Origin of the sequence: Methylobacterium fujisawaense (assembly GCF_039619325.1) — a bacterium.
GTDB classification, from domain to species: Bacteria; Pseudomonadota; Alphaproteobacteria; order Rhizobiales; family Beijerinckiaceae; genus Methylobacterium; species Methylobacterium fujisawaense.
Genome location: NZ_CP155000.1, coordinates 3,908,448 through 3,964,555, shown reverse-complemented (window position 1 = coordinate 3,964,555; position 56,108 = coordinate 3,908,448). Strand labels below are relative to the sequence as shown.

55 protein-coding genes and 4 pseudogenes (2 of these 59 cut by a window edge) are annotated in these 56,108 nt (G+C 67.5%); 35 read left to right on the top strand and 24 right to left on the bottom strand.

Annotated elements, in window-relative coordinates; all coding sequences use genetic code 11:
- The 4 genes from ABC766_RS18770 to ABC766_RS18755 all read right to left on the bottom strand — a co-directional run.
- Window positions 1-520: the 5' portion of a helix-turn-helix domain-containing protein gene (locus ABC766_RS18770; RefSeq protein WP_043352351.1), read on the bottom strand. 437 nt of this gene lie to the left of the window's left edge; the window shows 520 of its 957 coding nt (coding positions 1-520); its start codon is at window positions 518-520; its stop codon lies beyond the left edge, outside the window.
- Window positions 521-605: 85 nt separating this feature from the next.
- Window positions 606-1,007: a DUF302 domain-containing protein gene (locus ABC766_RS18765; RefSeq protein ID WP_345819216.1), complete on the bottom strand. Its 402-nt coding sequence runs from the start codon at window positions 1,005-1,007 to the stop codon at window positions 606-608.
- Entirely contained in the window at window positions 959-1,162 is a 204-nt protein-coding gene (locus ABC766_RS18760) for a hypothetical protein (RefSeq protein WP_345822864.1), read from the bottom strand. The genes ABC766_RS18765 and ABC766_RS18760 overlap by 49 nt, the downstream gene beginning before the upstream one ends.
- Window positions 1,162-1,350 carry a hypothetical protein gene (locus ABC766_RS18755; protein WP_345822863.1) on the bottom strand — a complete coding sequence of 63 codons (189 nt, stop codon included), beginning with the start codon at window positions 1,348-1,350 and terminating at the stop codon, window positions 1,162-1,164. The genes ABC766_RS18760 and ABC766_RS18755 overlap by 1 nt, the downstream gene beginning before the upstream one ends.
- On the opposite strand from ABC766_RS18755, the pseudogene ABC766_RS18750 reads away from it, so the two are divergent.
- Together ABC766_RS18750 and ABC766_RS18745 are read left to right on the top strand one after the other, a co-directional pair.
- Window positions 1,311-1,745, top strand: a pseudogene (locus tag ABC766_RS18750) (transposase); the annotation flags it as partial. The gene ABC766_RS18755 and the pseudogene ABC766_RS18750 overlap by 40 nt on opposite strands.
- 1,535 nt (window positions 1,746-3,280) lie before the next feature.
- A complete protein-coding gene (locus ABC766_RS18745; RefSeq protein WP_345819215.1) occupies window positions 3,281-4,534 on the top strand; it encodes an NAD(P)/FAD-dependent oxidoreductase in 1,254 nt (417 codons plus the stop codon).
- Window positions 4,535-4,856: 322 nt separating this feature from the next.
- Here the strand turns inward: ABC766_RS18745 and ABC766_RS18740 are convergent, their stop codons facing one another.
- On the bottom strand, window positions 4,857-5,825 hold the full coding sequence (locus ABC766_RS18740) for an SDR family NAD(P)-dependent oxidoreductase (RefSeq protein WP_345819214.1): 969 nt from the start codon (window positions 5,823-5,825) through the stop codon (window positions 4,857-4,859).
- A 136-nt stretch (window positions 5,826-5,961) separates the two neighbouring features.
- Here ABC766_RS18740 and ABC766_RS18735 point away from each other — a divergent pair, with 136 nt between their 5' ends.
- The gene (locus ABC766_RS18735; RefSeq protein WP_345819213.1) at window positions 5,962-6,621 is read left to right on the top strand and encodes a TetR/AcrR family transcriptional regulator; all 660 of its coding nucleotides are present in this window, start codon (window positions 5,962-5,964) and stop codon (window positions 6,619-6,621) included.
- Window positions 6,622-6,895: 274 nt separating this feature from the next.
- Entirely contained in the window at window positions 6,896-8,338 is a 1,443-nt protein-coding gene (locus tag ABC766_RS18730; RefSeq protein ID WP_345819212.1) for an aldehyde dehydrogenase family protein, read from the top strand.
- A gap of 69 nt (window positions 8,339-8,407) precedes the next feature.
- Here ABC766_RS18730 and ABC766_RS18725 read toward each other — a convergent pair whose 3' ends face one another.
- The gene (locus ABC766_RS18725; protein ID WP_345819211.1) at window positions 8,408-9,376 is read right to left on the bottom strand and encodes a LysR family transcriptional regulator; all 969 of its coding nucleotides are present in this window, start codon (window positions 9,374-9,376) and stop codon (window positions 8,408-8,410) included.
- 121 nt (window positions 9,377-9,497) lie between these two features.
- Between ABC766_RS18725 and ABC766_RS18720 the strand changes: the two genes are divergently transcribed.
- The 6 genes and pseudogenes from ABC766_RS18720 to ABC766_RS18695 all read left to right on the top strand — a co-directional run bounded on the left by ABC766_RS18720 (window position 9,498) and on the right by ABC766_RS18695 (window position 12,752).
- Window positions 9,498-10,385 (top strand): alpha/beta hydrolase, encoded by an 888-nt coding sequence (locus ABC766_RS18720; protein WP_345819210.1) that lies wholly within the window; start codon window positions 9,498-9,500, stop codon window positions 10,383-10,385.
- Window positions 10,386-10,414: 29 nt separating this feature from the next.
- A pseudogene (locus tag ABC766_RS18715) lies at window positions 10,415-10,636 on the top strand (alpha/beta fold hydrolase); the annotation flags it as partial.
- Between the two features lie 101 nt (window positions 10,637-10,737).
- The gene (locus ABC766_RS18710; protein ID WP_345819209.1) at window positions 10,738-10,968 is read left to right on the top strand and encodes a hypothetical protein; all 231 of its coding nucleotides are present in this window, start codon (window positions 10,738-10,740) and stop codon (window positions 10,966-10,968) included.
- Window positions 10,965-11,393 carry a DUF302 domain-containing protein gene (locus ABC766_RS18705; RefSeq protein ID WP_345819208.1) on the top strand — a complete coding sequence of 143 codons (429 nt, stop codon included), beginning with the start codon at window positions 10,965-10,967 and terminating at the stop codon, window positions 11,391-11,393. The genes ABC766_RS18710 and ABC766_RS18705 overlap by 4 nt, the downstream gene beginning before the upstream one ends.
- Window positions 11,394-11,499: 106 nt before the next feature.
- Window positions 11,500-12,051, top strand: coding sequence for a cytochrome P460 family protein (locus tag ABC766_RS18700; protein ID WP_427902247.1), 552 nt, complete (start codon window positions 11,500-11,502; stop codon window positions 12,049-12,051).
- Window positions 12,052-12,452: 401 nt separating this feature from the next.
- Window positions 12,453-12,752: a DUF305 domain-containing protein gene (locus tag ABC766_RS18695; RefSeq protein WP_345819207.1), complete on the top strand. Its 300-nt coding sequence runs from the start codon at window positions 12,453-12,455 to the stop codon at window positions 12,750-12,752.
- 524 nt (window positions 12,753-13,276) lie between these two features.
- Here ABC766_RS18695 and ABC766_RS18690 read toward each other — a convergent pair.
- A complete protein-coding gene (locus ABC766_RS18690; protein WP_287034674.1) occupies window positions 13,277-14,683 on the bottom strand; it encodes a PLP-dependent aminotransferase family protein in 1,407 nt (468 codons plus the stop codon).
- A gap of 213 nt (window positions 14,684-14,896) precedes the next feature.
- On the opposite strand from ABC766_RS18690, the gene ABC766_RS18685 reads away from it, so the two are divergent.
- From ABC766_RS18685 to ABC766_RS18660, 6 genes and pseudogenes are all read left to right on the top strand, one after another.
- On the top strand, window positions 14,897-15,316 hold the full coding sequence (locus ABC766_RS18685; RefSeq protein WP_051044636.1) for a RidA family protein: 420 nt from the start codon (window positions 14,897-14,899) through the stop codon (window positions 15,314-15,316).
- 3 nt (window positions 15,317-15,319) lie between these two features.
- Window positions 15,320-16,150 (top strand): transporter substrate-binding domain-containing protein, encoded by an 831-nt coding sequence (locus tag ABC766_RS18680; protein WP_342144453.1) that lies wholly within the window; start codon window positions 15,320-15,322, stop codon window positions 16,148-16,150.
- A 45-nt stretch (window positions 16,151-16,195) separates the two neighbouring features.
- On the top strand, window positions 16,196-16,849 hold the full coding sequence (locus tag ABC766_RS18675) for an amino acid ABC transporter permease (RefSeq protein ID WP_345822798.1): 654 nt from the start codon (window positions 16,196-16,198) through the stop codon (window positions 16,847-16,849).
- Window positions 16,846-17,502, top strand: coding sequence for an amino acid ABC transporter permease (locus tag ABC766_RS18670; RefSeq protein WP_287089696.1), 657 nt, complete (start codon window positions 16,846-16,848; stop codon window positions 17,500-17,502). The genes ABC766_RS18675 and ABC766_RS18670 overlap by 4 nt, the downstream gene beginning before the upstream one ends.
- On the top strand, window positions 17,495-18,262 hold the full coding sequence (locus ABC766_RS18665) for an amino acid ABC transporter ATP-binding protein (RefSeq protein ID WP_345819206.1): 768 nt from the start codon (window positions 17,495-17,497) through the stop codon (window positions 18,260-18,262). Before ABC766_RS18670 ends, ABC766_RS18665 begins: the two co-directional genes overlap by 8 nt.
- Window positions 18,263-18,366: 104 nt before the next feature.
- Window positions 18,367-19,443, top strand: a pseudogene (locus ABC766_RS18660) (IS630 family transposase).
- Window positions 19,444-20,295: 852 nt separating this feature from the next.
- On the opposite strand, the pseudogene ABC766_RS18655 reads toward ABC766_RS18660, so the two are convergent.
- From ABC766_RS18655 to rsgA, 6 genes and pseudogenes are all read right to left on the bottom strand, one after another.
- Window positions 20,296-20,607: pseudogene (locus ABC766_RS18655) on the bottom strand (transposase); the annotation flags it as partial.
- 401 nt (window positions 20,608-21,008) lie between these two features.
- Entirely contained in the window at window positions 21,009-22,166 is a 1,158-nt protein-coding gene (locus ABC766_RS18650) for an L-dopachrome tautomerase-related protein (RefSeq protein ID WP_342144449.1), read from the bottom strand.
- A gap of 38 nt (window positions 22,167-22,204) precedes the next feature.
- The gene (locus ABC766_RS18645) at window positions 22,205-22,402 is read right to left on the bottom strand and encodes a hypothetical protein (protein WP_342144447.1); all 198 of its coding nucleotides are present in this window, start codon (window positions 22,400-22,402) and stop codon (window positions 22,205-22,207) included.
- A gap of 71 nt (window positions 22,403-22,473) precedes the next feature.
- Entirely contained in the window at window positions 22,474-22,974 is a 501-nt protein-coding gene (locus ABC766_RS18640; RefSeq protein ID WP_345819205.1) for a hypothetical protein, read from the bottom strand.
- A gap of 437 nt (window positions 22,975-23,411) precedes the next feature.
- Window positions 23,412-24,383, bottom strand: coding sequence for an NAD(P)H-binding protein (locus ABC766_RS18635; protein ID WP_345822797.1), 972 nt, complete (start codon window positions 24,381-24,383; stop codon window positions 23,412-23,414).
- A 248-nt stretch (window positions 24,384-24,631) separates the two neighbouring features.
- The gene (gene rsgA, locus ABC766_RS18630; RefSeq protein ID WP_345819204.1) at window positions 24,632-25,666 is read right to left on the bottom strand and encodes a ribosome small subunit-dependent GTPase A; all 1,035 of its coding nucleotides are present in this window, start codon (window positions 25,664-25,666) and stop codon (window positions 24,632-24,634) included.
- 348 nt (window positions 25,667-26,014) lie between these two features.
- Here rsgA and ABC766_RS18625 point away from each other — a divergent pair, with 348 nt between their 5' ends.
- The 4 genes from ABC766_RS18625 to ABC766_RS18610 all read left to right on the top strand — a co-directional run bounded on the left by ABC766_RS18625 (window position 26,015) and on the right by ABC766_RS18610 (window position 30,509).
- Window positions 26,015-26,302 (top strand): co-chaperone GroES, encoded by a 288-nt coding sequence (locus tag ABC766_RS18625; RefSeq protein WP_043356833.1) that lies wholly within the window; start codon window positions 26,015-26,017, stop codon window positions 26,300-26,302.
- Between the two features lie 98 nt (window positions 26,303-26,400).
- Window positions 26,401-28,044 (top strand): chaperonin GroEL, encoded by a 1,644-nt coding sequence (gene groL / locus ABC766_RS18620; RefSeq protein WP_345819203.1) that lies wholly within the window; start codon window positions 26,401-26,403, stop codon window positions 28,042-28,044.
- A 295-nt stretch (window positions 28,045-28,339) separates the two neighbouring features.
- On the top strand, window positions 28,340-29,155 hold the full coding sequence (locus ABC766_RS18615) for a transglutaminase-like domain-containing protein (RefSeq protein ID WP_043356830.1): 816 nt from the start codon (window positions 28,340-28,342) through the stop codon (window positions 29,153-29,155).
- 292 nt (window positions 29,156-29,447) lie between these two features.
- Complete coding sequence (locus ABC766_RS18610; protein ID WP_043356828.1) at window positions 29,448-30,509, top strand: YihY/virulence factor BrkB family protein; 1,062 nt, start codon at window positions 29,448-29,450, stop codon at window positions 30,507-30,509.
- A 101-nt stretch (window positions 30,510-30,610) separates the two neighbouring features.
- Here ABC766_RS18610 and ABC766_RS18605 read toward each other — a convergent pair whose 3' ends face one another.
- The gene (locus ABC766_RS18605) at window positions 30,611-30,889 is read right to left on the bottom strand and encodes a hypothetical protein (RefSeq protein ID WP_043356826.1); all 279 of its coding nucleotides are present in this window, start codon (window positions 30,887-30,889) and stop codon (window positions 30,611-30,613) included.
- Between the two features lie 272 nt (window positions 30,890-31,161).
- Here ABC766_RS18605 and ABC766_RS18600 point away from each other — a divergent pair, with 272 nt between their 5' ends.
- The gene (locus ABC766_RS18600; protein WP_043356824.1) at window positions 31,162-31,371 is read left to right on the top strand and encodes a cold-shock protein; all 210 of its coding nucleotides are present in this window, start codon (window positions 31,162-31,164) and stop codon (window positions 31,369-31,371) included.
- Window positions 31,372-31,515: 144 nt separating this feature from the next.
- Here the strand turns inward: ABC766_RS18600 and ABC766_RS18595 are convergent, their stop codons facing one another.
- The gene (locus ABC766_RS18595; RefSeq protein ID WP_244538926.1) at window positions 31,516-31,731 is read right to left on the bottom strand and encodes a hypothetical protein; all 216 of its coding nucleotides are present in this window, start codon (window positions 31,729-31,731) and stop codon (window positions 31,516-31,518) included.
- 335 nt (window positions 31,732-32,066) lie between these two features.
- Between ABC766_RS18595 and ABC766_RS18590 the strand changes: the two genes are divergently transcribed.
- Window positions 32,067-32,420, top strand: a complete 354-nt coding sequence (locus ABC766_RS18590) for a hypothetical protein (RefSeq protein ID WP_043383977.1) — start codon at window positions 32,067-32,069, stop codon at window positions 32,418-32,420.
- Here ABC766_RS18590 and ABC766_RS18585 read toward each other — a convergent pair.
- From ABC766_RS18585 to ABC766_RS18570, 4 genes are all read right to left on the bottom strand, one after another.
- Window positions 32,395-32,784, bottom strand: a complete 390-nt coding sequence (locus tag ABC766_RS18585; RefSeq protein ID WP_043356817.1) for a TIGR02300 family protein — start codon at window positions 32,782-32,784, stop codon at window positions 32,395-32,397. The two genes, ABC766_RS18590 and ABC766_RS18585, sit on opposite strands and share 26 nt — an antisense overlap.
- A 442-nt stretch (window positions 32,785-33,226) precedes the next feature.
- On the bottom strand, window positions 33,227-34,150 hold the full coding sequence (locus ABC766_RS18580) for a cobalamin-dependent protein (RefSeq protein WP_083936174.1): 924 nt from the start codon (window positions 34,148-34,150) through the stop codon (window positions 33,227-33,229).
- Window positions 34,151-34,343: 193 nt separating this feature from the next.
- Entirely contained in the window at window positions 34,344-34,820 is a 477-nt protein-coding gene (locus ABC766_RS18575; protein ID WP_345819202.1) for a BLUF domain-containing protein, read from the bottom strand.
- Window positions 34,821-35,336: 516 nt separating this feature from the next.
- Window positions 35,337-36,785, bottom strand: coding sequence for a DUF1254 domain-containing protein (locus ABC766_RS18570; protein WP_345819201.1), 1,449 nt, complete (start codon window positions 36,783-36,785; stop codon window positions 35,337-35,339).
- Window positions 36,786-37,519: 734 nt separating this feature from the next.
- Between ABC766_RS18570 and ABC766_RS18565 the strand changes: the two genes are divergently transcribed.
- The 3 genes from ABC766_RS18565 (at window position 37,520) to ABC766_RS18555 (ending at window position 39,966) form a co-directional block, all read left to right on the top strand.
- A complete protein-coding gene (locus tag ABC766_RS18565) occupies window positions 37,520-38,005 on the top strand; it encodes a response regulator (RefSeq protein WP_078947140.1) in 486 nt (161 codons plus the stop codon).
- 986 nt (window positions 38,006-38,991) lie between these two features.
- Entirely contained in the window at window positions 38,992-39,579 is a 588-nt protein-coding gene (locus tag ABC766_RS18560) for a phasin family protein (protein ID WP_342142825.1), read from the top strand.
- A 141-nt stretch (window positions 39,580-39,720) separates the two neighbouring features.
- A complete protein-coding gene (locus ABC766_RS18555) occupies window positions 39,721-39,966 on the top strand; it encodes a hypothetical protein (protein ID WP_043356801.1) in 246 nt (81 codons plus the stop codon).
- 386 nt (window positions 39,967-40,352) lie between these two features.
- On the opposite strand, the gene ABC766_RS18550 is transcribed toward ABC766_RS18555, so the two are convergent.
- Complete coding sequence (locus ABC766_RS18550; RefSeq protein WP_251982472.1) at window positions 40,353-40,574, bottom strand: hypothetical protein; 222 nt, start codon at window positions 40,572-40,574, stop codon at window positions 40,353-40,355.
- A gap of 331 nt (window positions 40,575-40,905) precedes the next feature.
- Here ABC766_RS18550 and ABC766_RS18545 point away from each other — a divergent pair, with 331 nt between their 5' ends.
- The 7 genes from ABC766_RS18545 (at window position 40,906) to ftsH (ending at window position 50,946) form a co-directional block, all read left to right on the top strand.
- Entirely contained in the window at window positions 40,906-41,979 is a 1,074-nt protein-coding gene (locus ABC766_RS18545) for an ABC transporter permease (RefSeq protein WP_345819199.1), read from the top strand.
- Entirely contained in the window at window positions 41,976-42,722 is a 747-nt protein-coding gene (locus ABC766_RS18540; RefSeq protein ID WP_345819198.1) for an ABC transporter ATP-binding protein, read from the top strand. The genes ABC766_RS18545 and ABC766_RS18540 overlap by 4 nt, the downstream gene beginning before the upstream one ends.
- A gap of 296 nt (window positions 42,723-43,018) precedes the next feature.
- Window positions 43,019-44,239 carry an ATP-grasp domain-containing protein gene (locus ABC766_RS18535; RefSeq protein ID WP_345819197.1) on the top strand — a complete coding sequence of 407 codons (1,221 nt, stop codon included), beginning with the start codon at window positions 43,019-43,021 and terminating at the stop codon, window positions 44,237-44,239.
- 144 nt (window positions 44,240-44,383) lie between these two features.
- The gene (locus ABC766_RS18530; RefSeq protein ID WP_345819196.1) at window positions 44,384-45,409 is read left to right on the top strand and encodes an NAD-dependent epimerase/dehydratase family protein; all 1,026 of its coding nucleotides are present in this window, start codon (window positions 44,384-44,386) and stop codon (window positions 45,407-45,409) included.
- 223 nt (window positions 45,410-45,632) lie between these two features.
- Complete coding sequence (locus ABC766_RS18525) at window positions 45,633-46,358, top strand: HAD family phosphatase (RefSeq protein ID WP_345819195.1); 726 nt, start codon at window positions 45,633-45,635, stop codon at window positions 46,356-46,358.
- On the top strand, window positions 46,355-48,646 hold the full coding sequence (locus ABC766_RS18520; protein WP_345819194.1) for a glycoside hydrolase family 65 protein: 2,292 nt from the start codon (window positions 46,355-46,357) through the stop codon (window positions 48,644-48,646). The genes ABC766_RS18525 and ABC766_RS18520 overlap by 4 nt, the downstream gene beginning before the upstream one ends.
- Window positions 48,647-49,047: 401 nt before the next feature.
- A complete protein-coding gene (gene ftsH, locus ABC766_RS18515; protein ID WP_345819193.1) occupies window positions 49,048-50,946 on the top strand; it encodes an ATP-dependent zinc metalloprotease FtsH in 1,899 nt (632 codons plus the stop codon).
- 656 nt (window positions 50,947-51,602) lie between these two features.
- Here the strand turns inward: ftsH and ABC766_RS18510 are convergent.
- Entirely contained in the window at window positions 51,603-52,004 is a 402-nt protein-coding gene (locus tag ABC766_RS18510; RefSeq protein ID WP_345819192.1) for an EF-hand domain-containing protein, read from the bottom strand.
- An 829-nt stretch (window positions 52,005-52,833) separates the two neighbouring features.
- Here ABC766_RS18510 and ABC766_RS18505 point away from each other — a divergent pair.
- The gene (locus ABC766_RS18505; protein WP_345819191.1) at window positions 52,834-53,325 is read left to right on the top strand and encodes a BA14K family protein; all 492 of its coding nucleotides are present in this window, start codon (window positions 52,834-52,836) and stop codon (window positions 53,323-53,325) included.
- A gap of 144 nt (window positions 53,326-53,469) precedes the next feature.
- On the opposite strand, the gene ABC766_RS18500 is transcribed toward ABC766_RS18505, so the two are convergent.
- The 3 genes from ABC766_RS18500 to ABC766_RS18490 all read right to left on the bottom strand — a co-directional run bounded on the left by ABC766_RS18500 (window position 53,470) and on the right by ABC766_RS18490 (window position 55,233).
- Complete coding sequence (locus tag ABC766_RS18500; RefSeq protein WP_345819190.1) at window positions 53,470-54,165, bottom strand: VIT family protein; 696 nt, start codon at window positions 54,163-54,165, stop codon at window positions 53,470-53,472.
- Window positions 54,166-54,463: 298 nt separating this feature from the next.
- A complete protein-coding gene (locus ABC766_RS18495) occupies window positions 54,464-54,715 on the bottom strand; it encodes a hypothetical protein (RefSeq protein WP_043353668.1) in 252 nt (83 codons plus the stop codon).
- A gap of 257 nt (window positions 54,716-54,972) precedes the next feature.
- Entirely contained in the window at window positions 54,973-55,233 is a 261-nt protein-coding gene (locus tag ABC766_RS18490; RefSeq protein WP_043353670.1) for a hypothetical protein, read from the bottom strand.
- Between the two features lie 293 nt (window positions 55,234-55,526).
- On the opposite strand from ABC766_RS18490, the gene ABC766_RS18485 reads away from it, so the two are divergent.
- Both ABC766_RS18485 and ABC766_RS18480 read left to right on the top strand, forming a co-directional pair.
- Entirely contained in the window at window positions 55,527-55,778 is a 252-nt protein-coding gene (locus ABC766_RS18485; protein WP_043353672.1) for a hypothetical protein, read from the top strand.
- Window positions 55,779-55,883: 105 nt separating this feature from the next.
- Window positions 55,884-56,108, top strand: the start of a protein-coding gene (locus tag ABC766_RS18480) for a phospholipase A2 family protein (protein WP_342142837.1). It continues 351 nt past the right edge of the window; the window shows 225 of its 576 coding nt (coding positions 1-225); the start codon lies at window positions 55,884-55,886; its stop codon lies beyond the right edge, outside the window.

The window sequence follows — 56,108 nt, the reverse complement described above, 5'->3', positions numbered from 1 at the left end:
GGTCGCGCTCGACCATGGCGACGGCGAGATCGATGCCCGCCGACATGCCGGCGGAAGTCCAGAGATTGCCGTCCGCGACGTATATCTTGTCAATGTCGAGGGCGCAGTCGGGGTAGCGCGCGCGGAACTGCGGCGCGTAGCGCCAGTGGGTCGTGGCGCGCCGCCCGCTCAGCAGGCCGGCATCGGCCAGGGCGAAGGCGCCGAGGCACAGGCCCGCCAGGCGCCGCGTGGAACGGGCCGCCTCCCGCAGGTAGGCGACGAGATCTGGGCTCGGCTCGGGCAGGCTGATGCCCGCGGCGACGATGATCGTGTCGAAGGCGGACGGCTCGCTCAGCGGCTCGGTCTCGACGGCAGGGCCGGACCCCGAGCGAAGGAGCCCGCCCGCCTCCGACAGCACGTGGATGTCGTAGGTCGTGTCGGCGACGTATCGATTGGCCACGGCGAAGGGCGAGGTCACGGCCAAGCCCATGAAATCGAAATCCGGGCAGAGCACGAGCCCGATGCGGCGGACGCCAGCCATTGCGGAAACCTTTCAACTGTTTCCCATCGTGCGCCGCGTGGAAGCCGAGGCTGGGCCGATCCGCGACGCATACAGGGGCCTGACTTCATTCGGCAGCCGCAGTGAGCACGCGCCTGAGGAGCTCATCCAGTTTGCCGGCGACGCCATCGACCTGCGGATTCCCGAACTGGCCGAAGGTACCGACCGGACGGTCGTACTCGAAGGCAATCTTATCGTCGTCATCCTCACGCAGAAGTACCCGGATCGGCGCGTACAAGGCGGCCGAGAGGGCGTGCCGGGTCATCGACGCAGCCGTCAGCGGATTGCCGATGTCGTACTGGACGGCCTTCCGGCTCAACCCAGCGGTGAGCAGCCCATCGCCATGGTCCCGAGAGCCGAAGATCGAGAGAGGCGTCTGCCGTTCAAGGAGATCGCGCGCCTCATCCACCTTCCCGGCTTTCAAGAACTTGATGTAATCGCGGTCGATGACGGGTACCGAAGCCTCCAAGGCGGATCGGACCGCTTGTCGGAGCCGAGCAGGGCCTGGGCGCCGTATTGCAGGGCCACGGTGCCGACCGTCACGACCGCGTCGCCGACGACGAGTTCGGCGGTGGCGCCGAGCGCCAGCTCGCCGATCAGGGCGGCGCCGATCGCGGCCGGCATCAGACGCGCCAGGCCACGCGGGCCGGCCAGGGGCCGAGCGCGAGGCCGGCGGGGCTCTTCACCGCCCAGCCCAGAGGGCAGCGGATCGCGCAGGCCGGCCCGACGCGCGGGTGCGCCACGAGGCCGACGTCGCCGGTGCGCGGGGCTTCGGTGGTCGCGAAGCCGGATTCCGCCATCAGCGCGCGCACCACGGTCTCGAAGCCGCCGCGGCGGCGGACCGTCCGCAGGGCTCGTCATGCCCCGCTGTACCACCGAGGCGATGAACCTGCATCTGGCCGAGATCGCCAGGGCCGTCACCGCCGGTGCGCACGCCGTGCTGCTGCTCGATCGGGTTGGCTGGCACCTGACCCAGAAGCTCATCGTGCCGGCCAATATCACGCTGCTACCGCTGCCAGCGCGCTCGCCCGAACTGAACCCGGTCGAGAACCTCTGGCAGTTTATCCGTGAGAACTGGCTCGGCAACCGGATCTTTGCGTCATACGAGGCCATCCTCGATCAGTGCCGCGGCGCCTGGAACAAGCTCATGGACCAGCCCTGGCGCATCATGTCCATCGGCCGGCGGGCCTGGGCTCATGGGTTCTGATCAGTGAGAGTTGGTATAAATCCTCGCTGGAACGATCCTGCCGACCGCGTCCAGTAGCGCGGCTTTTCTCGGCGGCCATTCGCCAATTGAAGCCATGCGCCTTCGCAAATCCAGCCGGCCGCCGTCAGCTTCACCAGCACGCTCCGCGGTCGCGGGAAGCCCCATCAGCGGCGCTCGGAGGGACGAAAACTTCGGGGAAAGCTTAATAATTTTGATCCATTTACAGCCGCCCGTAACAATTTACGAATTTGAGCGGTCGCAAATTGAATTATTAGGAAGAAACGGCAGCTCTATAACAAGCCTGTGAATAAACAAAACAACGATGGATGCACTATCCTTCGGTGATTTTCCACATCCGGTCACCGGTAAAGCGTCACGACAACGCTGTTATTATCCGATTATAGTCTCAAATATCCAATAAACGAGGATTAACTCAAGCGTTCATCCTTGCGATCGTTCGACTGTGCGCGAGGTTTACTAGGACCAGATGCGACCGTCGCGCTCCATCGCGGAACTCTATACATCTTGCGAAAATCGTCTTATAGCAATAAAAAATTGTCATACGAAGTAAATTTGATGATATTCTATCGAATAATATTCGATAGATCGATTCGAGGGAGCGGACAGCGACACATCCGGCACCAGTCAAATATTATTTGCCGATCTCGATTGCCTGGATCATCAGGCCATTCAATCTGCCCGTTCGAGCAAGAATTGGATCAACCCAATCACCGATTGCAGCTTGTCGAATCTCATTTGGCATGCATTAAATCGACGACTGATTTGATCGAATTGGCCCAAGTTGCGGTGCATTGTCGCGTTTTTGTAAAGCAGTTATATATTGGAAGCGATTTACGGCCTTCAGAATCACGTCACTCAATATTTAAAAATCGCTCCAAATCAAAGATCGTCTAAAATTTGTTTCCTTGGAGCAAGACATGCAAAATCTGAAATTTCCGGCGGCATTCATCTTAGGGATCCTCATCACAACGCCGGCATTGTCAAAAGAAGATCCGATGGACACCCAGAGATGCATTTGGGCCTGCATGGCAAACACGCCGGATTGGAGCGGACGAAACTTCAAGGCGTATGAGCGTTGCACCAGAAACAACTGTAGCGGAAAAACATCACGCCATAGGCGATCGAGAGGTTGAGTAGATCTCCGTCACCGACATATCCATCACACGCGGCCTCGTTCGTCTGCCACAAACATCGAGGCTGACCAGTACCGATGGCCAAGCTGACTCAGAGAGGAAACGTCCGCTTCGGGGCAAAAGGCCGGGATCTGGTCGTTACCTTGCGCTGAAGGTGCCGGACGGCTGCCATGGGTGTGCAGCGACAGGACCGCCGAGAGTGCATGTCCGCAGGTCAGCAGACCAGCAGCGATCGCTGGAAACGGAGTGCGCCGCGCCGTCCGCTTGCGATCCATCCCAGCGATGGCCTCAGTCCAGTTAAGGCCCCACGTGAATTCTACGGCCGCCACTCACGATCTGCTATCATTGTTTTGAATAGACCGGATGCGGGGGCAGCTCCCAATGGCCAAACGCACCATCTTCGTCGTTGGCGGCGGCTTTGCCGGCCTCTGGAGCGCAGCGGCTGCTGCCCGGGCGCGCGTCGAACTCGGGCTGACAGACCAGGTCGCGATCACCCTTGTCGCGCCAGATCCGTTCCACTCTATCCGGGTGCGATGCTACGAGACCGACCTCACGCCCCTGGACGTGCCACTGGACGAGGTGCTCGATCCCATCGACGTCGACCGGATCGAGGGCAGCGTGACCAAGATCGACGCCGCCGGTCGTCGTCTGATGGTGCGCGTCCCGGACAAACCTGACCCGATAGCGCTCGAATACGACAGGTTGATTCTCGCCGCCGGGAGCCGGCTGACCCGGCCGCCGATACCAGGCGTCGATCTGGCTTGCGACGTTGATACGCTTGGCGGCGCGCGCCAGCTCGCGAGCCACCTCCGAGACTTGGGCCGCTGCGGATCGAGGCCGGACCAAGTTGGCCGCTGGACCGCCGTCGTGATCGGCGGTGGTTTGGTCGGGATAGAACTCGCCTGCGAGTTGCCTGCTCGCCTCGCGGCTGCCCGCGATCGGGCCGGAGCAACTGGCCCAGCTCGCACGCTGCTGGTCGACCGCTCTGTCGAGGTTGGGTCCACGATGGGCGGAGCCGCAATGCCGGCGATTCGACAGGCTCTCGCCGCAGCTGCCGTCGAATGCATCAGCGGCACCGGCGTTGCCACGATCGATTCGACGGGCGTGACGCTCAGTGATGGAACGTACATCCCGGCGCTGACGGTCATCTGTGCCACGGGCATGCGGGCAAATCCCCTCGCCGAGGATTTAGACGTGACGCACGACGCACTCGGTCGGTTGCCCGTGGACGCGATGATGCGGGTCATCGGGATTTCGGCCGTGTTCGCGGCCGGCGACGTGGCCGTGGCCACAGCCGACGATGCGGGACACACCACGGTGATGTCTTGCCAACACGCGCGCCCGATGGGTCGTTTCGCAGGGAACAATGCAGTCTACGATCTCGCAGGACGGTCGGATCTTTGCTTGCCGTTCGCGGCACCTGATTACGTAACTGTGCTCGATCTCGGCGCGTGGGGGGCAGTCTACACGTCGGGCTGGGATCGCGACCGCCTAATTGCCGACGGAGCAGCGGCCAAAGCTACCAAGCGCCTCATCAATGGCAGCCGCATCTACCCTCCCCTCACACGCGACGCCGCTTCGATTCTGGCAGCGGCCGCGCCCGTGATCCAGGCGCGCCCCGCGACAACCGGCTAGAAGCCCCATTTGCAAAACCCGCTCTTTCGACTGATCTCGGTTTTCCTGCAGACCCACGCGCGTGTCCCGTCCGGGAGACGAGTGGTAACTGGGCCGCTGCGCGAAAGCCGACGGTCCGGATTGCGCCTCGAACCGAAGCTGCCAAGCGGCCGCTGAATGGCTGCGTTCGGAACGCGCCGACGACTGTCAGCAGGGCCGGCATGGGTCGGAGCGGGAGGACCACGCAGGGTTGATTTCTACCTGTCCGCTTCGAGGCGCCAGATTTCAAAGGCGGACATCCGATGTTCGGCTTGGTCCGGCCCGGAGGTGCCGGGTTGCAGTATCAGAACCGTTCGCCGACCATGTCCTCGCTTCTAGCCCAGAGCGCACGCGCGCGTTCGGGATCCAAAGCGTAGGAGCGCACGCCCTCGCTGACGGGCGTGATCAACCCGTCGGTGATCTCGGACACGTGGCAGTTCTCGCAATAGCGGCCGCCGACGGCCTCCGCCGCCGCCACGAAAGCCGCCCAAACTGATGTGGCAGCTCCTTGAGGGATGGTTTTCCACGCAAATGCCGGCTTGCCGGCCGCAGCGAGGTCGGCGTTGATCCGCTCGACCGACTGGGCGACAGCGCCCTGGCCCAAATGCCGGCCGAGTTCGGTCTCGATGCCGCCGGGGTGCAAAGCTGTCCCCCGCACGCCGCGCGTCCTGTGCCGCCGGTCGAACTCCACCGCGAACTGGATGTTGGCCGTCTTCGAGCGCCCGTACGCGACCATCGGGTCGTAAGGCGTACGCTCGAAGCCCGGATCGTCCAGATCAGGTCCCGCGTAGCGATGACCGGACGAGGCGACCATGACCAGCCGGCCACCGTCCCGGATCGAGGACGCGATCCGGTTCACGAGCACGAAGTGGCCGAGGTGGTTCGTGCCGAACTGCGTCTCAAAGCCGTCGATCGTGCGACTCAGCGGCGTGGCCATGACGCCGGCATTGGCGATGACGACGTCGAACGGCCTGCCGTCCGCCAGCAACGCGTCGGCGCAGGCACGGACGCTGGCCAGCGAGGCGAGGTCGAGCGTGACCAGTTCGAGACTTCCGCCATGCGCCGCCTGATCGCGGACTACGGCAGTCGCCGCCGCGGCCTTGGCGAGATCCCGCGCCGTGCCGACGACATGCGCCCCGTGCGCCGCGAGGGCGCGGGCCGTCTCCACGCCAAGCCCGGCCGAGACGCCTGTGACGAGCACGCGCTTTCCGCTGAGATCGACGCCGGCGAGCACCTCTTCGGTGGTCGAGGTCGCTCCGAATGTTGCGGCCATGGTGCTCTCCTTGTCGGTGGACACACCTCGCCCGTCGCCCGCGACGCCATTGTTCGCCGGCCTCCGAGTCGATAAGAGGAGGTTGCCTCCGTTTAAATACGGAGTGACCCTCCGTTTAGCAAGAGGCGCTTCGCCCGTGGACGACGAGGAACCTCGTGAGACAGCCCGCAGGCCGCGCGCCGACGCCCAGCGCAATCGCCTCAGGCTGCTCGACACGGCCAAGACGACTTTCGCCGAGAAGGGCGCGGCCGCTGGTCTGGAGGAGATCGCGCGCGCGGCAGGCGTGGGGGTCGGCACGCTCTACCGTCATTTCCCGACCCGCGACGCCCTGATCGAGGCGGTCTACCGGAATGAGACCGCACATCTCGCCGAGGCCGCGGAACGGCTCACAGCCACCCGTTCCCCGACTGAGGCCTTGCGGGAATGGATGCTGGTGTTCGTCGACTACATGGCGACCAAGCAAGGCATGTCCGAGGCCCTCAATGCGGTGGCCGACGGGCCGGCCGGCCTGTATGCGGCATCCGGCGCCCAGATTAAGCAGGCCATGGCCATGTTGTGCGACCGCGCGGTCGCTGCGGGGGAGATCCAACTGGGCATGGAGCCGCTCGACCTGCTGCGGGCGGTGGCCAGTGTGGCCAACATCAGCTCCGGGCCGGACCGGAGGCAGTCGGCCATGCGCCTCGTCGATATCTTGGTCACCGGTCTTGAAAAGTCCGGTCGCGACGAAGCGGGACGCTCGATTGCGGCCCGGGCCAAGGGCGCCCCCCATCGCCAATCTCGCCGATCAACGCCGTGAACGCGTGGATCCGGGCGGGAGGCGTGCTGCGATTGGGTCACCACCGTCCCGGTATGGTGATGCCGGGGCCGTGCTCCTTCCGCCGACCGGATCCCTTCGGAGCGGCCGAGAAGCCCTTGGCGCGCCTCCCGGCGTCACACCGCTCGATCGAGGGGTCGCTTTCAACGACGACACGGCTTGGTTTCCACACCGAGATCGCCCTATGCCCGCTCCCATGACGACGACCCTCGCGCGCCTCGTATCGGGAACTCCTGTGCCTTTTGGCGGTGACCGCGTGACCGTGATCACGCCGGAACTCGCGGAGGCCTTCCAGCCCGGTGACCATCTGCTGGTCCTGCAGGAGACCGGAGACCTCCTCCACGTCCCGGCGGCTCAGATCGCCTTGGCCGCCGCCGCGGTGGACCGTGCGCATGCCGCCTTCATGGCGATGTCGGCCGTACCGGATCAGGCGATTGAGCGGTTCTTCGACCGGTTCGCCGCGCTCCTCGATGACCCTTCGGCTTGGCATGCCATCGCCGAGGCGAACCGGCAGGATGTCGAGCGCGCCCAGAGTGGCGGCCGTTCGACGACCCGGCTCGTCGCCACCAACCGGATGCGGCAGGATATGATCGCGGGCCTGCGGGCGTGGCGAGACAGCGAGACGCTGCGCGGTCGGGTCGTCGAGCGCATCGACCATCCCGGCTGGACCATCGCGCAGGTGGCGGCACCGCTCGGGGTGGTCGGCTTCGTCTTCGAGGGGCGCCCGAACGTGCTCGCCGATGCAGCGGGCGTCCTGCGCAGCGGCAACACGGCCGTCTTCCGCATCGGCAGCGACGCGCTCGGCACCGCACAGGCCATCATGCGGCACGCCCTCGTTCCCGCGCTCGATGAGGCCGGCCTACCGCCCGGAGCCATCTCGCTCGTGGAGAGCGCGGAACGGTCGACAGGCTGGGCCCTCTTCGCTGACCGTCGGCTCTCGCTGGCGGTGGCGCGCGGGTCGGGTCGGGCCGTCGCCCAGCTCGGGAGCGTCGCACGACAGGCCGGCACGGCGGTGAGCCTGCACGGAACCGGCGGTGCGTGGATGGTTGCCGATCGCGATGCGGATGCGGAGCGCTTCTCCGCGGCTGTCGACGCGTCTCTGGACCGAAAGGTCTGCAACACCCTGAACGTGTGCTGCATCCATCGCGCCCGGGTGACGGATCTGGTGCCGGTTTTCCTGGCGGCCCTGGAATCCGCCGGCCGCGCACGCGGCTTCGGATGCAAACTACACGTGGTGGCAGGCGACGAGACCGTCCTGCCGGACGGCTGGCGTACCGCCACCGTCCGCGTCCGGCGCGCCGAAGGCGAACGCACCGAGCCGCTGACGGAGATCCAGTCCGAGGACGATCTCGGACACGAGTGGGAATGGGAAGACACGCCCGAGGTCAGCCTGAAGATCGTGGATGATCTCGATCACGCGGTGACGCTGTTCAATCGCCACAGCCCGCGTTTCGCCGCATCGTTGATCAGTCAGGACCCCGAGGCGCATCGGCGCTTCTACGACACGGTGAACGCGCCCTTCGTGGGCGACGGGTTCACCCGATGGGTCGACGGGCAATACGCCCTGAACCAGCCCGAGCTCGGGCTGTCGAACTGGCAGAGCGGCCGTCTCCTCGCCCGGAGTGCCATCCTGTCCGGAAGCGGTGTCTACACGCTGCGCAGCCGCGTCACGCAGGACGATCCGCGGTTGAGGCGGTGAAGGATTGGAACGCCGCGAGATCCACGCCGCGACCAATCATGGATATCTCGACGGCCGGCCGGCGGCATTTCAATTCGGCGTCAATCTCCGGCGCGAGACCTCGGCGTCGAGCCGGTCCCGGGAGGAATGGCGGTCCTTGGGGTGCAACCGGGTGCAGTCGAAGTCGGCCTTGAGGCGGAAGGCGGCGAAGTCCATGAAGGCCCGCACTTTGGCGAGCGACATCCTGTCCGGTAGCGTGATGAGATGTACGGGCACCGGAGGCGGCTCGGCCTCGGGAAGCAGAACGACCAAGCTGCCGCCCGTGACTTCGTGCTGGATCTTATAGGAGAAGATCCGGGCGATGCCCTCGCCGTCGACCGCCGCGCTGACGGCGGCCTCGTCGGTGTTGACCATCAGGCGCGGCTTGACCCGGACCGTCCGGGGAATTCTGGCTCCGTCTAAGGGCGGGAAGCTCCAGATATCGTCCGGACTCGTGGGCTCGATACCAATGAAGTCGTGCTGCGCCAGATCGGACAGGGACCTGATTGGCGGCCGGCCCGCCAGATACTTCGGCGACGCACACAGAACGCGGCGCACCTCGCCGATGCGTACCGCTATCACGTTGGACTCCTGCAACGGGGCGATCCGGAGCGCGACATCGATGCCCTCATCGAGGAGGTTCGTCATCCGATTGAGCAGCAGGTAGCGGACCTGCATTGCAGGGTATGCCTTCAGGAACTCACCCACGACCGGGCGCAAAACCCGTGTCCCGAACATCACCGGCGCCGTGACGGTCAGGACGCCGCGCGGGGCAACCCGGTTCCCGGTAACGGCGAGGTCGGCTTCCTCCAAATCCGTCAGCACCCGACGGCAGACGGCGGCGTATCGCTCGCCGGCCTCGGTCAACCGCAATCGTCGTGTCGTCCGGTGCAGGAGCTGGGCTCCGACATGGCTCTCAAGAGCCGCGATGGCCCGTGTCACGGCGGCGGGCGAACGATTGAGGCGTCGGCCAGCGGATGCGAGGCTCCCTTCGTCCAGGGCGGTGACGAACACCCGCATCGCATCGAGACGGTCGATCATTGTTCCGCCCCGCGAAATCAGCGATTTCGCAGTTTAGATGTTCTGCTGTCGATCGCAATACGTTAAATTCGATCAAGTGATTTGATGCGAAGGGGGCTACGTGACCTATCTCACCAGCATTCCGGTCACCTATTACCGCGCAGCCCGGGTCGAAAACGTGAACGTCTTCTACCGGGAGGCGGGCCCGTCGGATGCTCCGGTCGTGTTGCTGTTGCACGGCTTCCCGACCTCGTCGCACATGTTCCGCAATCTCATTCCGCTTCTGGCGGACCGCTACCGTGTCATCGCACCCGACTACCCGGGCTTCGGCGGCAGCGATGCGCCCGACCACCGGGAGTTCGCATATACGTTCGCGCACTACACCGACATCGTCGACGGACTGCTCTCCCGATTGGGGGTGGACCGTTACGCCATGTACGTGATGGATTACGGGGCCCCGGTCGGCTATCGGCTCGCGCTCAAGCATCCCGAACGCGTCACCGCGCTGGTCGTCCAGAACGGCAACGCCTACGAGGAGGGGCTGAAGGCGTTCTGGGATCCCATCAAGGCCTATTGGCGCGAGGATACCCCGGAGCGGCGCGAGGCTCTTACGTTCCTCGTCGCGCCGGAAACGACGAAGTTCCAGTACGTCGACGGCGTGGCCGATGTAACCCGGATCGATCCGGACAACTGGCTGCACGATCAGGTGCTGCTCGACAGGCCGGGCAACAAGGATATTCAGCTCGACCTCTTCCGCGACTACGGCACCAACGTACCGCTCTACCCGCAATTCCAGGCCTTCTTTCGCGAGCGCAAGCCGCCGACGCTGATCGTCTGGGGCCGGAACGACACCATTTTCCCGGCCGACGGCGCGCATCCGTATCTGCGAGACCTGCCCGACGCCGAGCTGCATCTGCTCGATACCGGGCACTTCGCCCTCGAAGACAAGCTCGACGTCATGGCGCCCATGATTCGGGACTTCCTCGACCGTAACGTTGCCGGTCGCTGAGGTGCAGAGGGCACGCGAGGGGACCGCGAATGGGCACGATCACGGTCGAGGACGGCACCGAAATCTACTTCAAGGACTGGGGCGAGGGGTAAGCCGTGGTCTTCAGCCACGGCTGGCCTCTCAGCGCCGACGCCTTCGAAGATCAGATGTTCTTCCTCGGCCGCCAGGGGTACCGCTGCATCGCGCATGACAGGCGTGGGCACGGCCGCTCCAGCCAGCCCTGGACCGGCAACGACCGCGATACCCCGGCAGGGGCGGAAGGCTGGGGCGAGGGGGAACTGGCTGCCCTCGTCACGCGCGACACGATGATCGGCGTGGCGCCCGTCGGGGTCCCAATCGCCGGAGCCGACCGATGACCCAGACCGAGATGCTGCTGAAGCGGCTGCCGAACGACATCGGCGGCCTGGACGGTGAGCTCATTCAGCGGACCGAACACGAACTTGAGCCCTGGGAGAAACGCTGCCACGCCCGCGCCGACGTGCTCGACAACATCCTGTTCGCCAAACGTATTCTGACCCCGAGCGAACTGGCGGCCGAGATGGACGAGGTGGCGGCTCGCTGGGATCAGGAGCCTCGCCCATGACGGCCGGTTTCATCAAGCATGAGAGCCAGTTCCGGCCCGGCGAGACCATGGACAACCTTATCCGCGCCGTGGCGGAGCGCGGCCTGGCGGTCTTCCTCAGACTCGATCATGCGGCCGCGGCGGTCCAGGCCGGCCTCGATCTACGGCCGACCCAGCTGCTCGTGTTCGGCAGGGCGGAAGGCGGAACGCCTCTGATGCAGGCCAACCAAACCATCGGCGTTGACCTGCCCCTGCGCGCCCTCGTGTGGTGTGATCCGGCGGACCGGACTTGGGTCGGTTACGACGACCCCCTGTGGCTGGCGGAGCGTCACGGCTTGACGGACAGCAATCCGAGGCGTGCCGCAGAGGCTCTCTCGCGGCTGGTCGAGGCCTGCGTGCTACAGGCTTCTGGAGCCGACGCGGAGAAACCACGTGGAGCGCTTTGATTCGCGTGTGGCGGCATCTACTGAGGCCACTACACGGATCGGACGACAAATACCGGCGCTTTATCAATCGAGAAATGGTTCGGCACAGGGTCCAGGGGAGGACACCATGAGAACTGCGACGCTTCGATTAGGGGCCTGCATCATGGGCGCCTGCATCGGGGCCTTCACGCCATGGCCGGCTGGAAGCGCTGATGACGATGCTTCACCGATCTTCGGCATTCGACTCCCTGCAGGGTACCGCGATTGGCAATTGATCAGCGTGGCGCACGAAGCGGGTCAGCTCAACGACATTCGTGCCGTTCTCGGAAACGACATCGCGATCAAGGCATATCGGGAAGGAACGCGCCCATTCCCGGATGGCGCTATCATCGCGCGATTGGCTTGGGAGTATGTGTCGTCCGCAGAAAACGATGCGGTTTTCGGCCACACACAATCGTTCGTTCCCGGATCCCCGACGAACGTGCAGTTCAGCGTCAAGGACTCTGAAAAATTCGCCGATACGGGCGGATGGGGATACGGCCAATTCGAAGGAGGCAAGCCCAATCGGAGCGAAGACCTGATGAAGACCTGCGCGCCATGCCACGCTCGCGTCTCAGCAGACCGTGACTTTGTCTTTACACGCTGTGCACATTCAGAGCCGCCATTGGTGCGGCAATAAGATATTTACTCAACATTAAGCTTCGAATAGCTCCATAATAATTAGCGAAACCCGATAATCCGAGATTGTCGTTCCTGCCTGCCGAGGATGCTGAAGTCGGTCGCGGCGACCGACTTCAGCATCCTCGTCTTGGTAGTCGGCGGCAGGCCCACTCAGGCGCCCCTGGACCTGGTCGACGGCAGTCGCCCGACCGGCAAGGCCGCGGTGCTGGACGACAGCCCGCACAGCGCCGTGCAACTCACGAGCCCCAAGAGGCGTGACCGACAGCGGAAAACTCGAGGCCCTCCACCCTGGAGAGGAAACCTCCTGACCCGAAACCGAAACGTCTCGCTGTCGCGCGGCTGTCGACCGGGCTGGCCCGCACAGTCCTGGCGCAGGGCGCGAACCATCATCACGACTCTATGGCCGGCATGGAGATGGGCTCGATGAAGTCTGACGCGGAGGACGACGCCTCCACCAGAGAGTTCAAGGTCGCCGACTCGGCGATGATGAGGGACATGGACATTCCCTCGACCGGCGACCCCGAGGTCGACTTCCACGCCCACATGATCCCGCATCACAACGGCGCGGTCGCGATGGCGGGAGTCGCACTGAAACACGCCAAGGATCCCGCCACCAAGGCGATGGCCCCGAAGATCGTCGCCACCCAGGCCACGGAGATCTCCAACATGGAGGCGTGGCTGACGCGGCATGGCAAGTAACCGCCGCAGCCGGGGCAGGCAGCCGGGGCGGTCCGAGCACGCTGCCCCGATGAAGGTCCCGTCCGCCCAGGGGGCCGAAATGCCAGCCGCCCGCGAAGGTACCCTCGATCGAATGGCCACAATCGCCGCCATGCGTGGCGAAAGTTCCCGAGGTCCGCTTTCCGGCGGCTGTCGCACGAGCCCGCGCGACCGGGCCGGGTCGGCAGGAGCTCGGCCGCTTTTCCGGCACCCCGTCTCCGAAGCAGACGAGCCGCTATCGGCCAGGCTACGTCACGCCGGCCCGCAAATGCGCAGGACCGGACATTCGGCTTCGCGCCCGACCCGGACGTTCAAATCCGATGGACAACGCCTCCGAAGCGGACGTCGAGCCAAACAGATCTCACGTCAGGGCGGGCCGGAGCACCGCATCGGCGGCGTGCTGGTTGGCGGAGATTCGCAGAAATTCGAAGGGCGCGCGATCGCTCCGGCGCGATGTCGACGCCTCGTGACGCGTCGTCAGGGGACCAAAGCGGTCGAGCCCCGTCTCACACCGCGCCCCTGAATCGAACCGTAGGCGGTGCACCCGCCTCAAGCAGGCCCGCCAATTTCTCCAGTGCCTCTCGAAGCGTTTCGCGATCGGGCGCTGCGTTGACACAGACGCGGACGGTATCGCTTTGGTGCAACGACGACACCTCGAACAGGCTGATCGGCGTAACCCCGACCCCGGCTTCCTCCGCGGCCTGCGTATAGGCTTCCGCCGACCAGCCGTTCCCCAACTTCAGACAGAAATAGTACGCGTTCGGTTGGGTGAGGATGGCTTGCCGAGGCAGGAGACCAGCCACGAGTGCCTGCCGCGCTTGCGTTTCCGCACGCATCGCGGCGACGACTTGATCGATCCGCCGCGACTCCAGAAGGCGCGTCGCCCATTCCGCGTTGAACGGCGATGCCATCAGCGTGGTCGCACGCAGCGCGATACCGAAAGCAGAGACCAGCTGCCGGGGCACCCGCAGGAAGCCGATGCGCAATCCCGGGCCCGCAAGCTTCGACAAGCTTGAGATGTGCACGACCCGGTCCGGCGCTGATGCAGCCAGCGGTCTCAGGATTGGGTCGGGCAGGAAGCCGTAGACATCATCCTCGACGATCAGGACGTCGTGGCGCGCACAGATTTCGGCCACCTCCCGCCGCCGTTCGTCCGACATCGTGGCGGTGGTCGGGTTGTGCAGCGTCGGCGTGCAGACGAGGACTTTCGCTCGGGTCCGGCGGCAGACCACGTCGAGGTATTCGGGCACGATGCCTTCGCGGTCCATGCGGACCCCAACCAGCGAGCGCCCCAGCATGCCGGCCGCGGATTTCAGGCCGTAGAAGCTCAGCTCCTCGGCCAGGACGGCATCGCCCGGATGCGTCAGCGCCATCAGGGAGAGCAGCAGGCCGTGCTGGCCGCCGCAGGTGACCAGCACCTCGTCGGCCCGGGCTTCAATCCCGAAGCGACCGAGCCATCGTGCTGCAATGGTCCGATGCCTGAGAAGACCGACGTCGACTTGGCTCGCGAGCAGGCCCCCGAGATCGACGGCGCCGTCGAGTTCGGGGCGGATCAGCGCCAGCGCAGGGTGATGCATCGCATGCGCCGGGAAGTTGTGGGACAGGTCGACGAAGGTCTGGCGTGGGACCGGCTCCCGAAGGGATGGCGGTCCGTCCGGATCCTGCACTGGGTTGAGGAAGGTGCCGCGGCCGACCTCGCCTCTGACAAGGCCCAGCCGCTGCATCTCGGCATAGGCCCGGCTGACCGTCCCGATGTTGAGCGACAGCCATGCGGCCAAGTCGCGCTGCGGCGGCAGCCGATCGCCCGGTCGCAAGACGCCGGCCCGCAGCGCGATCTCGACCGCGCCGACGATGGCCGAATAGCGAGCCCCGGCCGTCCGCTCGACGGCATCGATCCATCCGGGTCGACTCATACCTGCACCGATTGTCCCACACATTGTCTCGGTCGGACCGCAGCCACGACCGAAATTCAAGCGCGATGCCGCTCATATCCGCGCGCCAGGTCCGACAATGTCGCCTAACTTGATCATGACAATACGGTCCCGACCCTGGGTCTGGGACATCACGCGGGGCAAGCCTGCGGAACGGAGATCGCGGTGCCGAAGCCAGAATCAGACCCGTCGGCCATGCTCTTCCACATGGTCTCCGACGGGCCGCAGCCGGTCGCTCCCTTCAGTCACGCGGTCGAGGTCGACGGCTTCGTCTTCGTCACGGGGCAGATGCCAGACACGCCGTCCAACCCCGGCCTCCTGCCGGACGGCATCGAGGCGCAGACCCGCAACGTCATGGCCAACCTCACAACGATCCTGGCCGGGCTCGGCCTGGGATTGGAGCACGTGGTCGTCGCGCGGGCCTTCCTGACGGAGTTCAAGCGCGACTACGCGGCGTTCAACGCGACGTACAAATCCTTCTTCCCGCACGACCGCCTGCCGGCGCGAACCTGCGTAGGCACGACGGGGCTCGCCTACGATGCCTTGGTCGAGATCGACCTGATCGCCCGTCGGGGCGCCGCGCCATCCCTTTCGTCGAGCGAGCAAAAGGACTGAGCCATGGCTTCCGTTCGGGACAAGATCCTCGCCATCGCCGCCGCGGCGGCGCTGAGCTTGAGCGTCGGGGCGTCCCAATCCTCTGCGGCGAGCCTCGACGACATCAAGGCCAAGGGGTCCATGGTCGTCGCGACCGAGGACAGCTACAAGCCGTTCGAGTACGTCGAGAACGGCAAGCCGATGGGCCTCGACCACGACCTCCTCGCGCTGCTGCGCAAGGAGGCGCCGTTCAAGATCGACCAGCAGATCATACCCTGGACGGGGCTTCTGGCCGGGGTCGCGACCGGGAAATACGACGTGGCCCTGACGGCGGCCGTCATCACCCCCGATCGGATCCAGAGCCTGAGCTTCACGATGCCGATCGCCGAAGCGACGCAATACTACGTCGTCCGCGCGGACGAGACCCGGATCAAGGGTGTCCCCGACTTGGCCGGCAAGACGGTCGGCGTGCAGTCCGGCGGCGCGTCCTACGCGGCCCTGGCCGATCTCGAACCCACTCTGGCGAAGACAGGCGGAAAGCTCGGCAAGGTGGTGCAGTACACTTCCCTGCCGGAGGCATATCAGGACCTCGCCAATGGCCGGCTCGATTACGTGATCAATGGCGTCGTCAACCTCGTCAGCCTGACGAAGGACCAGCCGAAGCGCTTCCGGATGGGCGAGGCGGTCGGCGCGCCAACCTATGCGGCCTGGGCCGTCGCCAAGGGGAACGACGGCCTCCTGGCCTACCTCGACCAGTTCATGGCGAAGGTGCGCGCGAGCGGAGAGCTCTACGCTCTGCAGGAGAAGTGGCTCGGCCGGGCCTTCAAGGACCTGCCGTCCGCACCGACCAAGTAGCCTGGGAGCGCGGGGCGACAGACCCGGACGCGGAGAGTGACGGCCATGACGTGGCCAGCGATACGCACCATCCTCGACGGCGCGGTGGTTACCGCCGCGCTGGCAGCGGTCAGCATACTGCTGAGCCTGCCTCTGGGCCTCCTCCTCGCGCTCCTGCGTGAAGGCCGCATCCCCGGGGTCCCGGCTCTTCTCGCCGCTTTCGTCAGCCTCGTCCGGGCGACGCCGTTCGTAACGCTCGTCCTGTTCGTCTACTTCGTCCTGCCGGCGGCCGGATTGGAGCTCGAACCGGTTCCGGCCGCCATCGTCGCGCTCACGCTGAATACGGCGGCGTTCAGCAGCGAGATCTGGCGCTCGGCACTCGTGACGTTTCCCCGGGATCAACGTGAGGCGGCTGCCGCCTTCGGCATGTCGGAGCGAGCCACCTTCATCCGCATCGTCTTCCCGCAAATCTGGCGGGCCAATCTCGGGCCCCTGGTCAGCGAGGTCACGATCCTCCTGAAGTGCACCCCAGCCGTGGCCGTTATCGGGGTTGTCGAGATCACCCGCGCAGCCGGCCGGATCGGCGCAGAGACCTACGATCCGCTGCCTCCCTTCCTCGTCGCGACGCTCATCTACACCGCGCTGATCGCGACGCTCGTACGCGGCCAGCGCGTCGTCGAGCGCAGGATCGCCCGGCGCTTCGGATTGGCGCGCCCGTGAACGGACTTCTGGTCGTCTGGGAGAGCCGGGACGTCTTCCTCTGGGGGGCGGCCAACACCCTGTCGCTCGTACTGGGGTGCCTCCTGCTCAGCATCCCGATCGGCATCCTCGGCGCCGTCGTGCTCACGGAGGCGCCGGATCCGCTGCGCCGCCTGTTCGCCGAGGCCGTCGATCTCCTGCGGTGCGTGCCGTTCCTGCTGCTCGCCTACGTCGTCTATTACGGCCTCCCCGAACTCGGCCTCAGACTCGATCCCTGGTGGGCCGGACTGATGTCGCTCACGGTCTACACGACGGCCTACCTCGCGGAGATCTTTCGGGCGGCCTTCCGCGCCGTCGCTCCGGACAACATCGAGGCGGCGCACGCCTTCGGCCTGTCCCGCAGCCTGATCTACCGGCGCATCATCCTGCCCCAGGTCGCCATAACCGCTGCCCCGGTGATCGGGAACCAAGTGATCACGACCATCCGGGACAGCGCGCTCCTCATGATCATCACGGTGCAGGAACTGACCTTCGCGGCGAATTTCGTCAGTGCGAACCATTTCACGCCCTTCGCGCCGTTCGCCGCCGCGGTCGGTCTCTACCTGCTCATGTCGTTCGTGGTCGAGGCGGGCGTGCGCCGTATGGAGCGGGTGAGGAAGCTACGCTATGGCTGAGACTGACGCCGCGATCTCGGTCCGGGGTTTGTGCAAGGATTTCGATGGGTTCGAAGTCCTGCGTGACATCGACCTCGACCTCGCGCCCGGCACGACGACCTGCATCCTGGGGCCGAGCGGCTCGGGCAAGTCGACCTTTCTGCGCTGCCTCAACTGGCTTGAGGAGCCGAGCGCGGGCTCCGTTCACATCGACGGCAAGCCCATCGGGCGGAGCGGGGATGGCAGGGCCACGAGGCCGATGGCACGGCGCGAGCTGGCGTCCACGCGAACCAGCATCGCCATGGTGTTCCAGCACTTCGCCCTCTGGCCGCATCTGACCGTGCTCGGCAACGTGACCGAGGCGCCGGTCCACGTCCTCGGCCGTCCCAAGCGAGAGGCCGAGGAGGAGGGCCGCGCGATCCTGGCCCGTGTCGGCCTCACCGAGAAGGCCGACGTCTACCCGCACACGCTGTCCGGCGGTCAAAAGCAGCGCGTCGCGATCAGTCGCGCGCTCGCCATGAGGCCCAAGGTCATCCTCTTCGATGAGCCCACCAGCGCCCTCGACCCCGAGATGGTCGGAGAGGTGCTGAGCGTCATCCGCGAGCTTGCGCGGGAGGGGCTGACCATGGTGATCGTAACCCATGAGATGAGCTTCGCGCGCGAAATCGCCGACACAATCGTCTTCATGGACGGGGGCCGCATCCGAGAGATTGCGGCGCCAACGGATTTCTTCACCAATCCTCAGTCCGAGCGGGCCCGACGGTTCATCTTCCGACATTGACGGTCACCATGAGTTCTCGCAGTACGACGTCATCTTGAGCGAGCGCTCGGGCAGCGACGCGGACGCAGGGTTCACGAGTGGGATCAGCTGTACGCGCCTGGGCAATGGCTCAGACCGTCTGCGTGCTTCCCACGGCAACCGACACGACCTGGCTCTCTGCGATCTCCGAGGATCGATCTCGCCCGCTCGAGCACGTCCGGCGCGCCCGCATCGTTCTGCTCTCGGCCGAGCGCCTGAGCGTCCAGGACGTCGCCCGGCGGGCGTCGAAGGTCTGCTGCGCGACAAGACGCGCCCGACCGGGGCACCACCCCATTCGACAGAGACGGTCGCCGGGGTGCCGGCGCTGACCTGCGGGGAGCCGCCGGGCGAGGTCACCCGCTGGACCGGCCGTGCCGTAGCCCGTGCTGTGGGGATCTCGTTACGCGCCGTGCAGCGGATCCGGAAAGCTCACCGCCTCCGGCCGCACCGGCTGCGCACCTTCAAGCGTTCGCGCGATCCGGCCCTCGCCGCCCAGGTCGAAGACGTGGTTGGCCATGACACAAGACCCACCCGCCCACGCGGTGGTGCTGTCCATCGACGATCCTTCGACCGGCTCAGGATGAGGAGAACCGGATCCAGGCGCTGGAGCGCACCCGCCCCGACCGTCCGCTCGCCCCCGGCCATCTCCCGCCGCCCAGACCCACGACTATGCCCATCACGGCACCACGACGCTGTTTGCAGCCCTCGACGTCACGGCGGGCACGGTGCTCGGCCGCGGCATGCAGCGCCACCGGAACCGTGAGTTCATCCGGTCCCTCGACGCCGTCGAGGCCGCCGTCCCGTCCGACAAGGCGATCCAGGCGATCCTCGACAACGTCACCACTCACAAACACCCGAAGGGGCGCTCCAGGCTCGCCCGCCACCGGCGCTGGACGTTCCACGTCACGCCGACTTCGGCCTCGTGGCTCGACGCGGCCGAGGGCTTCTTCCCGGCGCTGATCCGTCGTCGGTTGCGACGCGGCTCCTTCACCAGCGTCGTCGACCTGCAGGCGGCGATCAAACGCGACAACACCGAGCACACTCGGCGCGCCAAACCCTTCGTCTGGACCAATTCCGCCACCGACATCCTCGCCGCAGTCAGCCGATCCCCTGAACCATCGGTCTGGGTCAGCGCGCCAGAGGCTGCGGTGGGCCCTATCTGAACAGCGGCAGCTCTGCGCCGAGCACGCAGAGGCCGACCAAAAACAAGGAGCCACCCGCGGCTTCAAGAATGACGCGCAGACGGTCGCTGATGAGAGACGCCGCGGCTGAGGCCGTTCCAGCCACGAAGCAAGCCAGACTGATCAACGTCACCGCAGCGCCTCCACGTCGGCCTGGAACGCCTACGCTACGGCGTGGGGGAGCAGGAAGTTTCAGCGAGGGTTCGCCAAGCCAGCGACGACGCAGCCGAGCTTGGGCGGTTAGCGTTCCGCGCCCCCCTTGGCATCCACGCCCGCCCTTGTCGCTGAGGGGCGAACGGTAGGCGGGCGTGGACGGCCAGCCTGAAGCCGGCGGCGGCGGCCTAATGTCTGATTCGAGACATTTCAATCCAAACCGGCTCTTCCCAACGAACGCCGCTCGCACATCCAGTGCAGGCGGTGGGAGGGATCTCGGAGGCCTCAGGAAATCCAGCCGAGCACCGTCACCAGGTGGTCGGCCTGGGCTCGAGTCAGGCCAGAGGCGACGGCGGATCCATTCCGGCAGACCGCAAAGGTCCCGTCAGCGGACGCACGAATTTTGATGGAGGCCATGGAGCTAAACCCGCGATCATGTCGCGGCCGATGTCGAAGGCTCAGGACGAACCGCGTGAGATGTGATCTCGGTTCCTCCCTGGCAAAATGCGGCGGACCGCCTCAGGTCTGTGGCTGAAACCCCAGCACGTCCCGCTCGCGCATCCGATGCGAGTTGATCAGCTTCGTCCGTCAATGCGGTGGACTTGCGGGATGGAATGGGCGCGGCCATCGTCAGGCGGCTCGCGGTGGAAGGGTGATGGTGTCGTCGGTCAGCGTCGGGGTGAGGGCCGCCAACGGATTCGTCGAATGTAGCTCCGTCCGATGCCGGATCGGGAAGCTGAGGCGAGCCAGAACATCGTCGCCCGTGCCTTCGATGAGGTCCTCCAGTTTCGGCCAGCGATTACGGAGTTGCTCGGCCGGATGCTGGAGAGCGGTACGCGCTGCGTCCTGATCGGGCTGCTGGAAGGCGTTCACGCGCTCTTCGATGCCCTTGCAGAGCTTCGACACCGACGACTTCGAGATGCCCGACAGACCCATGGCCTGCACGAGATCGTCCACCCGGCGCGGTGAGACGCCGGCGATGCACGCCGCCTGGCTTGGCCGAAAGCCGCCGGCCCGCTTCGACGTCGGGACACCGCAAAAGGCGGACGGGATCCTGCAGATCCGACGCCAGCATGACGCGATCAAGAGTGCTTTCTCGCGCGCCGATCATCCACCGCCGCAACGCGGATCCATGGAGCCGAACGGGCGGATCCCGGAACCGTCCCCGCCGCCGCAGCTTCCGGCCCGGGAGCTTGGCGGCAGCGCCCCCGCGCCCAAGGTCAGGGGGAGGCCCTGGCACGGGGTCATGCCGGGCAGCCTTTCGGCTCGCCGATCTCGCACCCTCGAGAAGGCTCCCCGGCGCGGCGAGGTCCGTCATCACGGCAGCCGGGCGTCGGATCTGTCGCCGGAGAACGTCCACGCGATCCGGCGCAGGCCTCAGCCGCGACGCGGTCTCAGGGGCGGGTCAGGAGGACGGGCCCGCTGTCGATCCGGATGCGCAGCACCGCGTAGGGCTTGCGGCGAAGGTCGCGGCCTTCGTGGAAGCCCGCTTGCCGGTGCAACTGGTTGGCGGTGAAGTACAGGTAACCGTCGCGCCCGATCGACAGCGTGTCGGGCCAGCTGATGGCCGGATCGGTGACCACGGTGGACCACTTGCCCTGGTCGAGCACGCGGATGGCGTTGTGCTCGTAATCGCCGGCGAAGACCCGGCCGCGATCGTCTTCGGCGATCCCGTCCGAGGCGCCCTTGGCGCCCATGTCGCGGATCCGGCCGGCGAGATCAGCCTCGCTCACCCGGGGATCGCGCAAGGCGGCGGTCGGCACGGCATAGAGCGTCCGGCCGGAGAGCGGGCCGTAATAGAGCAGCGACCCGTCCGCCGAGAGCGCGATGGCATCGCTGGCGACGCGGACCGGCTTCGCCGGCCCGTTGGCGGGGCGGTTCATCAGCGGCTCGCCATCGACGACGGGGGTGAAGTCGGGCTCCGGCGCGGTGCTCGCATGGCCGGAGAGGCGGCGGAATGCCTTTCCGGTGGCGAGGTCCACCACGATGATCCCGCCGATGCCCGCGTTGGAACTGTCGGTGATGTAGGCGACGCCGGCCTCGCCCTGGCGCAGGTCGAAGCGGACGTCGTTGAGATAGGTCGTCGGCAAAACGACGCTGTCGGGCAGGACGATGGTGCGGACGATCGTGTTCGTGGCGAGGTCGATCGCCACCAGCTTGGCACCGCCCGGCTGCGGCGGGCGGAAGCCGGGCGCGGCCGTATCCAGCACCCAGAGCCGGTTCGCGCCGTCGGCGACGACGCTCTGCACGGAGATGAAATGCGCGGCCGGGGCGGCCGGATCGGGCTGGTTCGTCGCGAGATCGGGATAGGGAACCGTCGTCCCGTTCACCACCTCCCCCACGGTGAAGGGCGCGTTGTCGCCCCATTGCGGGAAATTCACGAACATCCGCCCGTTGGGCGCGACAGTGATGCCCGTCGGCATGGCGCCGTCGAATTGTGCGACCTGCTCGATGGCAGGCGCCGGCGCGGCGAAGGGCTCGGCCGCGCGCGCCGCGTCGTTCGCAAGCGCGATGGACAATGCCGCCGCCAGGGTGGCGGTGAGACTCTTCATGATGTCCTCTCCCCCCGACGCCGCGTCGAGGCCTGTCGTTAGGCGCAGCAGGTAAGACGTCGGCACCGGTCGGCAATGGCGGGATTGAACGGCTCCAGCACCGGCGCGAGCCGCCCTGCGGCGAGATCCGCGGAGACGTAGGACCGGCCGAACCGTGCGAGGCCGGCGCCGCCGAGCGCCATCAGGCGCACCACGTCGCCGGACAGGCCCTTGTGCTTGGCGAGATCGACACGCATCCGCGGATGTGCCGCGAGAGATCGCGGCCGGACCGGCAGGATGACCTGGGTGCCGAATGGGACCGAGGCGTTCACCCGGAGCCGGGCGCTCGGCTCGGCTGTCTCTCGGCCCCTGACGACTTGCAGGCGTCCGCGCGCTGGTCGCGCAGGCTGCGCAGGCCGGCGAGGCTGATCTCCTCCGTGATGGCCTCGTGCCATCTGTCGAGCAGGCGGATGCTGAATCGTCGGCCGTTCAGGATGCTCTTGAGCACATCGCCATTCAGCGAAATCACCCCGATTTCCTGCATCTGCGCCGTGGGAAACATTGCGTTCGACACCGGCCCGTCGTCGATCCGATACTGATAGTTGAGGATGGAATTCTTCGGCAGACCCGTCACCTCGAGCCGGTCGCCGACGATCTGGATGCGCGATCGGGTCTTCGGCGCCAGGATGCAGTCAGCGTCCCCGCTCGACGGGTGACCGGCCTTCCTGAGCACCCAGTCGACCTCGCTGGCGACCGTCTGTCCCGCATCCTCGGCGGCGCCCAGGGGGGAGGCCAGGCAGGCCGCGACGGCGAAGAGTGCAACCCTCATGAACGACATCCTCGTCTCGCAGGTCGGTTCGGTCCTGGACCCAACATCGTTCTCCAAGCCGGGCTGTCGATCTGAGACACATTCGCCCGGTCACCCCGGCAGGCGATGGCTGGCAGATCCGCCCCAAGACCGGTAGGCAACGTGGTCCGCGACCGCCCACGCGCCCTTACAGCAGCAGCCCCGGGAGACCTGTGGTCAGGCGCGCGAGGACGCGCCGGTCGTGCCTGTTCGCGCCACCCCCGGCTCGGGAGCAGGCCGGCCGCAATCCACCCGACCAAGGCTCTCAGGCGATCACCGGCGCCCGCCGGTTCCGGCCGACGATGGTCAGGCTGCCTCGACGTGGGTGAAGCGGAGACGCTGACGCCGGTCGGCGCGTCGGCTTCCGCCCCGCTTGGGCGGCCCTGCGGCCCGCTTGCGGGCGTCCAGACGGCGCGCCGTCAGAACACGGCGTGGTCGCCGCGCTCGGCAACGGCCTCGCCTCGGATCACGCGCGCATAATAGTCGAAGAGCGTTTCAGAGCCGGTCGACGGTGTGGCGCGCGCATCATATTGGCCCGTCACCGGATCCAGAACGAGCATGGATTCCGTCGCGTAGTAGCGCCCGATGCGCGCGAGTTCGGCCTTGGCTGCCATGGTCGGAACCAGCCGTCCGAGCATGGCCAGAGTGACTATGATGACGTCCAGAAGGGCCACGGGCACATGCGTGAATCGCGCTTCGCGCCCGAGCAAGGCGAAGAGCTGCTCGCCCTGCGCCTTCGGGGTCACGGCTTCGCCCGGGCCGCCGATCGGCAGCACGCGATTGCGCCGGTCCGGGTCGTCGAGGCACTCGGCAATGTAGGTGCCCAAGTCGTCGTCGCTGATCGGCTTGCAGGCCGTCAGCGTGCCGTCGCCGAAAATCAGGAACGACTTCCCGCGTTTCAAACGATCGATTTGCCCCGAGAGCGATTTGAAGAAGGCCGTTGGTCGTACGATCGTGTAATCGAGGCCCGACGCGGCCAGAACGCCCTCGAACGCGCGCTTGGCGTGCTGGAACGCCAGGACCGGCTTCTGGACGCAGATCGCCGAGAGAAGGATGACGTGGGTCACGCCGGCCGCTTTCCCGGCGTGCAACGCACTTACATGCGCGCGATAATCGATCGCCCAGGCGTCGTCGGGCAAGCCCGTGCGCGAGGCGAGACACGAGATCAGGACGTCGAACGGCTCGCCGCGGAAACCCGCCTCGGCGAGAGACGATGGATCGGTCACATCCACCACCCTTGCGGTCGCGCCCGGAGGCAGTCGGGAGCACGCGGGCGGCCCTGACGGGTCGTCGATGTCGGCGCGACGCCTGACGAAGCAGACCACGTCATGGCCTCGTGACACCAGCGCGCGCACCGTCGCACGCCCGATCGTCCCGGTGCCACCGAGCACGGCGACGCGTCGCGGGCGCAACGCGTCCGATTGGTCTCCGGTCACGCTCACCTTATCCAGCCACTCAGGGTTCCGGCATGTCCGGTCGTTGTGACGAGACCGTATCGATCCACCCGAACAGGAGGCCGCCTTCGCAGCCTGGATTGCCACGGGTGTGGGCGAAGGGTCAGCGCGTCATGCCGGCTTCATAGCACGGAGCGCGCCGCCGGCGCCCGCTCTCGCGGCAGCGGGACAGTCAGGGCCGCAGCCTACCTGCGAGGACGTCGGTGGCTGCGTGGACCAGCAGGTGTCGGTGTATTGGTCCGGTTCTCATCGAACAGCTTGCGCCAACGGATCAGCCGCTCAGGTGCGAGGCTGCCGTCCGCGACGGCAGCCTGCACGGCGCACCCGGGTTCGCTTGTGTGGGTGCAGTCGCGGTATCGGCACAGGGGCGCGCGTTCGATGATCTCGGCGAACAGCGTTTCGATCCCTTCCGCGGCGCCGCTGACGTGCAGCGTGCGCATCCCCGGCGTGTCGATGACCCAGCCGCCGTCGGCGATGGCATGCAGCGAACGCGACGTGGTCGTATGGCGTCCCTTGGCATCGTGCTCGCGAATGCCGCCGGTCAGCTGGGCCTGGGCCTGACCGGGACCGACCAGCGTGTTCACCAGCGTCGATTTGCCGACGCCGGAGGAGCCGACCAGCGCCACGGTCTGCCCCAGCCCACACCACGGAGCGAGGGCGTCTGCAGCCGCGGAGAGACGGGGGTTGAGGGTTACGACGTCGAGCCCGCGCTGCAACTCGGACGCTTGGCGCTGGTAGGTTCCCAGTTCGGCTGTCGTATCGGCCTTGGTGAGCAGGATCACCGGGGTTGTGCCGCCTTGATTGGCCAGAGCTAGATAGCGCTCCAGTCGCGCCGGATTGAAATCCGCGTTGCAGGAGGTGACGATGAACAGCGTGTCGACATTGGCCGCAGCGGCCTGAAGGGTCCGGCTGCCTTCGGTGCGGCGCTCCATGACCGTCCTGCGGCTGAGACGGCGATGCACGGTCTGGGTTCGTGGATCGACGAGAACCCAATCGCCCACGGTGAAGTCGCTCGTGCTGGCGTGGATCGCGAGCGTCAGTTCGACGGATCCGGCCTCCGACAGGGCGGTCAAGCGAGACCGGTGAAGCGTCGCGATCCGCATCGGGGCGAGATCGGCCTCGTGGGGTTCACGCTGGACTTCGAAGAAGTCGGACCAGCCCAAGCTTGCAAGCGACAGGGGCTGGAAGGAAGGGGGATGATCGATCACCGTCCTGCCCATGACATGGCATCCTGCGCCTGGCCAGCCCTCCGCCGCCAGGCGCACGTCGATGCCCGGCCGAGTGCAAGGACCGTCGCCCTGCGCCGTCGCCCTGCGCCGTCTCCCTTGGCCATACCCACGGGAGGCGGACGGTCGTGTCGCCGCGCGGGTCAATCGGGAGCGGCCGCGAAGGCGCGCGCCAATGCCCGGATGAGCCGGTCTCCGGCCCATTCATAAGATTAGCACTTCCACTCGGTGAGTGCTAACAATGCGTCGATCGGGCGGCGATGACAGTCTCGCCGTAGCCTTTCCCGCGACAGCGCCAATCATGTCGGTTGGATCTCGCTTGGGAACGATCAGGATACCACGATGAAATTCCGTCCGCTGCACGACCGCGTGGTCCTCCGTCGCATCGAAGGCGAGGAGAAGACCAAGGGCGGCATCATCATTCCCGATACGGTCAAGGAGAAGCCGCAGGAGGGCGAGGTCGTCGCCGCTGGACCGGGCGTGCGCGACGAGGCGGGCAAGATCAACCCGCTCGAGGTGAAGGCCGGCGACCGCGTCCTGTTCGGCAAGTGGTCCGGCACCGAGGTCAAGATCGACGGTCAGGACCTCCTGATCATGAAGGAATCCGACATCCTGGGCATCGTCGCCTAGCGCGGATCAGGCCGCTCAGAGCCTCACGACGATCTGCCCTTCGAGGCGCCCGCTGTGGCGCGCCTCAGGGCCAAACGACAGATGACGAGTGCTCCACCATGTCCGCCAAAGACGTTCGCTTTTCGGTCGATGCCCGCGAGAAGATGCTGCGCGGTGTCGAACTGCTCGCCAGTGCGGTGAAGGTGACGCTGGGCCCGAAGGGCCGCAACGTCGTGATCGAGAAGAGCTTCGGCGCCCCGCGCATCACCAAGGACGGCGTCACCGTCGCCAAGGAGATCGAGCTCGTCGACAAGTTCGAGAACATGGGCGCCCAGATGGTGCGCGAAGTGGCCTCCAAGTCGAGCGACACCGCCGGTGACGGCACGACGACCGCGACCGTTCTCGCGGCCTCCATCGTCCGGGAGGGCGTGAAGTACGTCGCCGCCGGCATGAACCCGATGGACCTGAAGCGCGGCATCGATCTGGCCGTGGCCGCGGTCGTGAAGGATATCGGCGCGCGCTCCCGCAAGGTCGCCTCGTCCGAGGAGATCGCCCAGGTCGGCACGATCTCCGCCAACGGCGACAAGGAGATCGGCGAGATGATCGCCCACGCCATGCAGAAGGTGGGCAACGAGGGCGTCATCACGGTCGAAGAGGCCAAGACCGCCGAGACCGAACTCGACGTCGTCGAAGGCATGCAGTTCGACCGCGGCTACCTGTCCCCGTACTTCATCACGAATGCGGAGAAGATGGTCGCCGAGCTGGAAGACCCCTACATCCTCATCCACGAGAAGAAGCTCTCCTCGCTCCAGGCGATGCTGCCGGTGCTCGAGGCCGTGGTCCAGACCGGCAAGCCGCTCCTGATCATCGCCGAGGACATCGAGGGTGAGGCGCTGGCCACCCTGGTGGTGAACAAGCTGCGCGGCGGCCTGAAGGTCGCGGCCGTGAAGGCGCCGGGCTTCGGTGACCGCCGCAAGGCGATGCTCGAGGACATCGCGATCCTGACCAAGGGCCAGATGATCGCGGAGGATCTCGGCATCAAGCTCGAGAACGTGACGCTCCCGATGCTCGGCCGCGCCAAGCGCGTGCGGATCGAGAAGGAGACCACCACGATCATCGACGGCGCCGGCGAGAAGGCCGACATCGAGGGCCGGATCAGCCAGATCAAGGCGCAGATCGAGGAGACCACCTCGGACTACGACCGCGAGAAGCTGCAGGAGCGTCTGGCCAAGCTCGCGGGCGGCGTCGCGGTGATCCGCGTCGGCGGTTCGACCGAGGTCGAGGTCAAGGAGAAGAAGGACCGCGTCGACGACGCGCTGCACGCCACCCGCGCGGCGGTCGAGGAAGGCATCGTCCCCGGCGGCGGCACCGCGCTCCTGCGCGCCAAGGCCGCCGTCCAGGGGCTCGCGAACGACAACCCCGACGTCCAGGCCGGCATCAAGATCGTCCTCAAGGCCCTCGAGGCCCCGATCCGTCAGATCGCCCAGAACGCGGGCGTCGAGGGCTCGATCGTGGTCGGTAAGATCCTGGCCAACAGCTCGGAGACCTACGGCTTCAACGCCCAGACCGAAGAGTATGTCGACATGCTCAAGGCCGGCATCGTCGACCCGGCCAAGGTGGTGCGCGCGGCCATTCAGGGCGCGGCCTCGGTCGCCGGCCTGCTGGTGACCACTGAGGCGATGATCTCCGAGGCGCCGCGCAAGGAGGCTCCGGCCATGCCCGCCGGCGGCGGCATGGGCGGCATGGGCGGCATGGATTTCTAACCGGCCGAAACAGGTCCGAAGCGCCCTCCGGCACGCCGACAGGCGGATCGCCGGAGGGCGCTTCGGCGCAACACGAGGGGGTGGACCGACCTGCTGGACCGACCTTCTGTCGCTATCGACCGCTGCCGCCTCCGCCGGGCTGAAACCGGCAAGCTTGTGCCGTTCGCTCCGGGCGCCTCATCCTCGTGACGGATGCGTTGGCTCGCAGGGCGATCGCGCCGACGAGGGCCCTGCGAAATTCGTCCTGTCGGCATGACCCGCGCCGATCTCGCGGTTGCCATCGAGGAGAGAGCACATGCGCATTCTTGTCGGCTGCGAGATGACTTACGAGTTTCCGCAGCCCACGCCCGTCATCGCGACGCTCAACGTCCACGCATCGCGCTTCCCTGACCTCGAACGGCCCGATTACCTGATCACGAGCCCGGCCGTTCCCCTGGAGGGCTATCGCGACAGCTTCGGGAATTGGTGCTCCCGTATGGTCGCTCCGGCGGGGCGCTTCATGCTCAAGACCGACACGGTCGTGCGGGACCACGGCAGCGGGGATCTGCAGGAACTCGACGCTCCGGAGATCCCGGTCGAGAAGCTGCCTTCGGACAGCGTGCTGTTTCTCCTCGGCAGCCGGTACTGCGAGACGGATCGCCTCTCCGCCATCGCGTGGGATCTGTTCGGACATGTCCCGCCCGGCTGGGGACGGGTGCAGGCGATCTGCGACTATGTGCATGATCGGATCGCCTTCGGGTATGAGCACGCGCGTGCAACCCGCACGGCCTTCGATGTCTTCGAGGAGCAGCGGGGCGTCTGCCGCGACTATGCGCATTTGGCGATCGCGTTCTGCCGCTGCCTCAACATCCCGACGCGCTACTGCAACGGCTATGTCAGCGACATCGGCCTGCCGCTGCCGCATGCGCCCGGTGATTTCGCCGCCTGGATGGAAGTTTATCTCGGTGGCCGTTGGCATACCTTCGACCCTCGCAACAACAGCTCCCGGATCGGCCGGATCCTGATCGCCTATGGGCGCGACGCCGCGGACGTGCCGTTGACGCTCACCTTCGGGCCCAACGATCTCACCGGGTTTCGCGTGACGACGGAAGAAGCGCCCGGCCCGGCCTGAACCGGCGCCGTATCGAAGCCGAGCACAGCCGATTCAGCCGATCGACCGCAGGATGGTGGCGCTGCGGCGTCGCGCCGCCGTTGATCTGACAAGGCAGGAACGGGCGGGCGACCCGGCTTCCCGGCCGGCGCGCTCCGTGTCCGTTGCGGGACCTCGGGCGGGCCTCGACGCATGGCGATGATGGGCCTGACGCCGAAGGTCTGCTTCAATGCGGCGCAACGGCCGACGCGATTGGCGGCCGGCCGGAACGACGTAGAGTGCGCCCGGGTCAAGGCGCTGCGCAGGATCCCTCGTGAGCCCGGACCAGAACCACGACGAGGGCGAGGACGAGGGCGAGGATTGGCGCTCCGTCAGCACGCGCCGGCCTGACACGGGAAGCCTCAGCCGCGCCCGGAGCCGCGCGCGCGAACCCGGTCGCGGGCGAACCGCGGATGATCCGGCCCAGATCCCGGCCCTGGGGTGGAAGGACGTCCTCTGGAGGATCCTGTACTCCTTCCCGCGCGACCGCATCTTCACCACGGCCGGGGGCGTCGCCTTCTTCACCCTTCTGTCGACCTTCCCGGCTTTGGCGACCATCGTGTCGGTCTACAGCCTGTTTTCCGACCCGCACGTCATCAGCGAGCACCTGAGCCTCCTCTCGGGCGTCCTGCCGAGCGGCGTCCTCGCCCTCCTGTCCGACCAGCTCATACGCGTCGCCCAGCAGAGCGCCGGCGCGCTCAGCACGGCCTCGCTGGTGAGCGTGTTGATCGCCTTCTGGAGTGCGAACTCGGGCGTGAGCGCCCTCTTCGATGCGCTCAATGTGATCTACAGGGAGCGGGAGAAGCGTTCGCTGGTGCGCTTCTATGCCACCACCTTCCTGTTCACGTTGAGCGGCATCGTGTTCGCCCTGACGGCCACCGGATTGGTCGTCATCCTGCCGCTCGCGCTCGACCAGCTCGGCCTGGGCGTGCTGACCGACGTCACGCTGCGCCTCGTGCGCTGGCCGGGGCTGCTGATCCTCGTCAGCCTCGGCCTGGCCGTGACGTATCGGTACGGACCCAGCCGGCGCGAGGCCAAGTGGCGGTGGGTGAGTTGGGGCGGCGTCGCCGCGGCCATCACCTGGGTTTGTGCCTCGGTCTCGTTCTCCTGGTACGTGGCCAGCTTCGACAGCTACAACAGGATCTACGGTTCGCTCGGCGCAGGCGTCGGGTTCATGACGTGGATCTGGTTCTCGGTCGTGATCGTGCTTCTGGGGGCCAAGTTGAACGCCGAGATCGAACGCCAGACGGCGCGCGACAGCACGCGGGGGCAGCCGAAGCCGCTCGGCTCGCGCGAGGCCCATGCGGCCGACACCATCGGACCGACCGAGGGCTGAATGGGGTGCCGGCACGGTCAAGAGGACCGGCCTGAATCTCGGGCCTGTCGCAGGCGTCGGGATCTCACGCCCGGCTGAGCGTCACGCGCGAAAAGCCGCGCTCACGGATCCGGCGACGGCTCGTCCTCAATCAGCGCGATCGAGGTGGCGATCGGACCGTCCAGGGGTCCCACATGGGCTATGAAGCGGGCCCGCGACCAGAGTTCGACGCGGTCTCCGTCGCTCAGGCAGAGGGCACGTTCCGTCGCGTCCGCGTCGCTGGCGGCCTCGATCGGGATGGTCGACCTGACGCTCCCATCCGGCGCGAACCGGTAGGCCCGGTACGGCGAGAGCGCACAGGACGAATGGCGCCTGGCCGGGAAGCTTACGACGTCTGCCATTCGCGCCTGCCCGCTCCCGTTGTGAACACCAGCCCCAAGCTGCTGGCGCTCGAGGCACGCGATCCGTCGACCGGCATCCTGCGCCTCCCTGAGCCGCAATGATAGCCCAGATGATGGGCGGCCGGAGCGAACCCGGAAAACGCCGTCACGGTTCGTGCGGTCGTCGGTTCAACGCCGCCTGATCGGTGCCGCGCATGGAACGGTCGGCTGATCCGGCCGGTTCGAAGCTCACGGCGTGCCGCGTTGGCGCGCCGACGACCAGGGTTAACGCTATGGCTACCGGCACAGTGAAGTGGTTCAACGAGACCAAGGGCTATGGCTTCATCCAGCCCGACGACGGCGGCAAGGACGTGTTCGTCCACATCTCGGCGGTCGAGCGCGCCGGGATGCGCAACCTGATCGAGGGGCAGAAGATCTCCTACGACGTCGAAGCCGACCGGCGCAGTGGCAAGGAGAGCGCCGCCAACCTGAAGGGCGCCTGAGCCGTCCTTCGTGGGGATCACAGCCGGCGCGCGCCGTTGGGCATCGGCTGACCAGATCCGCCTAACATCAGCATCGCGGGCCGAGTCGGGTATCGGCTTGCGGTGCTGAAGCGACGACCTGTGCGGGACCGCTCGCCACCGATGTCACCGCGCCGGGACCGCCCCGCCCCGGCTCACCAGGGTGGCCTCCCGGTCGGAGGCCTTCCACACCGGCAGCGACCCCTCGCGAACGAACATGGCGAAGGCCTCCGCCACCGCTCCTCGGTCGAAGGCTTGCGCCCCGTCCACCGCGCGACCGACGATGCAGGCCGCGTCGGGAGCCTCTGCGACGGGTGGCCGGCTCTCCAACGAGAACAGCACGCCCGACCGATCCGGCCTCAGGTCATCCGGCAGGGCTCCGATCTTGCGCCACAGGCAATCCCAGCGGGCGCAGGCCTCCGGGCGCTCGGGGTAGATCCCGCACGCCGTGCCGGTGTTGTGGCGGCACAGGATCCCCGCGGGCTTGTCGAGGGCCTTGATCTCCAGGGCTCGACAGCAGACCGTGCAGGAGCCGCAGGATCGGCCTTGTGCGAGAGCCGCGGTGTTCCGTGGGGTGCCCCCCCGGCGACCGCCTTGCCCTTGGGGCTCCTTGATGATCAGGGTGTCCTCGCTGTCACGTCGTTGCGGCCTGTCGCGCGCGGTATGGGACGTCGCCGATGTCGGACGATGCCACGCTCTGGGATCTCGTAACCGCCGAGCGCATCGCCATCGAGGACGTCGGTGCCGCCATCGACGTCTACCTCGCGGAACCGACGACGCAGAATCATCCGATCGGGCCGGACCATAGTCTCGATCTGGCTGCGGCCGTCGCGGCGCACGCCTTCGCGTCCGCGACCGTGGTCGATCCTGACAGCGACGAGCCGTCCCGTCGCATGGCGGTGCGATCGGCCCTGCTCATGGGCCGCCCGACGGCCCGATCGATCGGCCGCCGAGACCCTGCGAGAGATCAGCGTTCGGCGGATCGGGCGATCCGCTTGAGCGCGGCTACTGATCGTCCTCGTCGTCGTTGACCTCGATCAGGTCGCTGGTGTCCTCGTCGTCCTCGTCGACCACGAGGGTGTCATCCTCGACCGTGTCGCCGTCGTCCTCGATATCGAGCGTGTCATCGCTCTCGGTATCGGTGTCCTTGTCGGCTTCCTCGGCCTCGGCCTCATCCAGTGACACGAGTTCCGGCCCGTCCGTCTCCTCCTCATCGTCGACCGGCGTCTCCTTGCGCGCCACCACGGGTGCGGCCGCTCGGGCGGAGGACGGCGACACGGAGGTGGGGACGACCTCGCCCGAGTAGGGCGAGATCACGGGGGTCTTGTTGAGGTCGTAGAACTTCTTGCCCGTCACCGGGCAAATGCGCTTCGTACCAAGGTCCGGACGTGCCACTGCGACTCTCCAAAAGGACGTTCCACGCTGGACGGGCAGCGCACTCTCCGGCTCGTCTATCATAGATGGCGGCGGATCACCCTGCCCAACGCGAGTCTGGATCGGATCCGGGCAGCGGCTTGCCCGCCCGCAGACGTCCCGCTGCCGGTGACGGCCTGGCTGCCCCCGCGAGGGGGCAGACACGCGCCCGACCGACCGCTTGAACGTCGGCTCTCGGACGCCGCCATTCCCAGGCCGCCCGGCAACGTCGCCCCGGGGTAGTCAGCGGCCCCTGGCCCTTCGCCAGACGGCACAGGGACCGTCTTCGGGCCGCCCCAGTCGGCCGCCTCGCGCCCGTCCCCTGAGAGCGATACCGAGGCTCGATCGGCCGGATGCCGGGGGGCAGGCTGACCCCTCAGAGCCGCAGGGAGGCTGATGGGGCCTTGCTTCTCCTGCGCCGGTGTCAGGCCCCGCACTCGGTCGCAACCGCGTCTGCTCCTGACGTCCCGGCCTCGTCGGCCGCAAGATCGAGCAGTCGTTGCGCGAGTAGCACCGCCGTCGCCGCGTCCACCGCGGATGCGTCCGCTCCGACCCGTTGGACGAGGTCCGGCTGCTGCAGAAACATCGGTCCTCCGACCATCACGCAGATGGCTCGGTTGCACGACGCATCGCGCACGGAGCGGATCGCCGTGGCGAGCTGGTCGACGCGCGTCTCGCTGCTGAGCGTCAGCCCGACGACGCCGAACCATTCGGACGCCACCAGAGCGGCGATCTCCTCTGGACTGGAGGAGAGGCCGATCGACACGGCCCAGCCTGCCCGACGCAGGAATTGCTCGACGATCCGCACGCCGAACGTGTGCTGTTCACCTGGAGCGCCCATCAGGAGCAGACGACGCCGATCATCGCGCGAGGCGGTCCCCGGCGCGGCTCGGAAACGCGCGACGAGCCGTTGGAGACGGGCCACCCCCGTGGTGACCTCGACGAAGTCGCACAGATCCTCGTCCCACATCCGGCCCAAGAGAGCCGCGGAGGGGGCCAGAAGATCGAGGAACAGGCGATCGACAGGGTGGCCGGCCGCCACCAGGGCCGAGAAAGCCTCGATGACGGCCCCATCGTCCGTCGCGAGCGTGAGATCGGTGAAGGCCGCGATCTGTCCCGCGTCTGGTTTGAAGGCGGGTATGGCTCCCTCGGTCCCCAAACCGCGATGGCGCAGAACCAATTGCGGGATGATCTCGGTCTGGACGACCTGCCCCAGGGCCAGGCAGCGCTCGCGTGCGGCCTCGGCGGCACGCTTGCGCGCATAGAGCCGACGAGCCTCGGTCGCACGTTCGGTATCGTGCGGGAGACCGTCGCCTCCCAGATGGTCGGACGAACCGAAATTCTGCATCGTCCCCCCCTGGCGCCACAGCGTCGGCGGCCTTGCTGGCCTATCGATCGCTGCGCAGCATGAGAACTGTAGTCGGCGAGGATGTAAAGGCTAAGTCAAATTTCCTATGATAAGACAACGCAGCCCGGCTCGGTCGAAAGAAAAAGTTTTGCGCGCGGGTGAGACAACGGTCGGGATCGACTGGCTGGCCCGATCAGCTTCGTCCCAGCGAATCGAGCGGTCCCGAATCGAGTTGTTTGAGAATCCGCTTGAGGGCCGCGATGTTGCTCTTGTCTTCGGCGCTTTCAAGCGCGTCCGTCAGGACCATGCGGATGTCCTCGGCTTCGACCTTCTCCATTTCCCAGTTCGGATAGAGACGCTCTCGCTCTTCCTCGCTCTGGCTCAGCGAAACGACATCGTAATGGCGCGAATCGCCATGCAGGCGCGCGATCAGCTTGTGTATCTGGGCAGCCGGCCCCTCGATCCACTGGAAGAAGACGCCGCTGCCGAACACCAGGACCCCGGTGATGCCATGCGCGAGATTGTGGAGCTGGGCCGCCTTGACGATGCGGCCGACCTCGGCGTCGTCGACGCCGTCCGCGGCACGGCTGCAATAGACGAAATGATACAGCGCGGGCAGCGGGACTTCGTTCAACTCAGCGCCGCGTGGAATGCCGTATTCATCGAACATGAGCGGGCTCTTTCCGTCTATGCCAAGCAGGGCGTTCCCCCCGGCGCGTCAGCGGCAGGATAGCGCAACGAACCGGATTTGGCATTGAGCTTGGTCACCCCGGCCATCACGCGGACACCGAAGGTGCTGCGGATCGACCGGCCATCAGCGTGCTCACCCGCGATCAGGCCGATGCGGTGACGACGAAGCGGGCCTGTCACGGGCCTGCCATTGGCCTGCCATGGGTCGTGTGCAGGCGCGGAACCGACGTCGGCTTCCCTGCCTGGCGGTCCGAAAGCGGTCGGACCGCTCTCGCCCTGAGCGGCCCTGCAGGTTTCGACCCAACTCGGTCGTCAGGACCGCGTTCGTCTCGTCCTCAAAGGAGACGTTTGCCTGCGGTAAAGCGACTTCGGCTCGGGGTGGGGAGCCGGCCTTCAGCGGGGCGGTCGCAACGGACTGCGTCACCGTCGCAGGCGGACGTTCGCGGATTGGATCTTATGGAGCGCTGCCTCTCGGGCAGGGATCCGGCCGTGCGGCCTAGAGCGTGGCGCTGGAGCTGCGGGTGACCGGCGGCGGCGCCCAGGAGCCGTTCAGGAGGACGTCCTTCGGCCAGTAGGTGCGGAGCATCAGGATGAAAGGCCCGGCCGGGGCAGGGAGCCAGTTCGCCTCCCGCTGCGCGCCAGGGCTCTCATGCTGGATGAGGAGATCAACCGAGCCGTCCGGGTTGGACTTGAGGCTGTCGCGCGGGCTCAATGAATAGCGGTTGATCGGGTTCTCGACGAAAAAGTAGTCCGCGTCATACATCGTCAGCGACCAGAAGCCGTTGACGGGCGGTAGCTCGCCGGCCGGGAAACGCATCACGTAGGTCGAGGCGCCGGTCAGCCGACGGCCCGCGGCATCAACCGTGGCCACCGGGTAGACTGCGTCCTGCGGCAAGTTGCAGCCGAGCCCGACCGCCGTCACCAGAGCGCGTTGCAGGTAATCCTTGCCGTAATCCCCGCCGTTGGTCGTGAAGGTCCAGCCGTTTACGTGCTGTCCCGCCGCCTTCATGTGCCCCATGATGCGAGGAATGGCCTCCTTCGGCGCCTGCGCGATTGCCGCGCGGGTGGCAGGCGGCAGGCGTGCGGGATCGAAGGGCTGGCCCGGCACGATGCCGAGTGAGGCCATCTTGGCGACCGGAACCCCATCGGCGAGCGCCGGCGCGTTGTCCTTCATCAGAGTGGCCAGCATGTTGAAGTAGGTCGTCGCATCCATGCGGTTGACCTGCTCGCGCACCGCCGTCTTCGTGTCGACGCTCGGATCGACGCGCCCCGGAGGCGGTGTGTACGGCTTGCCGGCCGCGCTCGCCGGGATGAGCCGGTACTGGTCCTGCAGCGCGTGCACGGCACTATAATCCTCGGGAGCCCCCGTGCAGTAGGTCCGGCCAAGGATCCAGATCAGGTTAGTCGGCGCCTGGATCAGCTTGGCGCCGGACGGCACGCTGCCGCTCCAGCCGGGTCCGGCGATGAAGTAGGTTTGTGGCCCGGTTCCCGTCGTGCGCTTGCCCGGCACGGCGAACACGTTCGTCCAGGCGCTCAGCATCGGCATGAGATAGTATCGGCCGTCCTCCTCCGGGATGCTGAGAAGGTGGGGCTCTGTCCCGACATCGATGAAGGCGCTGGAGTACAGAGTATCCGCGTTTGGTGCGGTGACGGCCCGGAACTTCGCGTCTGGATATTCGCGCAGATTGGCGAATTGGCCCATCGGGGCGTTCTTGCCCTCAGGCGCCGCCACATTGGTGAGCACGCGCCGGGTCATCTCCATGGTGACGAGCGGGTAGCCGTAGATATAGGCGTCCGTCGCCAGCTCGATCGGATCGGCCACCGCGTTGTTGCCGATGAGTGGCGCGTCCTGGGCCGTGCTCTGAGCCCGGGCGAGAGGCAGGCCCGAGCCGACGAACGGGATCGTCGCGGCGCCGGCGGCGAAGATCCGTCTGGTGACATCCATGACCGTCTCCTCGGAATTGCCCGCACAGGCAGGCGGCTTCAGGAAAAATCTCGATCCCCCAGACGCGCCGAATGCAGCGCCCTCTCGCCGGACCGGCTTTGCCGACCGTCAGAACAGAGAAACCGTCGAGAGCCACATCGGATCGCGGCGCGCGGCAGCATACCGAAGCTGAGCACGGCAGCTTGACCGAATGGGACAGCGGCTTGGTTCGACCCGGAAGCGCACTGTGTGTCTGACAGTCCAGTAAGGCTTGTCCTAGCGGAACGCTCCAGTTCGAAGCGGTCACAAACGGCGGTCTGCTGAAGGCGCCCCATAGCGAACCGGCGGAGTTGGTCTTCATCCGCATGCCCAATCTTTACCGGTGGGATCGGCTGCTTGGGATCGTGAGCAAGCGGGAGGGCAAGGCCCGCTCAACGTCTCTGCGCCCTGGAACAGACCGGCAGAAACTCACCCCGCGCGGTCCGTCCGCTGCCGACCCATGTCGGCCCTTCGGCCCGCTGTTGGACGCCCCGAAAGCAGGGGCGTCCACAGAAGCCATTCGGGCCGTCCGGCAAGTTCGGCTCTGGGCGAAAGGCGGCCGGACCAGGGCGCGCCCTCGGGTGACGCGCTGCCACAACCAAGGTCATCGCGCCCGGCGGACAATTGGCGCATAAGGGGGAATCACTGGCTTCGGACCCGGCCGTCAGTGCCTGAGAGCAGCGAGCGCTCCCGCCCTGATCACGCGGAGCATGTCTGTGTCTGACAGCAGGCCTTTAGCCATCCTCATCGCCGAGGCCGATGAACTTGTCCGTATGGTCACGGCCGACATGCTGGAGGATGTTGGCTTTCAGGCCATAGAGGTCCGCACAGCCGCCGAGGCGCTGGCGGTGCTCGAAGGACCGACCCCGGTGAGCATGCTGGTGACGGGGCGCGGCATCGTGGGTGATGGTGTGGCCCTTGCCCACCTCGTTCATCACCGTTGGCCCGCTGTCGGCATCATTGTCACCTCGGGAGCCGGATCGGATCTTCAGCGGGCGCTGCCGCCGGGCACACGCCTGCTCAGCAAGCCCTACGACTTTGCAGACCTCATCCACGAGGTGGACGCCGGCCTCGCACAGGTGCAGGAGGCGCCCGCAACCGCCCCCGTATTGCCGAGCGGAGTACCGCCTCACAGGGGAGTGAACCTGGGCAACGGCCTGGGAACCGTTGCCGGCCCCTCGACCGAGCCGGACAAGACGTAACCCCTGCTTCCATCACGGCCAGGTCTGAAGCCCGTCAGTTTGGCCGAGGCGATGTTCGGTTTGATGCGTCGTCGCTCGCAGGCAGACGAGCGCAAACCCGCCCGTCTCGCCGATCCGGCGTCCTTCGTTGGCGTCTCCGAAGCGGACAGGGCCCGCTGCCGGTCCGCGACCTTTCGAACGCCTCGATCACCACGGAGCTCCGGAAGCAGGCCGAGCGCGAGGCCACCCGGGGCGACCTGGCCACCCGCGCGCGGAACACGGCTGCGATCGAGAGGGCGCTCGATACCGCCGGCGGGACCGCCGACGACCGGACGCTCGTGCTCGACCGCATGGCCAAGCTCGTCGCGATCACCGCGTGCGACGGCGAGCGCGTGCCGAGCGTCGGAGAGGAGGCCGGCGGTTTCCGGCGCGGGTCACGATCGCTCCGGCAAGGGTCGACGTCCTGGCGGCCGAGCTTCGCGAGACGGACCCGCGGAACGTCAGACGGCAGGCGCCGAATGGCCGCTCGACGCCCACGCCGAGGCCCGCGGCGGCTCCGCTGACGGGCGATCTCGGGCGGTTCTCCCGACCGGGGCCGGACTACAGCTTGACCATGACCGGCGGCGTCGACCGCGAGGATCGTGCCGCTGACGACCGCTACGCGGCAGCCCGGGCCTCCTGAGCGCCTCGCAAGCCGTTGGCGACCACGGGACGGCCTGCGCCCAATACGCCGTCGCGGTCTCACGCGACCCACCCGACCGCAGTGCATCCTGCCGAAACTTTTATTGTGCAGCGCAATCAGCGACTTATCATTTAAGTATCTCCGTTCTGGAAAATCACGGATCATTATTTGGATCAAATCTTCATCTCAGACATTGTTTATATGATCCGGCGCACGATTTAAATGAGGCGCAATAAGAGGGATAAATAACTATCCCCGCATGCCGATTGGCATCTGAATTTCGCAGAGCAGACATCGCCAATCGATTATAGGACAGGAATTTACAATGACATCCAATCAAAACACTGACCAGAACAGGCACAACAGGCAGTTCGACAAGGCCGCCGAGACCCTGAAGGCCAACGCCGACAAGTCCGCCGAGCAGACCACACAATTCGCCGACGCCGCTCGCGACGGTGTGAACAAGCTCGTCGATCTCAACGAGCGCGCCGCGGAGAACACCCAGCACATCGTGCAGAAAGGCGTCGAGACGGCCTCGCACCAAGCGCGCCAAGCCGCGGATCGCTTCAGCCGCACCCTCGGCTACACGGGCGAGGGCAGCGAGCGCTTGGCTCGGCAGTCCAAGCAGAACATGGAAGCGGTCGTTCGCTGCGGGACCGTGATCACCCAGGCCTTCCAGGACACGTCACGGATCTGGCTTTCGCTGAGCCAGAAGCAGTGGCAGCGCAACCTCGACGGCCTGAACAAGCTGGCTCGCGCCAAATCGGTGCAGGAGTACTCCGCGATCCAGAGCGAGCTCGTCCGTGAGGGACTGCAATCCATGGTTCAGGACGGCAAAGCCATCTCCGAGACCTCGGCCCGCGCCATCGAGGAGGCCGGCAAGACCTTCTCCGGCATCGCGCAGCAGGGCTGAGCGCGCGTGCGCTGAGACGCCGGACCGAAGGTCGAGCGATCCTCCTCGATCCGGCAATCAACCCGAGGGCGGTCGCTTCGGCCGCCCTTTTCGTTTGTCGCAGTCGCGTCGGTTCTCGCGCGGCGTGGCTCGGAGTGCGCGATGTACAACCCCTATGCCGTGACCCTGCTCGCTCTCGAGGCGCAAAGGGTCGTCGAACTTCGGCTTGTGAAACTCGCCTTGGGCGGTGCCGACGGTCAGCTTGAGGCGCACCGAATGGTCAGCGAGAAGATCAGCGCTTTCATCGAGGCCTCGGGCACCTTGATGACCGGAGGTTCTGTCGACGTGGTTGTCGCCCGCTATCGTGAGCACGTGGCTGCGAACGAGAAGCGTCTCACGGCGACCTGATCGGGATTGGCCGGCAATCGCCTTCGGGCAATCCGTGAGGCTCACGCAGCGCGCACAGACGTTGGAGCCGGGCGTGTCGCCGCCGCAGCCGCGTCTGCGTCTTCCAAACCCTTGCCCAGAAGCAGGCTGTCGCAAAACCACCCGACTGAGACACTCGGTGACCTGTCGGAGCAGGGCCGGAAACGGCTTACCCGAGTCGGCGCGCCTGACCAGGTGAAACGCACACGCAGCCCATGGCCCGACTGAGGCGGGCGAGAGACTGTGACCCTGCAGAGGGCCGCGACACACAAGGTAGGCTCCGGTGATCGTCGTGCAGAAGCGCTCACCGCCGGGGCCTCGACGCGGCGGCGACAGCAGGTCCGGCTCCCTTCAGCCACGGCTCGGATTCAGTCCGGACACCTGTAGATGTCGGCCTCGAAATCCCCGTCCCCCTGGGTCATGTGCCAGACGCCGCCCCGCTGGCGCGTAAAGACGATGTCCGATCCCATCGTGATGCCGCTGCGAAACCGGCACGCGACGCCGAAGATGAGCCTGCTCCCTTCGCCGCGCCTGGTCTTTATCGCGCATGTTCCGCCCGCGTACGTGATCTGCTGCGGTGTGATCGTCACCCTCAGGCTCGGGGGATCGGTCCTGTCGCCACGGCATGGCCGGTTCTGCAGGTATCGCCCCTCGAAAGCGTCTTCTGCGCAAGCGCGGGAGCCGACCAGGACCATCGCTGCCGCCGCCCCGGCGACACACCACGCGCGGCCCATATCGCCCTCCAGATCAAGATCAAGTTGAATGTGGATACAGAGTCACGGCGCCGCAATTGATCCATATCAATCTCATTACTGGCAATTTATGCTGATTTTTACATGACAATGGCACATATCGAGCACGCGAATGCCGCTTGTCATGACGCTGGCGCTCCGAAATCTACTTCAGGATCGGCTTCGGTTCGTGGCCGCCGTCATCGGGATCGTGCTCTCGGTCGTCCTCATCCTGGTGCAGATGGGCTTGTTCTACGGCTTCGGGCGGATGGTGACGCTGATCGTCGATCACACCGCAGCCGATCTCTGGATCGTCTCGAAAGGAACGCAGTACTTCGAGGACATCTCGATTCTCGACGCGGAGATGCGCCAGGAGCTGAGCGCCGTCGACGGGGTGTCGGAGGCCGTCCCGGTGGTGGCGGGCTTCTCGGCTTGGCTGCCGCCGGACGGCGGATTGATCGGGATCTTCATCATCGCGTCCGACCCGGTCGGTGGCCTGGCGCCGTGGAACATCGTGGAGGGTGGCCTCGACGATCTCGCGACCGCCGGCACCGTGTCGCTCGAACGGTCCTACGCAGACCAGCTGGGCGTGTCTGCGCGCGGCGAGACGGCACAGGTTCGCGGGCACCCGGTGACGGTCGGGGCGGTCACCTCCGGCCTGCGCTCCTTCACGACGCGGCCCTACGTCTTCACCGATTTCCGCAGCGCCCGATCCTATGTCGGATTACCGGCCAATCTGGTCACGTACTTTCTCATCCGGGCGAAGCCGGGGGCCGACATCGCGCGCATCCGGCAGGAGGCGCAGGCGCGTGTCTCCGGCATGGAGGCGCTCACGCCGGAACAGTTTCGCGCGCGGTCCCTGAATTTCTGGCTCTACCGGACGGGGGCCGGCGCGGCTCTCGTCGCGGGCGCCCTGCTCTCCATCATCGTCGGGACCGTCATCATCGCGCAGACGCTCTACTCCAGCACGAAGGAGCACCTCTACGAATTTGCGATGGTCCGGGCGATCGGTGCCTCCAACCGATACATCTACAGGGTCATCGCCTTCCAGGCGCTCGTGAACGCGCTGATCGGTCTCTCGGTGGCGACCGTGATCAGTATCGGGGTCGAGCGTCTGACCGCGACGAGCGTCGCCCCGGTCGTGATTACGCCCGCCTTGGTGGCGGTCGCCTTCGCCCTCACGCTCCTCATGTGCGTCGCCTCCGGCATCGCCTCCATCGTCCGGATCATCCGGGTCGATCCCGCGAGCGTGCTCACCCGATGAGTGCCGCGATCGAAGCCGCGCGGGTGTGCAAGACCTACGGGCAGGGGCCGACGCGCGTCGAGGCGGTGCGGGCGCTCGACCTTGTCGTCCGCGCCCACGAGTTGACGGTCCTGGTCGGGCCCTCGGGCAGCGGCAAGACGACCCTGCTGTCCATCCTGGGCTGCATGTTGACGCCCACGAGCGGGACCGTGCGGGTCTGCGGCGTCCCGACCGGCGACGCCCGGCCGGAGGCGCTGGCGGCCATCCGGTGGCGGCACATCGGCTTTGTCTTCCAATCCTACCATCTGTTCTCCACGCTCACCGCGGCGGAGAACGTCCAGCTCGCCCTCGATATCCGCAGCGAGCGCGGACCCGGGGCGACCGCGAAGAGCGCCGCGGTCCTCGCCGATGTCGGCCTCTCCGCCAAGCTGAACGCGTTCCCGCGCGAGCTGAGCGGCGGCGAGCAGCAGCGCGTCGCGATCGCGCGGGCGCTGGTCGCGGATCCGTCCGTCATCCTCGCGGATGAGCCGACGGCCGCTCTCGACTCGGAAAACGGTCGGGCGATCATGGCCATCCTGTCATCGGCGGCGAAGCAGCGCGGGCGGGCCGTCCTCGTCGTGACGCACGACGCGCGTCTCTTCCGCTTCGCCGATCGGATCGTGCACATCGAGGACGGGGCGATCACGCGCGAGGAACGGCCGGACGCGGACGACTGCGAGACGCGTGCCCGGACCGTGGGTTCGCAGAGGGCCGGCCGCCCATGATCGACAGGCGGCAGAATCATCGCGGCCGGGCGGGCGCGGCGCGCGGCAGGTGGTCTTCTGGACGTCCGCGAGCCCGGGGCGCGGTGGCTTCGCGACCGGCCATGCGTACCCCCGCCGCGACAGCGGTGTCCGTCTGCTCGTCCCGGCGAGGCGCCCGTATCCGGACCATAACGGGCCTCCGCCATCGGCGCGTCCTGGCGCGGACGGACGCTCTGCCCTGAAGGCATCGACACGGGCATCGACGGCCTCGGCGCGATGGGCATGCCGCCGAGCATCCTGGAGGCGACGAGCACCGCATGCGCGTTCTCCTGACCGAGGGCAGCAGCACGTCTGCGCGCCAAGCCATCACGGCCCTGGCGCTCGCCGGGCACGAGGTCGCCTACTGCGATCCGGCCCGGATCTGCCTTGGGCGGTTCTCGCGCTTGGTCGTCCGCCGCTATCGCTGCCCGCCCCTCGGCACGGATCCGGAGGGGTTTCGACACTTCCTCCACGAGACGCTCTCGCGGGAGAGATTCGATGTCCTCCTGCCCATCCACGAGCAGGGATACCTCGTCGCCCGCTTGGCCGACGAACTGCGCCCGCGGGTTGCGTTCGCGGTTCCGGCCTTCGAAAGCTACGAGCGCGTCCTGACGAAGCTCGGTTTTCGCGGCCTGCTGACCGAGCTCGGCCTGCAACAGCCCCCAACACATTTGCTCGACGATCCGCGCAGCCTCGCCCAGCACGCGGCCTACCCGTTCGTCGTGAAGGCCGCCCTGGGCACGGCGAGCCGCAGCACCTGGTTGATCCGTTGCGAGGCGGACCGGGACCGTGCCGCGGCCGAACTCGCGCATGTAGCGACCCCGGGCGAGCCGATCCTCGTGCAGGCATGGGTGTCCGCGCCCCTCGAGCAGGCGCAGGCCGTCTTCCAGGAGGGGCGGCTCGTCGGGTTCCACGCCACGCGCAGGCTCGTCGAGGGAGCAGGCGGCGGCGCGGCGCTCAAAGAAGGCGTTCATCGCCCCAATGTCGCCAGCGATCTTGCAAAGATCGGCTCCCATCTGTCCTGGCACGGCGCATTGTCCGTCGATTACTTCACGGACGACCGCGGTGAGCGCCCGCTCTACATCGATGGCAACCCGCGCCTCGTCGAGCCGATGGCCGCCAGCCTCGCGGGCCTCAACCTTGCGGACCTGCTGGTCCGCGTATCTGCCGGTCACAGCATCGCGCACGGCCGCATGGGTCGGCCGGGGGTGCGCACGCGGCTCGCCCTGCAAGTCCTCCTCGGCGCGGCGCTTCGGGGCGCCCGCCGGCGGAACCTCGTCGCGTCGCTCCTGCAGTTTGTCGGCCGCCCAGGACCCTTCGCGCAGGCGCGCGAAGAATTGACGCCGGTGCGTCTCGATCCCTTGAGCGTCCTGCCGGTGGTGGGTGCGGCGCTCATGCTCCTCGCGCGGCCGGCCTGCGCCGGAGCGATGGTGCGGCAGGGATGGGGCGCTCACCTCCTGACACCCGAAGCGATGCGGCACATTCGAGATCTGGCCTAAGCCTCCAGCTCGCCCGACCCGGGCCGCCCAATCTCTGCATTGTATTGGCCGCCAATTCCGCACCGATACACCGGCCCAATTGATCGAGATCAACGCAATAAATGAGCAGGGCATCAGCATCGCATCGAATTCCAGAGAAATCCGATGACCGCCGTCGATCTCGTTACGGGTGGATGCGGCTTTATTGGCCGCCATCTCGTCCAGTCGATCATTGCCACAGGGCGCAGCGTGCGCGTGCTCGACTGTGGCGACCCGCGTGGCCTTTCGGCTGACGCCGAGTATCGCCGCGGCTCGATTCTCGATGCCGCCGCCCTGTCGTCCGCGATGGTCGGGATCGCGCGCGTCTATCATCTGGCCGGCGACGCGCACCTGTGGGCCCCCGAGCGGGGTGCCTTGGCCCGCGTGAACGCCGAGGGCACGGAACGCCTGCTGGCCGCAGCGCCGCCTGCCGCACGGGTCGTGCATTGCTCGACCGAGGCGGTGCTGCTCACGGGATTTCGGGATGCTGCGCGGGTGCGCGACGGCGATCTCCCATCCCTGGACCGGATGGCCGGTCCCTATACACGATCGAAATGCCTGGCCGAGCAGGCGGCGTTCGCCGCCGCGCAGGCGGGCCGCGATGTCGTGATCGCGAGCCCCACGGTCCCGATCGGACCGGACGACTGGAACATGACGCCGCCCGCGGCGATGCTCGCCCTCTTCCTGACCGGGCAGACGCCGTTCTTCCTCGATTGCACGCTCAACCTCGTCGATGTCCGGGACGTGGCCGAGGGGCTGCGTCTGGTGGGGGAGAAGGGACAAGCCGGGCAGCGCTACGTGCTGGGCGGCGAGAACGTGCCGCTGCGGCAGCTCCTCTCCAGGCTGGAGCGGATGACGGGCCGACGCATGCCGTCCATGGCGTTGCCGGGCAGCCTCGCGATGGCGGTGGCCATCGTTGCCGAGTGGTTCGCCGATCACATCTTCCACCGAAGTCCGGTGGCCGTGCGCGAGGGCGTGCGCCTTGCGCTGCGTTCCACGGCGTTCGACCACAGCAAGGCGCGCCGGGAACTCGGCTACGAACCCAGACCGATCGACGAAGCACTGGCGCTGGCGGTCGCATGGCTCACCGAGCGGTCCGTCCCGCGCGCGGATGTGGCCGCATCGGCCCGCAGCACCGGCTTTGCGTCCTGATCGGCCCGATGCCGTCGAGCGGGGTGTCGCCGGCAGGCGGGCTGCCGGACGCGCATCGGTCGCCGGAGAGGCTCGAGGCCGGCCCAGCCCGCACGTCACTGGCGCTCCTGACAATCGGCGGCCGGATGCTCTCCCGCGCCGACGCCAGGTCGGTTGTGGTCTTCGGCGCGACCGGGAGATGGCTGATCCGCAGGACGCGCCACTCGGCCGGGGGAGCGACGGGATGAGGCCTCCACCGATCACGCGCCGCCCGCGCGCCCCCGCCTTCATCTTCGACGTCGACGGCGTCCTGCTGGCGTCCCCGCATGAACGTGCCTGGCGCGAGGCGCTCGCCGGCTTCGCGGATCCCCGGCCCTTCACCACCGCCCTGTATCAGGCGCAGGTCGCCGGAAAGGCCCGGATCGACGGCGCCCGCGCGGCCCTCGCCGCGCTGGGTCTACCGGATACCGACCGCCTCGTGTCGGCCTACGCCGATGCGAAACAGCGCTGTCTCGAGCGGATCGTTGCGGCCGAGGGCGTGACGGCCTTTCCGGACGCCCTCCGCTTCGTCCGGGCCCTCGCCGACCGGGGCTGGCCCCTGGCGGCGGCCTCGTCCTCGAAGAACGCGGAGGCCATGATGCGCGCGGTGCCGCTGAGCCCGGACCGGACGCTGCTCGACGCGTTCGCGGCCCGCATCTGCGGCCGCGCCCTGCGCCACGGCAAGCCGGCCCCCGAGATCTTTCTGCTGGCCGCCGCCGAATTGCGGGTCGTCCCGGCCCGCTGTTTTGTAGCCGAGGACGCCCCCGTGGGCATCCGGGCCGCCAAGGCCGGCGGCATGACGGCCATCGGCATCGCCCGCCTCGGCGACGCCGACGGATTGCGGGCAGCGGGGGCCGACCGGGTGGTCACGAGTTTCGACGAGATCTGCATCGCGCATATCGCGCCGCCGTCTTCGGGAGATGCCGCATGAGCGTGGCCGACACCTTGGCCGAAGACATGATCGCTGGAGGCGATCCGTCCTGGCTGCTGCGCGAGACCGGATACGAATTGCTGCGGGAGAGCACCTTCGAAACCCGCTTCGCCCTCAGCAACGGCTTTCTCGGCGTGCGGGGCGGGCTGGCTTCCCATCTCGGCGCCTGCCGGGCTGTTCCGCCGCGGATCTACGTCGCCGGATTGTTCGACACGCCGACGCCCGACAGCGTGGTTCCGGAACTGGTGCCGGCCCCCGACTGGACGCAGGTCCGCATCCTCCTGCCGGACGGCCCGCTCATGCGCTGCCCGGACCGGTCCTCGCGGGCTCTGACCCTGGACATGCGACGGGGGGCCCTGTTCATGGAGGCCCGCCAGACCTGCAACGCCCCGCTCGATGTCTGCCTGCGCTCCCTGCGGCTGGTGTCGCTGCACGCGCGTGCGATCGGCATGCAGGTGATCGAGCTTCGGATCGAGAGCGGGGTCAGCGACCTCACCTTCGAGGCCGCGTTCGGGCCCACGGATTTCGAACTCGCGCCGGAACGGGCGGAACTCGACCTGAAGGCGTGGCGCACCTGGCGATCCGGCCGGAGCCTCGCCATCGCGGCGGCGGCCTCCCTGGAGGTCGACGGGATCGAGCGCCAGCCCGTGATGCGGGGCGACCTGACCTGGAACTGGAGCTGGACCGCCCAGCCGGGCCAGATCGTGACCTTCCGGCGCATCATCGCGGTGACCCGCCACCACGCCACCGACGTCCATGCGGGCGCCCGGGCCCGCAAGGAACTGGCCGCCGCGCGCACGCTCGGCTGGCGCGGCATCCTCGCCCGCCACGAGGCGGCCTGGGCCGAGCGCTGGCGCTGCAGCGACATCCGGGTGACCGGTGACGATGCCGCCCAGGCCGCCCTGCGCTTCGCCATCTACCACCTGAACGGGGCGGCGAATCCGGAGGACCCGCACGTCTCCGTCGCAGCCCGCGCCCTCACGGGGGACGATTACCGCGGCCACGTCTTCTGGGACACCGAGATCTTTCTCGTGCCCTTCTACGCGCTGACCTGGCCGGAGGCCGCGCGCACCCTCCTGATGTACCGCTTCCGCACCCTGGACGCGGCCCGCGCCAAGGCCGCGCAGATGGGCGGTCGGGGCGCCCTCTACGCCTGGGAATCGGCCGATAGCGGGTCGGAGGTCACGCCCGCCCAGACGGTCGGCCCGGACCGCAAGATCCTGGACGTCCTCTGCGGCAGCCAGGAGCAGCATATCAGCGCCGACGTGGCCTATGCGGTGTGGCAATACTGGCAGGCGACCGAGGACGAAGCCTTCCTGCAGGAGGCTGGGGCTGAGATCATCCTGGAGACGGCCCGGTTCTGGACCTGGCGTGCGGCGCTGGAGGCGGACGGCCGGCGTCACATCCGCACGGTCATCGGGCCGGACGAGTATCACGAGGGCGTGGACGACAACGCCTTCACCAATGGGATGGCCCGGTGGACCATCGCGCGCGGCTTCGACGTCGCCGCCCTCGTGCAGGCCCGCTGGCCGGAGACGTGGGCGCGCCTCGCGCGGAGTCTGGACCTCGGCGAGCCGGAACTGGCGCACTGGCGTGAGGCGGCGGAGGCCATCGCCACCGGCTTCGATCCGGCCACGGGGCTGTTCGAGCAGTTCGCGGGCTTCTCGGCTTTGGAGACGGTCGATTTGAACGCCTATGCCGGGCGCTCGGTGCCGATGGATGTCGTGCTGGGGCGCGAGCGGACGCAGCGGGCGCAGGTCATCAAGCAGGCCGACGTCGTCGCGCTCCTGGCCCTCCTGCCCGAGGCCTTTCCGGGCGCGAGCGGCGGAACCAACTTCGACCATTACGAGCCCCGATGCGGGCACGGGAGCTCCCTGAGCCGGGCCATGCACGGCCTCGCGGCCGCGCGGCTGGGGCGTGCCGAGGCAGCGCTGAGCTACTTCCGCCGAAGCGCGGCAATCGATCTCGCCGACACCCATGTGGCGATCGGCGGCGGCATCCACGTCGCGGCCCTCGGCGGGGTTTGGATGATAGCGATCCTCGGCTTCGCCGGGTTGTCGCTGCGGGCTGACGGGCTCGCTTTCGATCCGTGCCTGCCGGCCGACTGGCAGAGCCTCGACTTCAGGGTCCGGTGGCGCGGGCGGGACCTGGCCGTGGCCATAGACGGGACGACCCGTGTGCTGCGTGTCGCCCTCGACCGGGGGGCTCCCATGACGGTCTTCGCCGGAGGCGCCGCCTTCGTCATCGCGATGGACCGGCCCCTGACGGTCGAGGGCGTCGGCGGATGAGACCGTCGTCCTGGAGCGGGCGGCGGATCTCGGTTGCGGGACCGGGACCGCCCGCCCTCTCCCCTCCGTAAGCGATCCCCGCCGCGACGCACGCCGAGGGGCCATCCCCGGGATGTTGATCGGCAATGGGTTCGGCGCCGATCCGGCCAGCAAAGCACGGTCGCCCGTCACAGGCGGCAGCCGCCCCCCATGCCGGTCCGCATGGGGCGACCGGAGGTTCGCTGCGGCGTCATGCGGAGCCGCGTTCGACCGCGGCTCCGAACAGGCTGCGCGTTCAGCCCGCTCGACCGACGGATGTCGCCACCCCGCGCGGCGGTCGCAGACGGGCCGAGACATTTGAGCTGGCGCAAAGCGACGAGCGGCCGAACGGCGCACTTCCCGAGGCGACGTGGGAGGCGCTCATGGACCCGAGTCAGCGCAAGTTGAGCTGGGCGCTCTGGTCCGTGGCGGCGGCCTCCTTCGGCGTCCTGCTCGTCCACGATCTCTGGGTCGGCTTCAGCCAGACGGACGCGATCCCCTACAGTCAGTTCGAGCAATTGGTCGCCCAGGGAAAGATTGCCGAGGCGACCGTCGGCACCGACCGGATTGCGGCCACGCTGAAGGAGCCGGCGGACAACGGCCACCGGTACGTGGTGGCGACGCGCGTCGATCCAGCCCTCGCCGACAGGCTTTCAGCCAAGGGCGTGGTGGTCAAGGGAGCCCCATCCACGGGCTTCATGACGGGCCTCCTCTCCTGGATCCTGCCTGCCTTCGCCGTCTATTTTCTGTGGCGCGCCCTCTTCAGCCGCGTGTCCGGGCGGAGCGGCCTCGGCGGCCTCATGGCCATCAGCAAATCGAAGGCCAAGGTCTATGTCGAGACCGACACGAAGGTGACGTTCAAGGACGTGGCCGGCGTCGACGAGGCCAAGGCCGAATTGCAGGAGACGGTCGCCTTCCTCAAGGATCCCAAGTCCTTCGGGCGGCTCGGGGCGCGGTCACCGAAGGGCATCCTGCTCGTCGGGCCGCCGGGCACCGGCAAGACGCTGCTCGCGCGCGCCGTCGCCGGCGAGGCCGGCGTGCCGTTCTTTTCGATCTCGGGGGCCGAATTCATCGAGATGTTCGTCGGCGTCGGCGCCGCCCGGGTGCGAGACCTGTTCGAGCAGGCCCGCGAGGCCGCGCCCGCCATCATCTTCATCGACGAACTGGACTCCCTCGGCCGCAGCCGCAGCGGCACGCAGATCCTGGGGGGCCACGACGAGCGGGAGCAGACCGTCAACCAGCTCCTCGCGGAACTCGACGGGTTCGACCCGACCACCGGCGTGATCCTTCTCGCTGCGACGAACCGGCCGGAGGTCCTCGATCCGGCGCTCCTCCGGCCCGGCCGTTTCGACCGGCAGGTGCTCGTCGACCGCCCCGACCGGAAGGGCCGTGTCGAGATCCTGAAGGTGCATGTCGGCAAGGTCCGGCTCGCCGGGGAGCTCGACCTGGACGAGGTGGCGGGCATCACGCCCGGATTCACCGGCGCCGACCTCGCCAATCTCGTCAACGAGGCCGCCATCGTGGCGACTCGGCGCGGCGGCGCGGACGTCACCTATGCCGACTTCACGGCCGCCATGGAGCGGATCGTGGCCGGGCTTGAGAAGCGCAGCCGCGTGCTTGGGCCGGAGGAGCGCAGGCGCGTGGCGTTCCACGAGATGGGACACGCCCTCGTTGCCGCGAGCCTGCCGGGTGTCGATCCGGTCCTGAAGGTCTCGATCATCCCGCGCGGCGTCGGGGCGCTCGGCTACACGATCCAGCGTCCCACCGAGGACAGGTTCCTGATCACGGCGAGCGCGCTGCGGAACCGGATCGCGGTCCTGCTCGGCGGCCGTGCGGCCGAGGCGCTGGTCTTCGACGGGAATGTCTCGACCGGTGCCGCGGACGACCTGCAGCGCGCGACCCAGATCGCGCTGGAGATGGTGACCCGGCACGGGATGACACCGGAGGTCGGCCAGCGCACCTATCTGCCACCCGCGAACCCGTTCCTGTCCGAGATCGGCAGCGACCGGCCGAACGCGTCCGACCTGACGGCTCGCGAGATCGACGTTGCCGGCCGGGACATCGTGGCGGGGGCATTCGAGACGGCGACAGAGATCCTGAGACGGCGGCGGCAGGATCTGGAGGGCGGGGCCGCGCTCCTCCTCGACGTGGAAACGGTGACGGCGGCGGAGTTTCCCGCGCTCAGGCCGGGCCCGGAACGAGGTCCGTCTCCCGAGCCCGAGCGGCGGCGCGCGCCGGTCGTCCGGCTGCCGGTCGATGCGAAGCAGGGCACCGACCGATGAAGCCGGCGGCCATCCGGGCCGACTGCGCGGCCGGCAGGACCGGAAGGCCGTCTGGGGCGGATCCTGGCCTTGGCGACCTGATCGTCCGTGAGGCGAACGCGCCTGGCCCGTTCCGGCTCTGGAACAGCCGCCGGCGTCACCCCCGGGCCCGCGATCCTGGGCGGGTGCCGCGCACCGGTCAGCAGGGCCCGCAGCGCGTCGGGGGCGGCGGGCCACCCCGTCGCGACGAGGAAGCCGCCGACGACGGCCACCGGCACGATGAGGAGATGCTTGAGCATATCTGTGTCATGGGCGGCGGACCACGCGCGCGTGGTCCCGGAGGCGCTGTTCGAGGCGGGGTCACCGGGACGGCGGATCGACCCGCCGGCGGGCGCGGCGAAGGCCGGGTGCCGGTCACACGGGTGGCGTCGGGCTCGCCGAACGGCGTGGCCATGGCGGCGGCGCCCCATCTGCGGTCGGCCTCCGATCCGCACCTCATCGCGCGCCCGCACCCCGACCCTTCGCCCGTGGAAGGCGCCGGGTGCGCCGGCACGCTCATGCCTCATGGGATCGCCGACCCGCCTCATCGCCGGCCCAAGGCCGGGCTGGGTGGAGGACGACGTGGCGGCTGCGCGGGCTGGTCCCGCCCGGTCTCTGCGGCTTGCTGTGAGCTTCGACTACCGATCCGAGAAGAATTTCCGAAGCTCCTCGGGGGTCACCTTTCCATCCTTGTTGGCGTCGACCGCGTTGAAGAGACGCTTATGGATAGCCGTCACATCGTCGAACGAGAGAGAACCGTCCCCGTCCGTATCCGCAATCGCGAACATCATCCGCATTCGGAGGCCGCCGGCCATCATCCCGTCCATCATGTGGTCCATCATGCCACACATGCCGCCATGGCCCAGTCCTCCCATGCCGCTCATCATGCCCCGCCCCATCATGCTGGGTCGATTGGGCGGGGAGGCTGGGTCCGGCGTGTTCTCCGGGCCCGTTGATGTCTGAGCACCTGCGCTGGACAGCGAGCCGGCCGCGAGGAGTGTGGTGAGGGCCGTCACCTGCACCAGTGTCGCCAGCGTCATGAAACCCTCCCCAGCGAGAGATGTCCCTCGTCACGCGCAATGTCGCCAGCGATGCAGTCGGCCGTGGGCGCAACCGAATTCAGGTTACCGGCCCCGAGGGGTTACACATTGATGTTGATCAACCGCTCAGGACCTCAGGATCGGCGTTCGATCTGAGGCATGCCATTCCGTCGGCATCTCCGAGTCCTGAGCGCCGGATGCGCCCCGGCCATCGAAGTCCCTCGCGGGGCCCGCTGGGGGTGTCACCGATACCCGGTTGGGGTGTGATGGCGAGACCGGCGGTGCAGGCGCGCATGACGGCACGCGTCGTGGCGGATGCGCCCGTCCTGGCGATCCGGCGCAGGGGCAGACCCGCTCCGCTGCTGCCGCTCCGCCCCCCGCGCTTCGACAAAGCGGCCGGGCGGCACGCGACGCTCGGCTCCCGCAGGCCCGGTGGAGTTCGAGAACCGGCCCGAACCCGCTGAGTGTGGCGTCCACCGTGCCGGCAGCAATCCGCGCGTTCGCAACGGACTCGGGAACAGCATTGGTCAAGCCAAAGCCGCGAGTCGCCGCATGCAGCGCCGGGCCTGCAAGTCTGCGTTGCGGGGCAGCACGGTCTCGGCCTGTCAATGCGGGGCGCGAGCGCAGGAACTCGGTCACGCTCGGAGTGGTCCGATCAGCCTCATTCGTGGAACGGACTGCTTGGCGGGAGAAATATACAACTATCATTTATTCTAGGATGGCCATGAATTGCGCTGCATCAAAGACATAGGCTCTCAAGACAGCGAGCGTCCGTGCTCACCATCGAATCCGGCGTTGCGGGATCAACGGGTGGCAAGGGAGAACGGCCATGAACAAGATGCTTCTCGCCGCAGCCGGGATGATCGGGGCGCTCGCGATGATCCCGGCGGCAGCCGATGCGCGGGGCAGTTTCCGCGGCGGCGGCTTCCACGGTGCCGGTGGGTTCCGGGCCGGTGGAGCCCGCGTCGGGGCAGGCGGTTTCAGAGGCGGCGGATACCATGGCGGTGCCGTTGTGGCGGGCCGTGGACACTATCCCGGCGTGCGGCCCGGCTACGGCTATGGTCGCCGCTATGGCTACGGGGCAGGCGCGGCTGCGGCGGGCGTCGGTCTTGGCTTGGCCGCGGGCGGTCTCGGCTACGGCTATCCCGGATACGACGACAACTATGCGCCGACGACCTACGCCTATCCCGAGTCTCCGACCGTGGCATCGGATCCAGCGGCGAGCGACGCGACCGCCTACTGCCAACGGCGCTTCCGGTCGTACGATCCGGCTTCGGGAACGTATCTCGGCTACGATGGCCTGCGGCGCCCGTGTCCTTAGCGTGTGAACCGCCGGGGTTTTCCGACACCGATATCGGATTCCCTCGGCGTTCCAGCCCGACGCTGCGTAACGCGCGCAACAGCAATGCCGCCCAGCGCTCCGTGATCCTTGGCTTGCGCCTCCGCCGTGTCTCCGGCCGAGCGGTCACACAACCTTGCCGACGAGATGCCCGATCCCCGCGGTGACCGCCATCGCCAGGGCCCCCCAGAACGCAACCCGCGCGGTCGCCCGCGGGATCGCTGCGCCGCCCACCTGCGCGCCCAACGCCCCGAGCACAGCGAGGAACGTCAGCGAAGCTGCGGACACCGAGACGACGAGATAGTCGGCCGGAGAGACCGCGGCCACGAGAAGGGGCATGGCCGCGCCCGCGGAGAACGTCGCCGCCGAGGTCAGCGCAGCCTGGATCGGGCGCGCCGTGGTGAACGTGGAGATGCCGAGTTCGTCCCTGGCATGGGCGCCGAGGGCGTCCCGCGCCATCAGCTGGTCGGCGACCTTCAGCGCGAGATCGTGGTCGAGGCCGCGCGAGACGTAGATCCCCGCAAGCTCCTCCCGCTCGGCCGCCGGGTCCTGTTCGAGTTCGCGCCGCTCGCGCGCGAGGTCGGCCCGCTCCGTATCGGATTGGGAGCTCACCGAGACGTACTCACCGGCCGCCATCGACATCGCGCCGGCGACGAGGCCCGCCGTACCGGCGACCAGGATATCGCTGGCGGCGGCGGCGGAGGCCGCCACGCCGACGATCAGACTGGCCGTGGATACGAGCCCATCGTTGGCGCCCAGCACCGCGGCACGCAACCAGCCGATGCGCTCGATCAGGTGGCTTTCCGCATGGCGCGCGCGCATCGGCGTCAGCCTTTCTCGGCGGGTGTGGATCTGCCGCTGCCGGGAAGTATGCGACGCAGGGCGCGCTCGTGCCAGAGGTGGCGATGCGCCGAGGCGGCTGTGGCGCGGGGAGGCCCGCTCGGGCCGGGCGTTTCCGCCGGGCCCGAGCCAGATGGAACGGCCGACCCCGCCGGCGCGAGGAGATCCGCAAGACCCGGGTCACACCCGGCGGGTCATCCCTCAGAAGCCCCGACGGTTTCGGCTGCGTGCCTGTCCCGGCAGCGCCGGGCGTGCCCGCTCGGGCTGAGCGGCCGACGGCTCAGCCGCGCTTCGCCTGCTTGAAGCTCTGTATGGCCTCCCGACAGCCGGTGGAGAGCTTCGCCATGTTCTTCTCGAAGCAGGCCTGCGTTCCGGGACCATCCTCCGGGGTCAGGTCGCCGCAGAAGGTCGTGAAGTCGCCCATGCATTGCTGCTGGAACGCCGCCTTCTCGTCGGCGGACATCGGCGCGGCCCAGACGGAGGTTGCCGCGGTGGACAGAAACAGAACGGTCGTGACCAAACGTATCGGCATGGCGATGCCCCTTCGGCTCGATGAATCCGGTCGGTAAGTCGAATGGGTCGAAAGCGGTTGCACGCCGGCGGGCCCGTCGGCGTTGGCCCGGACAGCCGGCGCCGGACGGTGCCCCGGCGGGCGTTCCGGACGGGGCCCTCAGCGGATCTGTGGCCCGGCGCGGTGCAAGGGCGACGATGACCGCACTGGAGAGCCCGACCGCCCGCGGAACTGCGCCCCGACCGGCCGACAGGGCCGGAAGGGGCGCAGCAGGTGCGTCAGCGGTGGGTTCCGGTCGAACCGGTGCCGGACGTACCGGTAGCCGTGCCGCCGGTCCGCGTGGTCGAACCGGTCGATTCCATCCCGCCGGACTTCATCTCGTGTCCGGGAGCATAGCCGGATGCGCCGGGGCTCCCCGCCCGGCTTCCGCGGTCCTGCATCTCGTGGCCGGGCGCCTTGGACGAAGCCCCCTGCTCGGCGGCCATGGCGCTGCCGCCGAGAGCGAGAGTGGCGAGAATGATGATCGGGAAGCTTCGCATTGAGCGTCTCCTGTGTTGGAGCCCCTAAACGGCAGGGTGGCCGCGACCGTTCCAGAAAAATTCGATGCCTCGAAAGTATCGCCCGATGTTCGAAGACCGGAGATATCGCCGACCTTAATACTGAAGAAATTCTTTGAGGTTGTTCCTGCCGATCTGTCGCACGTCTGGCCGGCTCAAACCGCGCAACCCAGTCGTCGCATGGGCCCATGGTGCTGCGCGGCGCGTGGAACGGATTTGCCCCGAGCGCCGTATCTGAGCCGCACCGGGACCAACCCCGCTGCGAGGGAGGCTCCATGTTTCGCACGCCAACGTTGTTCCTGCTCGGCGCACTGACCTTGGCGGGAGGCGTTCTCGGGACCTCGTCCGCCGCCCTGGCCGATCCGCCCTGGGCCCGTGGGGAACGCGGCTTCCGCCCCGGCGGCCCGCCTGCATGGGCGCCCGCACACGGGTATCGCCGCCATCGCGACATGGGCGGCTACGGCCGCAGGGATGCGCGCGTCTTCGAGGAGCGTCGCTACCGCGGGTACCGCGACGACCGCTACTAGATCCGTCTCGGGCATATCCTCGCCTCGCCGGCCCGGGCAGACCGCACCCCGCTTGGGCCGAGACACATTGCGCGCGCGCCTGCGCCATAGCCATCGGGACCGGTCATGACCCTCGTCCGTGCGATTGTCCTCGCGGTTGTCGTCCTGACCTCTCAGGGTGCGCTCGCACAGGCGCCTGTGGCGCCTCCATCCGCCGAAGACGAGGAGCCTCGCCCCGGGCCGCCCCCGCCCCTTCCGGATGTCTCCGATCCGAACGGGCGGGCCGGCGGGGCGCTGAACGAGCCCGACGAACGGTCCGATATCCCGAAGACGCTCCGCTCGTCCGGATCC

Coding starts and splice junctions, on each gene's coding strand:
- ABC766_RS18535 (WP_345819197.1), top strand. CDS start 43,019: ATGCGCGTTCTCCTGACCGAGGGCAGCAGCACGTCTGCGCGCCAAGCC.
- ABC766_RS18520 (WP_345819194.1), top strand. CDS start 46,355: ATGAGCGTGGCCGACACCTTGGCCGAAGACATGATCGCTGGAGGCGAT.
- ABC766_RS18485 (WP_043353672.1), top strand. CDS start 55,527: ATGTTTCGCACGCCAACGTTGTTCCTGCTCGGCGCACTGACCTTGGCG.
- ABC766_RS18575 (WP_345819202.1), bottom strand. CDS start 34,820: ATGTTCGATGAATACGGCATTCCACGCGGCGCTGAGTTGAACGAAGTC.
- ABC766_RS18525 (WP_345819195.1), top strand. CDS start 45,633: ATGAGGCCTCCACCGATCACGCGCCGCCCGCGCGCCCCCGCCTTCATC.
- ABC766_RS18540 (WP_345819198.1), top strand. CDS start 41,976: ATGAGTGCCGCGATCGAAGCCGCGCGGGTGTGCAAGACCTACGGGCAG.
- ABC766_RS18505 (WP_345819191.1), top strand. CDS start 52,834: ATGAACAAGATGCTTCTCGCCGCAGCCGGGATGATCGGGGCGCTCGCG.
- ABC766_RS18685 (WP_051044636.1), top strand. CDS start 14,897: ATGCTCTTCCACATGGTCTCCGACGGGCCGCAGCCGGTCGCTCCCTTC.
- ABC766_RS18645 (WP_342144447.1), bottom strand. CDS start 22,402: ATGCGTGTCGATCTCGCCAAGCACAAGGGCCTGTCCGGCGACGTGGTG.
- ABC766_RS18580 (WP_083936174.1), bottom strand. CDS start 34,150: ATGCAGAATTTCGGTTCGTCCGACCATCTGGGAGGCGACGGTCTCCCG.
- ABC766_RS18760 (WP_345822864.1), bottom strand. CDS start 1,162: ATGCCGGCCGCGATCGGCGCCGCCCTGATCGGCGAGCTGGCGCTCGGC.
- ABC766_RS18675 (WP_345822798.1), top strand. CDS start 16,196: ATGACGTGGCCAGCGATACGCACCATCCTCGACGGCGCGGTGGTTACC.
- ABC766_RS18725 (WP_345819211.1), bottom strand. CDS start 9,376: ATGCGGGTGTTCGTCACCGCCCTGGACGAAGGGAGCCTCGCATCCGCT.
- rsgA (WP_345819204.1), bottom strand. CDS start 25,666: ATGGGCAGGACGGTGATCGATCATCCCCCTTCCTTCCAGCCCCTGTCG.
- ABC766_RS18710 (WP_345819209.1), top strand. CDS start 10,738: ATGACCCAGACCGAGATGCTGCTGAAGCGGCTGCCGAACGACATCGGC.
- ABC766_RS18560 (WP_342142825.1), top strand. CDS start 38,992: ATGACATCCAATCAAAACACTGACCAGAACAGGCACAACAGGCAGTTC.
- ABC766_RS18605 (WP_043356826.1), bottom strand. CDS start 30,889: ATGGCAGACGTCGTAAGCTTCCCGGCCAGGCGCCATTCGTCCTGTGCG.
- ABC766_RS18490 (WP_043353670.1), bottom strand. CDS start 55,233: ATGCGAAGCTTCCCGATCATCATTCTCGCCACTCTCGCTCTCGGCGGC.
- ABC766_RS18600 (WP_043356824.1), top strand. CDS start 31,162: ATGGCTACCGGCACAGTGAAGTGGTTCAACGAGACCAAGGGCTATGGC.
- groL (WP_345819203.1), top strand. CDS start 26,401: ATGTCCGCCAAAGACGTTCGCTTTTCGGTCGATGCCCGCGAGAAGATG.
- ABC766_RS18640 (WP_345819205.1), bottom strand. CDS start 22,974: ATGAGGGTTGCACTCTTCGCCGTCGCGGCCTGCCTGGCCTCCCCCCTG.
- ABC766_RS18625 (WP_043356833.1), top strand. CDS start 26,015: ATGAAATTCCGTCCGCTGCACGACCGCGTGGTCCTCCGTCGCATCGAA.
- ABC766_RS18555 (WP_043356801.1), top strand. CDS start 39,721: ATGTACAACCCCTATGCCGTGACCCTGCTCGCTCTCGAGGCGCAAAGG.
- ABC766_RS18665 (WP_345819206.1), top strand. CDS start 17,495: ATGGCTGAGACTGACGCCGCGATCTCGGTCCGGGGTTTGTGCAAGGAT.
- ABC766_RS18680 (WP_342144453.1), top strand. CDS start 15,320: ATGGCTTCCGTTCGGGACAAGATCCTCGCCATCGCCGCCGCGGCGGCG.
- ABC766_RS18570 (WP_345819201.1), bottom strand. CDS start 36,785: ATGGATGTCACCAGACGGATCTTCGCCGCCGGCGCCGCGACGATCCCG.
- ABC766_RS18615 (WP_043356830.1), top strand. CDS start 28,340: ATGCGCATTCTTGTCGGCTGCGAGATGACTTACGAGTTTCCGCAGCCC.
- ABC766_RS18690 (WP_287034674.1), bottom strand. CDS start 14,683: ATGAGTCGACCCGGATGGATCGATGCCGTCGAGCGGACGGCCGGGGCT.
- ABC766_RS18650 (WP_342144449.1), bottom strand. CDS start 22,166: ATGAAGAGTCTCACCGCCACCCTGGCGGCGGCATTGTCCATCGCGCTT.
- ABC766_RS18500 (WP_345819190.1), bottom strand. CDS start 54,165: ATGCGCGCGCGCCATGCGGAAAGCCACCTGATCGAGCGCATCGGCTGG.
- ABC766_RS18705 (WP_345819208.1), top strand. CDS start 10,965: ATGACGGCCGGTTTCATCAAGCATGAGAGCCAGTTCCGGCCCGGCGAG.
- ABC766_RS18590 (WP_043383977.1), top strand. CDS start 32,067: ATGTCGGACGATGCCACGCTCTGGGATCTCGTAACCGCCGAGCGCATC.
- ABC766_RS18700 (WP_427902247.1), top strand. CDS start 11,500: ATGAGAACTGCGACGCTTCGATTAGGGGCCTGCATCATGGGCGCCTGC.
- ftsH (WP_345819193.1), top strand. CDS start 49,048: ATGGACCCGAGTCAGCGCAAGTTGAGCTGGGCGCTCTGGTCCGTGGCG.
- ABC766_RS18695 (WP_345819207.1), top strand. CDS start 12,453: ATGGCCGGCATGGAGATGGGCTCGATGAAGTCTGACGCGGAGGACGAC.
- ABC766_RS18745 (WP_345819215.1), top strand. CDS start 3,281: ATGGCCAAACGCACCATCTTCGTCGTTGGCGGCGGCTTTGCCGGCCTC.
- ABC766_RS18740 (WP_345819214.1), bottom strand. CDS start 5,825: ATGGCCGCAACATTCGGAGCGACCTCGACCACCGAAGAGGTGCTCGCC.
- ABC766_RS18510 (WP_345819192.1), bottom strand. CDS start 52,004: ATGACGCTGGCGACACTGGTGCAGGTGACGGCCCTCACCACACTCCTC.
- ABC766_RS18495 (WP_043353668.1), bottom strand. CDS start 54,715: ATGCCGATACGTTTGGTCACGACCGTTCTGTTTCTGTCCACCGCGGCA.
- ABC766_RS18530 (WP_345819196.1), top strand. CDS start 44,384: ATGACCGCCGTCGATCTCGTTACGGGTGGATGCGGCTTTATTGGCCGC.